This window comes from Ensifer sp. Root423, assembly GCF_001426275.1.
GTDB classification, from domain to species: domain Bacteria; phylum Pseudomonadota; class Alphaproteobacteria; order Rhizobiales; family Rhizobiaceae; genus Ensifer; species Ensifer adhaerens.
Map to the genome: position 1 here is coordinate 113,285 of NZ_LMEG01000007.1, position 54,458 is coordinate 167,742.

Annotated in this window: 55 protein-coding genes and 2 pseudogenes (1 of these 57 cut by a window edge); 24 read left to right on the forward strand and 33 right to left on the reverse strand. The window is 63.2% G+C overall.

Annotated features, from left to right (window positions below):
• Positions 1 to 86, forward strand: the end of a protein-coding gene (locus tag ASD01_RS09875; protein WP_034788801.1) for a hypothetical protein. Its footprint begins 481 nt before the window's first position; 86 of the gene's 567 nt are visible here — the last part of the coding sequence; the start codon falls outside the window, past its left edge; it ends in the stop codon at positions 84 to 86.
• Positions 87 to 237: 151 nt separating this feature from the next.
• The gene (gene clpS / locus ASD01_RS09880) at positions 238 to 549 is read left to right on the forward strand and encodes an ATP-dependent Clp protease adapter ClpS (RefSeq protein ID WP_034788786.1); all 312 of its coding nucleotides are present in this window, start codon (positions 238 to 240) and stop codon (positions 547 to 549) included.
• A gap of 58 nt (positions 550 to 607) precedes the next feature.
• On the opposite strand, the gene ASD01_RS09885 is transcribed toward clpS, so the two are convergent.
• Both ASD01_RS09885 and ASD01_RS09890 read right to left on the reverse strand, forming a co-directional pair.
• Entirely contained in the window at positions 608 to 910 is a 303-nt protein-coding gene (locus tag ASD01_RS09885; protein ID WP_034788781.1) for a DUF6958 family protein, read from the reverse strand.
• Positions 894 to 1,454: a GFA family protein gene (locus tag ASD01_RS09890; RefSeq protein ID WP_034788778.1), complete on the reverse strand. Its 561-nt coding sequence runs from the start codon at positions 1,452 to 1,454 to the stop codon at positions 894 to 896. The genes ASD01_RS09885 and ASD01_RS09890 overlap by 17 nt, the downstream gene beginning before the upstream one ends.
• Positions 1,455 to 1,572: 118 nt before the next feature.
• On the opposite strand from ASD01_RS09890, the gene ASD01_RS09895 reads away from it, so the two are divergent.
• On the forward strand, positions 1,573 to 2,202 hold the full coding sequence (locus ASD01_RS09895) for a TetR/AcrR family transcriptional regulator (RefSeq protein WP_034788776.1): 630 nt from the start codon (positions 1,573 to 1,575) through the stop codon (positions 2,200 to 2,202).
• Between the two features lie 35 nt (positions 2,203 to 2,237).
• On the opposite strand, the gene ASD01_RS09900 is transcribed toward ASD01_RS09895, so the two are convergent.
• The 6 genes from ASD01_RS09900 to ASD01_RS09925 all read right to left on the reverse strand — a co-directional run bounded on the left by ASD01_RS09900 (position 2,238) and on the right by ASD01_RS09925 (position 9,512).
• Positions 2,238 to 3,230, reverse strand: coding sequence for a hypothetical protein (locus tag ASD01_RS09900; RefSeq protein WP_060518718.1), 993 nt, complete (start codon positions 3,228 to 3,230; stop codon positions 2,238 to 2,240).
• Between the two features lie 58 nt (positions 3,231 to 3,288).
• Complete coding sequence (gene pth, locus ASD01_RS09905; RefSeq protein ID WP_034789041.1) at positions 3,289 to 4,008, reverse strand: aminoacyl-tRNA hydrolase; 720 nt, start codon at positions 4,006 to 4,008, stop codon at positions 3,289 to 3,291.
• Positions 4,009 to 4,075: 67 nt separating this feature from the next.
• Entirely contained in the window at positions 4,076 to 4,810 is a 735-nt protein-coding gene (locus tag ASD01_RS09910; protein ID WP_034788770.1) for a substrate-binding periplasmic protein, read from the reverse strand.
• Between the two features lie 113 nt (positions 4,811 to 4,923).
• Positions 4,924 to 7,308: a putative bifunctional diguanylate cyclase/phosphodiesterase gene (locus tag ASD01_RS09915; RefSeq protein WP_034788767.1), complete on the reverse strand. Its 2,385-nt coding sequence runs from the start codon at positions 7,306 to 7,308 to the stop codon at positions 4,924 to 4,926.
• Between the two features lie 259 nt (positions 7,309 to 7,567).
• Positions 7,568 to 8,176 carry a 50S ribosomal protein L25/general stress protein Ctc gene (locus tag ASD01_RS09920; RefSeq protein WP_034788765.1) on the reverse strand — a complete coding sequence of 203 codons (609 nt, stop codon included), beginning with the start codon at positions 8,174 to 8,176 and terminating at the stop codon, positions 7,568 to 7,570.
• Positions 8,177 to 8,330: 154 nt separating this feature from the next.
• A complete protein-coding gene (locus ASD01_RS09925) occupies positions 8,331 to 9,512 on the reverse strand; it encodes a benzoate/H(+) symporter BenE family transporter (RefSeq protein WP_034788762.1) in 1,182 nt (393 codons plus the stop codon).
• A gap of 249 nt (positions 9,513 to 9,761) precedes the next feature.
• On the opposite strand from ASD01_RS09925, the gene ASD01_RS09930 reads away from it, so the two are divergent.
• From ASD01_RS09930 to ASD01_RS09940, 3 genes are all read left to right on the forward strand, one after another.
• Positions 9,762 to 10,718 carry a helix-turn-helix domain-containing protein gene (locus ASD01_RS09930; RefSeq protein WP_034788760.1) on the forward strand — a complete coding sequence of 319 codons (957 nt, stop codon included), beginning with the start codon at positions 9,762 to 9,764 and terminating at the stop codon, positions 10,716 to 10,718.
• A 353-nt stretch (positions 10,719 to 11,071) separates the two neighbouring features.
• Positions 11,072 to 12,580, forward strand: a complete 1,509-nt coding sequence (adh, locus tag ASD01_RS09935; RefSeq protein ID WP_034788758.1) for an aldehyde dehydrogenase — start codon at positions 11,072 to 11,074, stop codon at positions 12,578 to 12,580.
• A gap of 157 nt (positions 12,581 to 12,737) precedes the next feature.
• Positions 12,738 to 13,136, forward strand: coding sequence for a DUF779 domain-containing protein (locus ASD01_RS09940; protein WP_034788755.1), 399 nt, complete (start codon positions 12,738 to 12,740; stop codon positions 13,134 to 13,136).
• 9 nt (positions 13,137 to 13,145) lie between these two features.
• Here ASD01_RS09940 and ASD01_RS09945 read toward each other — a convergent pair whose 3' ends face one another.
• Positions 13,146 to 14,051 carry a LysR family transcriptional regulator gene (locus ASD01_RS09945; protein WP_034788752.1) on the reverse strand — a complete coding sequence of 302 codons (906 nt, stop codon included), beginning with the start codon at positions 14,049 to 14,051 and terminating at the stop codon, positions 13,146 to 13,148.
• Between the two features lie 117 nt (positions 14,052 to 14,168).
• On the opposite strand from ASD01_RS09945, the gene ASD01_RS09950 reads away from it, so the two are divergent.
• The gene (locus ASD01_RS09950) at positions 14,169 to 15,197 is read left to right on the forward strand and encodes an aldo/keto reductase (RefSeq protein ID WP_034789039.1); all 1,029 of its coding nucleotides are present in this window, start codon (positions 14,169 to 14,171) and stop codon (positions 15,195 to 15,197) included.
• A 72-nt stretch (positions 15,198 to 15,269) separates the two neighbouring features.
• On the opposite strand, the gene ASD01_RS09955 is transcribed toward ASD01_RS09950, so the two are convergent.
• The 6 genes from ASD01_RS09955 to lgt form a co-directional block, all read right to left on the reverse strand.
• Positions 15,270 to 16,202, reverse strand: a complete 933-nt coding sequence (locus tag ASD01_RS09955) for a ribose-phosphate pyrophosphokinase (RefSeq protein WP_034788749.1) — start codon at positions 16,200 to 16,202, stop codon at positions 15,270 to 15,272.
• 207 nt (positions 16,203 to 16,409) lie between these two features.
• Entirely contained in the window at positions 16,410 to 17,249 is an 840-nt protein-coding gene (locus ASD01_RS09960; RefSeq protein WP_034788747.1) for a hypothetical protein, read from the reverse strand.
• An 89-nt stretch (positions 17,250 to 17,338) separates the two neighbouring features.
• Positions 17,339 to 18,490: a M24 family metallopeptidase gene (locus tag ASD01_RS09965; RefSeq protein WP_060643900.1), complete on the reverse strand. Its 1,152-nt coding sequence runs from the start codon at positions 18,488 to 18,490 to the stop codon at positions 17,339 to 17,341.
• Between the two features lies 1 nt (position 18,491).
• Positions 18,492 to 19,286: a peptidoglycan editing factor PgeF gene (pgeF, locus tag ASD01_RS09970; RefSeq protein WP_034788741.1), complete on the reverse strand. Its 795-nt coding sequence runs from the start codon at positions 19,284 to 19,286 to the stop codon at positions 18,492 to 18,494.
• A 151-nt stretch (positions 19,287 to 19,437) separates the two neighbouring features.
• Entirely contained in the window at positions 19,438 to 20,541 is a 1,104-nt protein-coding gene (locus tag ASD01_RS09975) for a class I SAM-dependent methyltransferase (protein WP_034789036.1), read from the reverse strand.
• A gap of 61 nt (positions 20,542 to 20,602) precedes the next feature.
• Positions 20,603 to 21,439 (reverse strand): prolipoprotein diacylglyceryl transferase, encoded by an 837-nt coding sequence (gene lgt / locus ASD01_RS09980; RefSeq protein WP_034788738.1) that lies wholly within the window; start codon positions 21,437 to 21,439, stop codon positions 20,603 to 20,605.
• Positions 21,440 to 21,655: 216 nt separating this feature from the next.
• On the opposite strand from lgt, the gene ASD01_RS09985 reads away from it, so the two are divergent.
• The 6 genes from ASD01_RS09985 to ASD01_RS10010 all read left to right on the forward strand — a co-directional run bounded on the left by ASD01_RS09985 (position 21,656) and on the right by ASD01_RS10010 (position 25,945).
• Positions 21,656 to 21,916 carry an accessory factor UbiK family protein gene (locus ASD01_RS09985; protein WP_034789034.1) on the forward strand — a complete coding sequence of 87 codons (261 nt, stop codon included), beginning with the start codon at positions 21,656 to 21,658 and terminating at the stop codon, positions 21,914 to 21,916.
• Positions 21,917 to 22,363: 447 nt separating this feature from the next.
• Positions 22,364 to 22,864 carry a type III secretion system chaperone family protein gene (locus ASD01_RS09990; protein ID WP_034788736.1) on the forward strand — a complete coding sequence of 167 codons (501 nt, stop codon included), beginning with the start codon at positions 22,364 to 22,366 and terminating at the stop codon, positions 22,862 to 22,864.
• A gap of 2 nt (positions 22,865 to 22,866) precedes the next feature.
• Positions 22,867 to 23,685, forward strand: coding sequence for a pyrroline-5-carboxylate reductase (gene proC / locus ASD01_RS09995; RefSeq protein ID WP_034788732.1), 819 nt, complete (start codon positions 22,867 to 22,869; stop codon positions 23,683 to 23,685).
• 351 nt (positions 23,686 to 24,036) lie between these two features.
• Entirely contained in the window at positions 24,037 to 24,996 is a 960-nt protein-coding gene (locus ASD01_RS10000) for a LysR family transcriptional regulator (protein ID WP_034788727.1), read from the forward strand.
• A gap of 38 nt (positions 24,997 to 25,034) precedes the next feature.
• Entirely contained in the window at positions 25,035 to 25,376 is a 342-nt protein-coding gene (locus tag ASD01_RS10005) for a tRNA-binding protein (protein WP_034789031.1), read from the forward strand.
• Between the two features lie 5 nt (positions 25,377 to 25,381).
• A complete protein-coding gene (locus ASD01_RS10010) occupies positions 25,382 to 25,945 on the forward strand; it encodes a protein-tyrosine phosphatase family protein (RefSeq protein WP_034788722.1) in 564 nt (187 codons plus the stop codon).
• Positions 25,946 to 25,950: 5 nt separating this feature from the next.
• Here the strand turns inward: ASD01_RS10010 and ASD01_RS10015 are convergent, their stop codons facing one another.
• From ASD01_RS10015 to ASD01_RS10030, 4 genes are read right to left on the reverse strand one after another with little or no spacing between them, the layout of a single operon-like run.
• The gene (locus tag ASD01_RS10015) at positions 25,951 to 26,454 is read right to left on the reverse strand and encodes a tetratricopeptide repeat protein (protein ID WP_034788719.1); all 504 of its coding nucleotides are present in this window, start codon (positions 26,452 to 26,454) and stop codon (positions 25,951 to 25,953) included.
• Positions 26,455 to 26,509: 55 nt separating this feature from the next.
• Positions 26,510 to 27,892 carry an ATP-binding protein gene (locus ASD01_RS10020; RefSeq protein ID WP_034788716.1) on the reverse strand — a complete coding sequence of 461 codons (1,383 nt, stop codon included), beginning with the start codon at positions 27,890 to 27,892 and terminating at the stop codon, positions 26,510 to 26,512.
• 32 nt (positions 27,893 to 27,924) lie between these two features.
• Positions 27,925 to 28,626 (reverse strand): response regulator, encoded by a 702-nt coding sequence (locus ASD01_RS10025; protein WP_034788713.1) that lies wholly within the window; start codon positions 28,624 to 28,626, stop codon positions 27,925 to 27,927.
• 45 nt (positions 28,627 to 28,671) lie between these two features.
• On the reverse strand, positions 28,672 to 29,151 hold the full coding sequence (locus ASD01_RS10030; protein ID WP_034788710.1) for a MarR family winged helix-turn-helix transcriptional regulator: 480 nt from the start codon (positions 29,149 to 29,151) through the stop codon (positions 28,672 to 28,674).
• A 268-nt stretch (positions 29,152 to 29,419) separates the two neighbouring features.
• On the opposite strand from ASD01_RS10030, the gene ASD01_RS10035 reads away from it, so the two are divergent.
• Entirely contained in the window at positions 29,420 to 30,310 is an 891-nt protein-coding gene (locus tag ASD01_RS10035; RefSeq protein ID WP_034788707.1) for a branched-chain amino acid aminotransferase, read from the forward strand.
• A gap of 79 nt (positions 30,311 to 30,389) precedes the next feature.
• Here ASD01_RS10035 and ASD01_RS10040 read toward each other — a convergent pair whose 3' ends face one another.
• Positions 30,390 to 30,656 carry a hypothetical protein gene (locus ASD01_RS10040; RefSeq protein ID WP_034788698.1) on the reverse strand — a complete coding sequence of 89 codons (267 nt, stop codon included), beginning with the start codon at positions 30,654 to 30,656 and terminating at the stop codon, positions 30,390 to 30,392.
• Between the two features lie 321 nt (positions 30,657 to 30,977).
• Positions 30,978 to 31,599 (reverse strand): annotated as a pseudogene (locus ASD01_RS10045) (DUF1236 domain-containing protein).
• 148 nt (positions 31,600 to 31,747) lie between these two features.
• Between ASD01_RS10045 and ASD01_RS36170 the strand changes: the two are divergent.
• Both ASD01_RS36170 and ASD01_RS10050 read left to right on the forward strand, forming a co-directional pair.
• Positions 31,748 to 31,915, forward strand: a complete 168-nt coding sequence (locus tag ASD01_RS36170) for a hypothetical protein (RefSeq protein WP_089044992.1) — start codon at positions 31,748 to 31,750, stop codon at positions 31,913 to 31,915.
• A gap of 172 nt (positions 31,916 to 32,087) precedes the next feature.
• Positions 32,088 to 32,729, forward strand: coding sequence for an MBL fold metallo-hydrolase (locus ASD01_RS10050; RefSeq protein ID WP_034788694.1), 642 nt, complete (start codon positions 32,088 to 32,090; stop codon positions 32,727 to 32,729).
• Between the two features lie 76 nt (positions 32,730 to 32,805).
• Here ASD01_RS10050 and ASD01_RS10055 read toward each other — a convergent pair whose 3' ends face one another.
• Both ASD01_RS10055 and ASD01_RS10060 read right to left on the reverse strand, forming a co-directional pair.
• Entirely contained in the window at positions 32,806 to 33,252 is a 447-nt protein-coding gene (locus ASD01_RS10055; RefSeq protein WP_034788692.1) for a BA14K family protein, read from the reverse strand.
• 144 nt (positions 33,253 to 33,396) lie between these two features.
• A complete protein-coding gene (locus tag ASD01_RS10060) occupies positions 33,397 to 33,612 on the reverse strand; it encodes a cold-shock protein (RefSeq protein WP_034788690.1) in 216 nt (71 codons plus the stop codon).
• 207 nt (positions 33,613 to 33,819) lie between these two features.
• On the opposite strand from ASD01_RS10060, the gene ASD01_RS35465 reads away from it, so the two are divergent.
• Positions 33,820 to 34,092, forward strand: coding sequence for a hypothetical protein (locus ASD01_RS35465; protein WP_127889314.1), 273 nt, complete (start codon positions 33,820 to 33,822; stop codon positions 34,090 to 34,092).
• A gap of 198 nt (positions 34,093 to 34,290) precedes the next feature.
• Here the strand turns inward: ASD01_RS35465 and ASD01_RS10065 are convergent, their stop codons facing one another.
• Entirely contained in the window at positions 34,291 to 35,187 is an 897-nt protein-coding gene (locus ASD01_RS10065; protein ID WP_034788688.1) for a DMT family transporter, read from the reverse strand.
• A gap of 172 nt (positions 35,188 to 35,359) precedes the next feature.
• On the opposite strand from ASD01_RS10065, the pseudogene ASD01_RS10070 reads away from it, so the two are divergent.
• A pseudogene (locus tag ASD01_RS10070) lies at positions 35,360 to 35,792 on the forward strand (hypothetical protein).
• A gap of 18 nt (positions 35,793 to 35,810) precedes the next feature.
• Here the strand turns inward: ASD01_RS10070 and ASD01_RS10075 are convergent.
• The 3 genes from ASD01_RS10075 to ASD01_RS10085 all read right to left on the reverse strand — a co-directional run bounded on the left by ASD01_RS10075 (position 35,811) and on the right by ASD01_RS10085 (position 40,095).
• Positions 35,811 to 36,998 (reverse strand): PQQ-dependent sugar dehydrogenase, encoded by a 1,188-nt coding sequence (locus ASD01_RS10075; protein ID WP_060528890.1) that lies wholly within the window; start codon positions 36,996 to 36,998, stop codon positions 35,811 to 35,813.
• A gap of 84 nt (positions 36,999 to 37,082) precedes the next feature.
• Entirely contained in the window at positions 37,083 to 37,751 is a 669-nt protein-coding gene (locus tag ASD01_RS10080) for a class GN sortase (RefSeq protein ID WP_371273175.1), read from the reverse strand.
• Positions 37,741 to 40,095, reverse strand: a complete 2,355-nt coding sequence (locus tag ASD01_RS10085; RefSeq protein ID WP_034788682.1) for a marine proteobacterial sortase target protein — start codon at positions 40,093 to 40,095, stop codon at positions 37,741 to 37,743. The genes ASD01_RS10080 and ASD01_RS10085 overlap by 11 nt, the downstream gene beginning before the upstream one ends.
• Before the next feature lie 458 nt (positions 40,096 to 40,553).
• On the opposite strand from ASD01_RS10085, the gene ASD01_RS10090 reads away from it, so the two are divergent.
• A complete protein-coding gene (locus ASD01_RS10090) occupies positions 40,554 to 41,756 on the forward strand; it encodes a pyridoxal phosphate-dependent aminotransferase (protein ID WP_034788681.1) in 1,203 nt (400 codons plus the stop codon).
• Between the two features lie 128 nt (positions 41,757 to 41,884).
• Here the strand turns inward: ASD01_RS10090 and ASD01_RS10095 are convergent, their stop codons facing one another.
• From ASD01_RS10095 to ASD01_RS10105, 3 genes are all read right to left on the reverse strand, one after another.
• Complete coding sequence (locus ASD01_RS10095) at positions 41,885 to 42,190, reverse strand: hypothetical protein (protein WP_034788680.1); 306 nt, start codon at positions 42,188 to 42,190, stop codon at positions 41,885 to 41,887.
• Between the two features lie 165 nt (positions 42,191 to 42,355).
• Positions 42,356 to 43,222, reverse strand: coding sequence for an NAD(P)-dependent oxidoreductase (locus ASD01_RS10100; protein ID WP_060528891.1), 867 nt, complete (start codon positions 43,220 to 43,222; stop codon positions 42,356 to 42,358).
• Between the two features lie 38 nt (positions 43,223 to 43,260).
• The gene (locus ASD01_RS10105; protein WP_034788675.1) at positions 43,261 to 44,022 is read right to left on the reverse strand and encodes an SDR family oxidoreductase; all 762 of its coding nucleotides are present in this window, start codon (positions 44,020 to 44,022) and stop codon (positions 43,261 to 43,263) included.
• A gap of 116 nt (positions 44,023 to 44,138) precedes the next feature.
• Between ASD01_RS10105 and ASD01_RS10110 the strand changes: the two genes are divergently transcribed.
• Positions 44,139 to 45,029: a LysR substrate-binding domain-containing protein gene (locus tag ASD01_RS10110; RefSeq protein ID WP_060528892.1), complete on the forward strand. Its 891-nt coding sequence runs from the start codon at positions 44,139 to 44,141 to the stop codon at positions 45,027 to 45,029.
• A gap of 82 nt (positions 45,030 to 45,111) precedes the next feature.
• Here ASD01_RS10110 and carA read toward each other — a convergent pair whose 3' ends face one another.
• Positions 45,112 to 46,317 (reverse strand): glutamine-hydrolyzing carbamoyl-phosphate synthase small subunit, encoded by a 1,206-nt coding sequence (gene carA, locus ASD01_RS10115; RefSeq protein WP_034788670.1) that lies wholly within the window; start codon positions 46,315 to 46,317, stop codon positions 45,112 to 45,114.
• Positions 46,318 to 46,643: 326 nt separating this feature from the next.
• On the opposite strand from carA, the gene ASD01_RS10120 reads away from it, so the two are divergent.
• A complete protein-coding gene (locus tag ASD01_RS10120; protein WP_034789028.1) occupies positions 46,644 to 47,093 on the forward strand; it encodes a GatB/YqeY domain-containing protein in 450 nt (149 codons plus the stop codon).
• A gap of 6 nt (positions 47,094 to 47,099) precedes the next feature.
• On the opposite strand, the gene ASD01_RS10125 is transcribed toward ASD01_RS10120, so the two are convergent.
• Positions 47,100 to 48,005, reverse strand: a complete 906-nt coding sequence (locus ASD01_RS10125; RefSeq protein WP_034788667.1) for a hypothetical protein — start codon at positions 48,003 to 48,005, stop codon at positions 47,100 to 47,102.
• Between the two features lie 215 nt (positions 48,006 to 48,220).
• Between ASD01_RS10125 and dnaG the strand changes: the two genes are divergently transcribed.
• Entirely contained in the window at positions 48,221 to 50,233 is a 2,013-nt protein-coding gene (gene dnaG / locus ASD01_RS10130) for a DNA primase (protein WP_034788664.1), read from the forward strand.
• A gap of 52 nt (positions 50,234 to 50,285) precedes the next feature.
• Here dnaG and ASD01_RS10135 read toward each other — a convergent pair whose 3' ends face one another.
• Positions 50,286 to 51,125: a glycosyl transferase gene (locus ASD01_RS10135; protein ID WP_210338234.1), complete on the reverse strand. Its 840-nt coding sequence runs from the start codon at positions 51,123 to 51,125 to the stop codon at positions 50,286 to 50,288.
• 194 nt (positions 51,126 to 51,319) lie between these two features.
• Between ASD01_RS10135 and recQ the strand changes: the two genes are divergently transcribed.
• Entirely contained in the window at positions 51,320 to 53,197 is a 1,878-nt protein-coding gene (gene recQ / locus ASD01_RS10140) for a DNA helicase RecQ (RefSeq protein ID WP_034788661.1), read from the forward strand.
• A gap of 202 nt (positions 53,198 to 53,399) precedes the next feature.
• A partial coding sequence (locus tag ASD01_RS10145; RefSeq protein WP_060643901.1) for a glycine C-acetyltransferase occupies positions 53,400 to 54,458 on the forward strand: 1,059 nt, incomplete at its 3' end.

Consider the following 54,458-nt stretch of genomic DNA (forward strand, 5'->3'; position numbering starts at 1 on the left):
AGCAAGAGGCAAGGGCGGCGCTGGAAAAAGCCCGCTCCTATGACGAAGCAGCAGCGATGTTCGTCGGCCATTGGGGGAGGCGCTGATCTCCGCCTGCGTCCGTGCGCTTGCTTTTGCTTGATCGGCACCTGCGCCCGTAGGATAGTGCGCCTTCGGCGCCGGTGCGTCTGACGGTGCGCCGAGGCGGTTCTGCCCCGCGGTGGTGCCGGCCAATCTGTCATCAACGGGGTGGTTCCGATGAGTGACAACGAGGTTGCCAGAAAAGTCAAAGTGAGGGTGAAGCCGAAGCTCGATCGGCCGAAGCTTTACAGGGTCATGCTGCTCAATGACGATTACACGCCGCGCGAGTTCGTCGTCGGCGTGCTCAAGGCCGTGTTCCATATGAGCGAGGAGGCGGGCTACCGGGTGATGATGACGGCCCACAAGATGGGGAGCTGCGTGGTGGTCGTCTGCGCCCGCGACATCGCCGAAACCAAGGCCAAGGAAGCAACCGATCTCGCCAAGGAAGCGGGTTTCCCGCTGCTTTTCACCACCGAACCAGAGGACTAGCAGGCCTCATGAATAGTTGGCGGCGGCCGGGGAAATGCCCGGCGGCCATCGGCCTGCCTCATGGCTTCCTGTGCAGGCGAAGCGGCTTGCTCGCTTCGCGCTCGATCGTGCCCTTGGCTTCGAGATCGAGCTGTACAGCCTTTAGCCACCAGCCCGCCTTCGCTCCGCCGGGGAAAAGGTCCTGCGGCAGCAAGGGCAGGAGCTGCTCCTTCGCGTCCGCCACGGTCAGGCCCGGTGCTGAGGGCGGCAGCACCGCGAGCAGGGCTTCACGCATCGCCTCGTATTTCATCCGGTCGACGCGGTACTTGTGGCCGGGCGAGACGATGTTTTCGATCTCGATCTTCTCAGCCTGGGATGCCATTGGCCTCGCCTTTCACATAGTCGATCTTCGGCGCCTTGAATCCCATCGCCGCCCAGGCGGTCAAAAGCCGCCACATGAAGCGGCCCGAATGTGTCTTGTAGCTCGGCAGCGTGTCGGCAAACTCGACGCCGGCCTTGCGATCCTTCGTCATCGTGCGCATTTCGAGCGGCGGCTGTTCGTCCCGGGCAAAACGCTGATTGTAGACGCTCAGCCAGTGACCGCCCTTGAATTCCAGGAACATGGCCGAGTTGCAGCAGCTGGCGATGACCCGGCGCGTCGGCGCTTCCGGCGTCAGCCGGTGTTCGCGCAGAAGGTCGCTGCCCCTGACGCAGCGGATCCGGTCCTTGCGGTAGAGCGCAAACCGCGTCGAGCCGTCGGCTTCCATGACCGGCGACGCCTCCGGCAAGGCCTCGAAACGCTCGCCGGCGGTGCGGCAACTGGTGCAGTAGCAGGCGGCGCCGACGATCGGCTCGCCGGCGGCTTCAAAGGCAACTAACCCGCAGCGGCAGGTGGCAATGCGATGTCTTTCCTGTGGTTTGGCCATGGCCATCTCCTGATCCGACTTCGCGAACTAGACTGGACCGTCCAGTTTGATTTGTCAATCCGACTGGCCTATTCTGTAAGCCAAGTGATTTGGTGAGATACGGCAGGGGGGGGCAGGTTTGAGCAATGGCGCAAAGACGCGCATGGAGCGCACCCGCAAACTGATCGTGGCTGCAGCCAGTGATCTCTTTCTCAAGCACGGCTTTCTCGGCACCAACATGGACGAGATCGCCGCGACGGCGGAGGTCTCGAAGCAGACGGTTTATTCCCATTTCCAGAACAAGGAGGCGCTGTTTCTCGAAGTCGTGCGCAGCATGACGGGGGGAGCAGGCGACGAATTCCAGGAGCAGGTGGCCGATCCCGATGGCGACGAGCGGATCGAGGACTTCCTGCTCGACTATGCCACGCAGTTGCTGACGATCGTGATGACGCCGCGGCTGATGCAGGTTCGCCGTCTCGTCATCGCCGAGGTGGAGCGGTTTCCGCAGCTTGGCGAAGCGCTGCACGAGCGCGGGCCGATGCGCTCGATCCGGCGGCTGGCGGTCGCCTTCAGGCGCTATGGCGAGAAGGGCGACATTCGGGTGAAGGACGCCGAGGTCGCCGGCGGGTTCTTCAACTGGCTGGTCATGGGCGGGCCGGTAAATGACGCCATGCTGCTCGGAGATAGCGCCATTCCGACGCCGGAGGTTCTCCGAGCCCATGCGTCGGAGGCGGTGCGGATCTTTCTGGCGGCCCATAGGCCCGGGTGATGGATGGATACGGACTGTGCTCAGCCGCGCCGCCTTCACGGCAAGTGGGCGTCCCACCATTTGAGCACGCGCATCGCCTTGAGCGTCACCCATCGCGAAGGGGCGTCGACCCCGTCATCGACGTCGAACCACACGCGTCCGGCGGGGCGCCAGTCGAGCGGCCATGCGCCGTTTTCGAGCCGCCTCGAACGCAGATGGCCGATCGCTTCGCTGAGCCGTGGATCAGGTGCCGCACCGCAAAGGAGCGTCGCGGCGCGAAAGTAATCGAGCGCCCGCAGGATGTCGTATCGCCAGCGGCTCGGGTGGCAGAGGCACAGGAAGCGCTTGTCGGCGGCTTCGCCCGTGCTCAGGCGGCGGAAGAGATGGCGCTTGAGCAGATAGTCCTCGCCGGCCCGGCGCGCCACCTTGGACTGTGGCGTGCCACCGGTCGCCCTTTCGAACGCAAGCAAGCCTTCGAGCACGTTGATGGTGGTGGCAAAGGAGGACCGGAGCGAACCGTTTGCCCGTTCGCAGTTCCAGCCGCCATCGGCCTGGGCCTCGCCGACGAGCCTGTCGACGATCCGCGAAACGTCGACGCCGAAATAGGCGCCGTCGGCAACGGTGCGGCCGTTGATGCACTCCTCGACTTCGCCTTGCCAATAGGGCTGGCCGCCTTCGTCCCAGCGCGAATTGGCGCCGATCAGGTCGACGGTTCGTCGGGCCCGATCGGACGAAGGGTCGAGACCGAACTCCCGCAGCTGCGACAGCGAAAAGCACGTTGCCGTCCAGGGCTGGCCGTGCTCGGTCCACTCGTGCGCGTCGAAACCGGCGGGAATGAAGGCGCCTGCCGCCCATTGCCCATCGTCATCCTGATGCGAGAGAAGCCTGGCGCCCCAGCCTTCGGTCTCCACCTTGGCCCGTTCGGCTTTCCATAGAGACTCTGGGGCGTCCAGCAGGTCGCGCATCACCTGCCAGCGAATTGCGGGATCCGATGCGAGAAGCCAGTCAATCACCGGGTCGGTCACGGGCGTGCTCCAGGCTTGTGCCATCGGGTCGATCTGACCCGTTTCGATTGCACAAGCTAGGGCGCGTTCCGGATTGGGGAAGCTAGTCGTTCTTCGAGCCGAACATCTTCTTCAGCATGTCGGCCATTGGGCCGGTTGCCGGAAGCTTCTTCGGCTGGGCGGAATTGCGCGCCTGGCGGATATGTGATTGCGCGCCCTGCTTCTTCGGGCCTTCAGCCTTTTCCGCCTCCGGCTTGCCGCCGGTCGCGAGCGCGATCTTGTTCAGAAGCTGGGAATCCTCGCCGCGCACCAGCATGTCGGCATTGTCGGCGATGGCGTCGAGCAGGGGCACCAGCCAGGCCTGGTCGGCTTTGGCGAAATCGCCGAGCACATGGGCATGCACCAGATCCTTGACGCCGGGATGGCCGATGCCAAGCCGCATGCGGCGATAGTCCTTGCCGCAATGGGCGTCGATCGACTTGATGCCGTTATGCCCACCATGGCCGCCGCCGACCTTGATGCGCGCCTTGGCAGACGGCAGGTCGAGTTCATCATAGATGACGGTGATGTCCTTCGGCTGCAGCTTGTAGAAGCGCATGGCCTCGCCGACCGCTTCGCCGGACAGGTTCATGTAGGTCTGCGGTTTCATCAACAGAACGCGCTCGCCGCCGATGTCGCCCTCGGCGATCTCGGCCTTGAACTTCTTCGACCAGGAGGAAAAGCTGTGCCGGCGGTGAATGACATCAACCGCCATAAAGCCGATATTGTGCCGGTTGGCGGCGTATTTCGAACCTGGATTGCCAAGCCCTACGATGATCAACATGGTGCTGCGCATTCATGATTTCGGGGTGATGCCATCCAAAAACACCGCACCCCCCGGAAGTCAACGCCTATTTCTCCGCCTGCAGGCTGGCATTGGGCTTGAGCCCATATTGCTTGAAGATCACATCCTGGGTGCCGTTGCCGATCAGCCGGTCGAGTTCGTATTGCATGGCGGCGACGATATCGCGGGGAAAGTCGCGATGGCAGGCGATGCCGTAAAGCTTGCCTTCCAGCACCAGCGCGGCCTCCACCGGTTTGCCTTCGCTGCGCATGCTTTCGAAGGTCTTTTCGGACGTCATCAAAAGATCGACCCGGCCGGCGAGCAGCTTTTTCAGGCTGGAGTCGAGATTGGCCGCATAGTCGATCTTGGGGAAGCGGTGCTCCTTGAGATAGGACGCCGAAAAATCCTCGCGCTGCGTGCCCACGGTATATTGGTGCGCGTCCTCCAGCGATGCCGGCGCGATGGCGGATCCGGCCTGCCGGACCATGACCATGTGGTCGATCAGCAGCGGCTCGACCCACTGGAAGTTTCGGTCGCGCTCGGCGTCGTGGCCGGTGGTGAAAACACAATAGGCGGGATCGGTCTCGGCCAGCATGAAAGCCCGCGCCCAGGGTAGAACCTCGATCGTATAGGGCAGCTTCAGGCGCTCCATGATGAGCTTGACCTGGTCGACGGCCGCACCGCTCGGGCCGGCCCCGGTCGAAAAGTTGTAAGGCGGATACTCCTCGGTGACGAACTTGATCGTCTGAGCCTCGGCCGTCGTTGCAAGACCAAGGAATAATGCTGCGATCAGCGCCTTCACATCCTTTCCTCCTCTTCTGCGTCCGCCTTGCGACGGATCTTTTCTATCCCCGGCCTGTGCCCGACCTTAGGCCCTAAAGCTCTCCCGCGCCCCAGGGAACCAGGTGGGTGAACTCATGCCCGCATGCTGGGTGCGGAAGCCGCTTTTGCCTCGGAGTCGCTTTCGAGCATGGCCAGCATCCGGTCGACCGGCATCGGCCGGCTGAAGAGATAGCCCTGGCCGCAATCGACGCCGAGCTTGCGCAGCAGCTGCCACTGTTCCTTCGTCTCGATGCCCTCGGCAACGACGGTGCAGCCCATCTGGTGCGAGATCGTGCGGATGCCCTTGATCAGCATGCGGCTCTTGCGGCGGATATCGGCGGTGCCGGAGCTCAGCGACCGGGTGAAGGACTGGTCGACCTTGACGATATCGACCGGGAAACGGTTGAGATAGCTCAGCGACGAATAGCCGGTGCCGAAATCGTCGAGCGCGATGCGGCAGCCGAATTCGTTGAGCTGCTTCAGCACCGAGTGAACTTCCGGATTGTCGAGCATCAGCACCGCTTCGGTGATCTCGACGACGATCCGGCTCGGCGAGATATGATGCTTCAGAAGCAGGGCCGCGAGCTTGTGCGGCAGCGTCAGTTCGAACTGCAGCGGTGAGAAGTTGACAGCGAGATAGGTGTTCTGGGTGCCGTCGAGCTCGGAGATCGCTGCCAGATGGCGGATTGCCTTTTCAAGGATCTGGTCGCCGATGCGGGCGATCATGCCGGTTTCTTCGGCGATGCCGATGATCTTGCCGGGCGCCATCAGGCCCTTTTCCGGGTGGTTGAGGCGCATCAGCGCCTCGAAGCCGGCGATCTGCCCATCGGCGAGGCTGACGATCGGTTGCAGCCAGGCTTCGAAGTGATCGTCCTTCAGGCCGGCTTCGATGCACTGCTCGATCTCGTGGCGCTCGCGCGAGGCGTCGAGCATGCCGGCGTCGAACACCTGCAGGCCATTCTTGCCGTCGTGCTTGCGCGCATACATCGCCATGTCCGCCTTCAGCAGCAGGTCGGAGGCGTTTTCGGCATGAGTCGGGTAGACGGCGATGCCGACGCTGGCGCTGACGAAAAGCTCGTTGCCGGCGATCGCCATCGGTTCGTGCAGCGCCGTGACGATGCGCTCGCCGATCTCGGCCGCAAGGTTCCCGGCGTTCGGATCGGAAAGCAGGATGGCGAATTCGTCGCCACCGAGCCGGGCCATGATGTCGCCGGGCGGCAGGGCGGCCTGTATGAGCTCGACCGTCTGGCGCAGCACTTCGTCGCCGGCGGCATGGCCGAAATTGTCGTTGATCCACTTGAAGCGGTCGAGGTCGATGAACAGGCAGCCGAGCTGCATGCCGCATTGATCGGCCTCGGTGATCGCCTCGTCGAGCGCGGCCTCGAAACCCTGGCGGTTCAACAGGCCGGTCAGGTGATCGGTGATCGCCTGGGTGTGGTTGCGGCTTTCCGCCTGCTTCAGCGCGGTCACGTCGGTCATGACCGAGAGCGACAGGCTGCTCTCGCCGGTCGCCTTCGTCTCCTGGATCAGCACGGTCATCGCTTCGCCATCCGCCTTGCGGAAGGGAACGGTCACTTCGCGGATGGCGTGATCGGCAACGGCGATCGTCTTGGCGTGGCTGCGATAGGTTTCGTGCCAGTGCGGATCGAAGAAATCGATGAAGTCGCGCCCGACGACGTCGTCGCGGCTGTAGCCGGTCGCCAGCAGCCAATAGTCGCTGACGGCGAGCAGGCGCCCGTCGACATCCAGCGAAAACAGCATCGCCGGCGTCAGGTTGTAGATGTCGGTGACGCGCTCATGGGCGTTCTTCAGCTCGGTCTCTTCGCGCTCGAGGCGGTCCTGCATCTCGTTGAAGTTGGCGGCGAGTGCGCCCATTTCATCGTCGGAGGTCCAGTCGACGCGGTGGCGAGACCCGAGCCGGCGCGTAGCCTCGATCGCGGCGGTCAGGCGCATCAGCGGGCGCATCACCGTAAAGCGATTGCCGACGAGCGCAGCGGCAAAGACGATCGCGACCGCAAAAAGCAGGATGGCGAGAATCGCCAGTTCGTCCTTGCTGAATTGCGACAGCAGACCCGGCGTCGGGACCCTGACTTCGATGCGTCCGACCTCTTTCATGCCATCGACCGACTGATAGGAAATGGGCAGGATGAGGACCCGGTCCTTGGTGCTCGGCAACACGCCGCCCAGCGGCATCTGCGCGAGGATCGATCCGGACTGGTCGCGGATGGTGACGGAGAGGATGTCGGTGCCGTTTATCAGCGAACGGGCGATGTGCTTGATGGCGTCACTGTCAAAGTCCCAGATGGGCTTGCCGAGCGCCTCGGCGCTCGCGGCCATCAACAGTTCGATGTTGTGCAGGCGCTCGCGTGCAATGCGATCGCTGGAGATGCTGAGAAAGAGTGCAAGCAGCGGGGCAATGAAGACGAGCATCGCGCCGCAGACAATCGCAATAAACCGGTTCTCCACGGAGTGCATCATCGCATGCACGCCTCAGAAGCAGCTGCCACCCATCTCATATCAGAATTCTCTTCAGACAAGCCCATTTTCCCCGTCAGAAGAACATCATCAAAATCTTAAATGTTGCTGAAATCGCTTCATGATAATTCGTGGGGCGCGGCATCGATGCGGCCGAGTGCCGGCGGGCAGCCGCCAATGCAAAAAGCCCGCCCCAAACGAATGGGACGGGCTTTCGATGAAGTGCGGCGGGACCGGCTTTCGCCGGTCGCCCAGAGGCCAATCAGGCTTCTGCTTCGCCTTCGGCTTCTTCCTTCACGCCACCGGCCGGTGCAACGATCGTTGCAATGGTGAAGTCGCGATCGGTGATAACCGGGGTCGCGCCCTTCGGCAGCTTGATGTTGGAGATGTGGATGGCGTCGCCGACCTTGAGACCGGAGAGGTCAACGGTCAGGAATTCCGGAATGTCGTTAGCCGAAACGTTGAGTTCGACGTCGTGACGAACGATGTTGAGAACGCCGCCAGCCTTGAGGCCCGGGGACTTCTCTTCGTTTTCGAAGTGAACCGGAACTGCAACGGTAACCTGGCTGTCCTTGGAGACGCGCAGGAAGTCGACATGCATCGTGAAGTCACGGACCGGATCCAGCTGGTAGTCCTTCGGCAGGACGCGGATCTTTTCGCCGTTGACGTCGATGGTTGCGACGGTGGTCATGAAACCGCCGGCGTGGATCTTCATCGTCACTTCCTTGGTGGAGAGCGCGATGGAAAGGGGGGCCTGCTTGTCACCGTAGATGACAGCCGGGATAAGACCGTTGCGACGAAGTTCACGGGAGGACCCCTTACCAACCCGTTCGCGCGTCTCGGCCTTGAGCTCGTAGGATGCGTGGCTCATGGATAGACCTTTCTGTGTCTAATGCTGGAGAGTTCGACCGCCATGCGGAAGAACTGAAGCCGCAAGGACTTCATCCGCGTTGCCTCCAAGGGTGTCTACGCGGACGGGCGCTCCATAGACGAGATCCCCCGCAAATGCAAGCTTTGCCGCGGTTTCAGCTCTTTTTACCGGTGAAACGTGCGAGCGCCAGCATGGCACCGCCGGCAATCAGCCCCCAGAAGGCGCCAGAAACACCGCCGAAGCTGACGCCGGACGCGGTCACCAGGAAGGTGATTGCGGCCGCCTCACGGGTCTTCGGGTCCGTAAAGGCGGCCATGGCGGAGCCGGCGAAGGCACCGACGAGGGCAAGGCCCGCCACAGCCTCGATCAGAATCGACGGCGCAAGGCTGACGAAGGTGGTGACGACGCCGGCAAGCAGGCCGAAGAGAATGTAGAAGGCGCCGGCATTGATCGCCGACCAGTAGCGCCGGTTGCGATCCGGATGGGAATCGCCGCCGGCGCACATGGCGGCCGTGATTGCAGCCAGATTGACCGCATGGCCGCCGAAGGGGGCGCTCAACATCGAAAAGACGCCGGTCGTCGCAAACAGCGGTCCCGGCTCCGGGTGATAGTCGTTGACCTTCAGCACGGCGATGCCGGGAATGTTCTGCGAGGCCATGGTGACGATGAAGAGCGGCAGGGCGATGCTGATCATGGCCGCGACGTTGAACTGCGGCATCACGAATTCCACGGTCGGTACCAGCGCCGAGGAGAGGGCGGAAAAGGCGCCGGCCGGGATTTCGACGCCGAAGGTGATGACCAGCATGAAGGCGATCAGCGCGGCGGGCACTGCATAGAGCTTGTTGATGCTGCCGACGAGTGCCCAGGCGATGAGAATCGGCAGGCCGAAAAGCGGATTGAAGGCGATCGCCTTGACAGGGGCAAAGCAGAGGCTGAGCAGCACGCCGGCCAGCATCGCATTGGCGAGCGGCGCCGGGATGGAGGAGACCAGGCGGCCGAGCGGTTTCCAGAGGCCGGCGACGACGACGAGCAGGCCGCAGACGAGAAAGGCGCCGACAGCGGCATTAAAGCCACCTTCGACGATGCCGGCGCTCGCAAGCAAGGCGGCGCCCGGCGTCGACCAAGCAATGCTGACCGGCAGCCGCGTCACGGCGCTGATGACGATGGCGCAAAGGCCCATGGAGATCGACAGCGCCATCAGCCCGGAGGCTGCCTGCGCTTCGCTGGCGCCGACGCCGATGAGCCCGTGCAGCACGACGGCAAAGGAACTGGCGAAGCCGACGAAGGCGATCAGCAGGCCCATGAACAGGCTCTGGAGCGAAAAGGCACGAAGCATGGCGGCAACCGGCTGTTGTGAGGTTGAGTCGCGGCAATTTGATCCTTTCGCGTAGCACATTCGGGCGCTCTGTCGATATCGGCGGCGTGATCCACCGATCAAACTCGTTGACGGACGCCGGCTCTCGAACCTTCGTCTGGCTGGACCTTCGCGGAAAACGACGGCTATAGTGGCGCCCGTGGATGCGGCTCGCTTGGGAGATCGGCCGTGTCGACATTTCGCCGGACGACGCTTTCAGGGAGGAAGCCGATGGCTGCCGTCAGGGAACATTCGGACTATGTCTACAAGGTTGCGCACCAGCCGTCGGCGGCTGCCAGTTCGCCGATCGCCGCTTCGTGGCGCCGGTGCATGACGCTGCATGGGCTGGCACCTGAGGAGGGGCGTCAGCCGCTCAGACTGTCCGGCATGGAGTTCGAGCTTGCCCGGCAGAGGTCGGCCGAGCTGATCCTGGAAGCGGGCGGTGAACTCGACCGGCTGTTCGCCACCGTCGGCCGGGCCGGCTGCTGCCTGCTTTTGACCGACGACAAGGGCGTGGCGCTGGAACGCCGCGGCGCCGTCGGCGACGATGCCGATTTTCGCGATGTCGGGCTCTGGTCGGGTACGGTCTGGAGCGAGGCAAGCGTCGGCACCAACGGCATCGGCACCGCGATCGCCGACGAGCGCGCCGTCGTCATCCAGCGCGACCAGCATTTCCTCAGCAGCAATATCGGCCTCAGTTGCACCACGGCGCCGATCCGCGACCATCTCGGCAGGTTGGCCGCGGCCATCGATATCTCCACCTGCCGCTCGGACGCCTCCGAAATGACCATGTCGCTCTTGTCGCAGGCGGTGCGCGACGCGGCTGCGCGCATCGAGGCAGGCCTTTTCCGTCGCGCCTTTGCCAGCGCGCGCATCGTGCTGGTCCCGGTCGATCGCGCCGGGCCGGCGCTTCTCGCCGTCGACCGCGACGACCTCGTGCTAGGCGCAACGCGTGCAGCCCGGCAATGGCTCGATCTCGACGACAAACGCATTGCCGCCGGAGTTCCGGCCTCTGACCTTCTGCGGGAAGATACGTCGGGTGATGCCGGCGAGCTTCCCGATGCGGAGCGTGCTGCGCTTCGACGGGTGCTCTCGCGCGCCAACGGCAATGTCTCCATGGCGGCCGATCTGCTCGGCATCAGCCGCGCCACGCTTTACCGCAAGATGAAGCGGCTTCAGGTCAACTGACCGCACAACATTCTCGATCTGCTCCTCACCATAGCCCTCTCCCCGCATACGGGGAGAGGGGACGTGCCTTACGGCGGTCTTCGTGCTTGGGTGACTACGTTGATTGGGACGTGGGGGCTGCCGCTTGCCCCTTCTCCCCGCTCGCGGGGAGAAGGTCCCGGCAGGGGGATGAGGTGCAGCTTCTGATCGTGTCCGTTCCCGTTTGCTGCGTTGCAGCACAGTAGCTGGCGCCTGGCTGTCTCAATTCTGAAACAGATCCCGTCGCGGGCGATCACGCCTCACTATCGAAGACAACCGAACCGCTCCACGCTCCTCCTCACAGCTCCATTGCTGGGTCTCAGGGAGGAATGACCATGTTGCATCAGAAGATCGTCGAAAGCCCGTTCAAACAGAAATACGGCAACTTCATCGGTGGCGAATGGCGCGAGCCGGTGGCCGGCCGCTACTTCGACAATACGACGCCGGTGACCGGCGGTGTGCTTTGCCAGGTGGCGCGCTCGGATGCCGCCGATATCGAGCTGGCGCTCGATGCTGCCCATGCCGTCCGCGAGAAATGGGGCCGCACCTCGGCCGCTGAGCGTTCCAACATCCTGATGAAGATCGCCGGCCGGATGGAGGACAATCTCGAACTGCTGGCGCGGGCCGAGACCTTCGACAACGGCAAACCGATCCGCGAGACCATGGCCGCCGACATTCCGCTTGCCATCGACCATTTCCGCTACTTCGCCGCCTGCATCCGCGCCCAGGAAGGTTCGATCGGCGAGATTGACCATGACACGGTCGCCTATCACTTCCACGAGCCGCTCGGCGTCGTCGGTCAGATCATCCCCTGGAACTTCCCGATCCTGATGGCCGCCTGGAAGCTGGCGCCGGCACTTGCGGCCGGCAACTGCGTCGTGCTGAAACCGGCCGAGCAGACACCGGCGTCGATCCTCGTCTGGGCGGAACTGATCGGCGATCTCCTTCCGGCCGGCGTGCTCAACATCGTCAATGGTTTCGGTCTCGAAGCCGGCAAGCCGCTCGCCACCAGCCCGCGCATCGCCAAGATCGCCTTTACCGGCGAGACGACGACCGGGCGGCTGATCATGCAATATGCCAGCCAGAACCTTATTCCGGTGACGCTGGAGCTCGGCGGCAAGTCGCCGAACATCTTCTTCGCCGATGTGCTCGCCGAAGACGACGACTACTTCGACAAGGCGCTCGAAGGCTTTGCCATGTTCGCGCTGAACCAGGGTGAGGTCTGCACCTGCCCGAGCCGCGCACTGGTGCAGGAGAGCATCTATGACCGCTTCATGGAACGGGCGGTAAAACGCGTCGAGGCGATCCGCCAGGGCAATCCGCTCGACAGCGCCACGATGATCGGCGCGCAGGCGTCGAGCGAACAGCTCGAAAAGATCCTCTCCTACATCGATATCGGCAAACAGGAAGGCGCCGAGGTGCTGACCGGCGGCGGCCGCAATGTGCTCGAAGGCGAGCTGTCGGAAGGCTTCTACGTCAAGCCGACCGTTTTCCGCGGGCATAACAAGATGCGCGTGTTCCAGGAGGAGATCTTCGGGCCTGTCGTTTCGGTCACCACCTTCAAGACCGAGGCCGAAGCGCTGGAGATCGCCAACGACACGCTCTATGGCCTCGGGGCCGGTGTGTGGAGCCGCGATGCCAACCGCTGCTACCGCTTCGGCCGCGAGATCCAGGCCGGGCGTGTGTGGACCAATTGCTATCACGCCTATCCGGCGCATGCGGCCTTCGGCGGCTACAAGCAGTCCGGCATCGGCCGCGAGACGCACAAGATGATGCTCGATCACTACCAGCAGACCAAGAACATGCTGGTGAGCTACAGCCCCAAGGCGCTCGGCTTCTTCTGATCGGATCTGCCTTCCCCGCCGCCTGGGGAAGGCGACAGGAGCGGGAGGGAGGGTGTTCTCCTCCTTTCCCTCTCGCTCGATCAACGGCTGAGGCGTGCTCTCCACCCGCGCCTCAGCCGGCTTTTTGCAGAATGCTCTCGAACAGTGAGGCTCGCGAATGTCCACTGAACTCATAGGATCCAGCGGAATCGGCGAACCCCGCGTGCTTGCAACCGATGCGGCGCTCGGCTTCATCGCCGAAATCCGGCGGGATCACCCCGATATCCTGTTTCACCAGTCCGGTGGCTGCTGCGACGGCTCGTCGCCCATGTGTTATCCGGCCGGTGACTACATCGTCGGCGACAATGACGTGAAGCTCGGCGAGATCGGCGGCGTGCCTGTCTATATCAGCGCCAGCCAGTTCGAAGTGTGGAAACACACGCAACTGATCATCGACGTGGTGCCGGGCAGGGGCGGCATGTTTTCGCTCGACAACGGACGGGAGAGACGTTTCCTGACGCGTTCCCGGCTCTTTGGCAGCGGCGAGGCCTGTGCCGTGGTTTTCCGTGGACGGTGAGCTGCGGAACTATGTCCGCTCCCGCATGACTTTTGCCGCCAGGTCCAGAAAGGCCCGCAGTTTTGGCTGTGTCTGGGCCTTGGCGGGGAAATAGATGAAAAGACCTGGCGACGTCGGCAGATAGGCTTCGAGCACCCGTTCGAGGCGGCCGCTCGCAACGGCGTCGCGCACCGAAAGATCCGGCAGATAGGCAAGCCCGGTGCCGGCCTCCGCCATCTCCATGAGCATCTGAAAATCATTGACGGTGAGGGCGCCCGGAGCATCGACCGAGACGTCGCGCCCCTCGCGCTCGAACTCCCAGCGGTAGATCGTGCCGGATCCCGGATAACGATAGCGGACGGCTTCGTGGCGCGTCACGTCCTCGGGTGTCGACGGCCGCCCGTGCTTGATAAAATAGGAGGGCGAACCGACCACGGCCCACGTGATGTCAGGCGTCAGCCGGACGGCAATCATGTCGCGCTCGACCGCTTCGCCGATGCGCATACCGGCATCGAAGCCATGTTCGGTGATGTCGACGGCCGCATCGTCGATGGAGACTTCGACGGAAACGTCTGGATAGGCCTGGCGAAACCGCGGCAGGAGGGGCGTCAGCACCAGCGGGATGGCCATGCGCGGCACGGTCAGCCGGAGATTGCCCATCGGCCGGTCGCGAAAATCGCCGAGCAACTCATAGGCGTCGGCGATCTCGGTGGCGGCGGGACGTACGCGCTTCAGGAAGGCGAGGCCCGCCTCGGTCAGAGCAACGCGCCGGGTGGTGCGCACGAAAAGCTGGAGGCCGAGACGGGCTTCGAGCGCCCTGATCGTCTGGCTGACGGCATTGGGCGTGACGCCGAGCGTCGCCGCTGCTGCGGTGAAGCTCTTTGCCTCTGCCACCGCCAGAAACTCTCTCAGTCCGTTGAAAGGGTCGTTCGCCATCCGTCGATTATGAAGCAATTCTTCCAAGCCTATCAAGAGAGCGGTGGTTTTTCATAGCAATCCACTTCGGCATGATCTGTCCAACTGCAACCTGTCTTTCAGAGGATGGAGATCGACATGCAATATACGACGCTTGGAAATACCGGTCTGGTGGTTTCGCGCATCGCCTTCGGGGCGATGACGTTTACTGCCGGCGACCGCAGCCTCGGCGCGGTCTACAAGACCGATGCCGAAGCTGCCGACGCCCTCGTCGGGCAGGCGCTCGATGCCGGCATCAATTTCTTCGACACGGCCGACGCCTATGCCTCCGGCCAATCGGAGCGGATCCTGGGTACGGCGCTCAAGTCCCGTCGCGACGAGGTGGTGATCGCCACCAAGGTCGGTTTCCGCACCGGCACGTCGCTCAACCAGGCCGGTCTGTCGCGCCGTCACATTCTCTGGTCGGTTGACGAGAGCCTGAAGCGGCTCGCAACCGACTGGATCGACGCCTATATCGTCCATAAGGAGGATCCGCATACGCCGCTCGAAGAGACGCTTTTAGCGCTCGATGCGGTCGTGCGTTCGGGCAAGGTGCGCTACATCGGCTTTTCGAACTGGTCGGCCTGGAAGGTGGCAGCGGCCCTCGAAATCCAGAAGGCCAACGGACTGGCACCTTTCACCCATGGCCAGATGCACTATTCGCTGCTCGGCCGCGACGTCGAGCGTGACGTCATTCCGATGATGCAGCGCTATGGGTTGGGGCTGACGGTCTGGAGCCCGCTCGCTTCGGGCTTCCTTTCGGGCAAGTACACTCGCGACAATCTCGGCGATCCGGACAACCGCTATTCCGGCTTCGACATTTTGCCCTTCGACAAGGAGCAGGGCTTCAAGCTGGTGGAGCGCATGCGCGGCATCGCCGGCGAACATCGGGCGAGCGTCGCCCAGGTGGCGATCGCCTGGCTGCTTTCGAAGAGGGCGGTGACCAGTGTGCTGCTCGGCGCTTCCAAGCCCCACCAGTTGAAGGACAATCTTGGCGCCGCCGATCTTGCTCTGACGGCGGCGGAGATCTCGGCGCTCGATGCCGAGACCGTGCCGGCGCCTGTCTATCCCAACTGGTTCATCGACAATCTCGTCGACCAGCCGCTGGCCCAGGCGTTCGGGGAGTAACCGCGTCCCGCAACGAAAAACGCCGGCGCGTATGGCGCCGGCGATTTGGAAATTCGGGCGTTCCGGACGACCTCAGTCGAAGAGGCTCGATACCGACTCTTCCTGGCTCGTGCGGCTGATGGCTTCGCCGAGCAGGCCCGCGGTCGAGATGACGCGGATATTGTGGGCTGACTGGACGGCGGTCGTCGGCTGGATCGAGTCGGTGATGACCAGTTCCTTCAGCATCGACGAGGTAACGCGGGCAACCGCGCCGCCGGAAAGAACGCCATGGGTGATGTAGGCGGTGACGCTCGTCGCGCCGTTCTTCAAAAGCGCCTCGGCCGCGTTGCAGAGCGTGCCGCCGGAATCGACGATGTCGTCGATCAGCAGGCAGTCCTTGCCCTTCACGTCGCCGATGACGTTCATGACTTCGGATTCACCCGGACGGTCGCGGCGCTTGTCGACGATCGCCAGCAGACAGTCGAGACGCTTGGCGAGCGCACGGGCGCGCACCACGCCGCCGACGTCCGGCGAAACGACCATGACGTTCTTCAGGTCGTAGTTTTCCTTGACGTCGCGCGCCAGGATCGGGATCGCATAGAGGTTGTCGGTCGGGATGTCGAAGAAGCCCTGGATCTGGCCGGCATGAAGATCGAGGGTCAGCACGCGGTCGGCGCCGGCTTCGGTGATCAAGTTGGAGACCAGCTTGGCGGAGATCGGCGTGCGCGGACCGGGTTTGCGGTCCTGGCGGGCATAGCCGAAATAGGGAAGCACGGCGGTGATCCGGCGAGCGGAGGAGCGGCGCACCGCGTCGATCATGATGAGCAGTTCCATCAGGTGATCGTTGGTGGGAAACGAGGTCGACTGGATGATGAAGACATCCTCGCCGCGTACGTTTTCGCCGATCTCGACGAAGATTTCCTGATCGGCGAAACGGCGTACCGTCGCTTTGCCGAGAGGCAGGTTGAGATAGTTGCAGATCGCTTCGGCCAGAAGCCGGTTCGAATTACCTGCGAAAACCTTCATTGACGGACCGCCTTGAGCTGGCGCGGTCACCGTCCGGTACTTTTCCGGCAGCGGTGTTTTCCGCGCAGATTCCGAGAGCCATTCCAATCGCGGTCATTCTTTGCGGATGGCCGCCGTTCAGAGCTGATCGGCCGCTTTTTAGCGAGACTGAACTTGAATGCAAGGGGAATGCTGCGCCGCGAAGGCCAATATCCTAAAAACTTTGTGTCAACCGGCTTGAGATTGCCGCCATTCGAGATAGGCGTCGATGGTTTTCGTCGCAATTCCCTGCATGGTTGTGTCCGGAACGCCACTCCACAAATCCGTGCCGCCGCCGGAAACCTGATCCTGTCCTTGGATGCGGTGCAGGCGGTTGCCGCTGCCGTCGAGCACGTCCCAGACATAAACGACCGTCGTCTTGTCGCCGTCCTTCAGTGCCGAGAAATAGCCTTTGAGGATATGCTCGCTGCTGGCGTCGGCCGAGCCCTTGATCGTCAGGCCGCGGGCGCGAGCGTCGGCACCGAGCTGTTTGGAAAGCGGTGTCACCGCCTGGACCGGTGCGCCGATGATCGGCAGGAAGCGGATCGTGCCGCTCGCGGCAGCACTTGCCTTCGGCAATGCGGCGACGGTTGGCTGGCTCTGGATTTCTTCGGCTGCGGCCGCCGCCTGCTGGACGGGCGTGTGCTGTATTGGCGCCTGTTCCACCGGTGCCTGGCGGCTCTCGATCGTGTTCTGGACGGGCTCGGAACCGGCGGCAAGCCGGCTTGCCTGTCCCTCGAAGGTGCCGGCCGGATCGGTGTAGGTCGCGTCGCCGGTGGCATAGGCCGTCGGTGTGTTCGACGGAGCCGGCTGAGGCGAATAGGCGGTGGTCTGGCTGACGGGTTCGCGCTGCACCGGCGCCATCGCCGTCTGCGTCGACATGGCGTCGAGGTCGGATTGCGTCACCGGCGGCGAGCGGAAAGTTCCCCCGCCGACGTCAACCTGTGGCGTCAGCATCTCGGTGCTGTTGCAGGCGGCGAGCGCAATGGCGAGGCCAAGAGCTACGATGGGCGTGGTGAGCTTTCGCATGTTCAAACCGTCCGTCCGTTTCTTCGCGGCAGTTTCCTGAAACGTCTCCTGTCGTCTGCCATTACGAACGCAAGTCTAGGCGGATTTCCCTAAGCAGAAATGAAGTCCAGGCCGTAACGCGACAGCGCGCGCGGCGTGTCTGTCGTGGTGAGGTAGGTCTGGCCAAGCGTCATGGCGGTGCCGCTGTCGGAATCCATAATGATCATGTGCACGAACAGCGACATGTTCGGCTCGATCTCCTGGGGATTGCCGAGGTGGAACATCTGCTGCTCCATCCAGGAGGGGGAGAAGCGGGCGCCGAGCGAATAGCCGCAGGCGTTCAGCCGGTGGCGGGCAAGGCCGCGTTCGTCCATGATCCTGGCGTGCACGTCGAAGACGGTGCCGAAGGTGTTGCCGGGGCGAAGCACCATCTCGATCGCCTGGATGGTTTCGCGGCAGGCGCTGTAGAGTTCGCGATGGCGATTGGTCGGCTCGCCGATGACGACGGTGCGCATCATCGCCGCATGATAGTGAGCACTGACGCCGGCCCATTCCAGCGTAAGCTGGTCCTGGCTGTCCAGCAGGCGCCGTCCGGACTTGTAGCGGCAGAGCAGCGCATCGGCGCCGGAGCCGATGATGAACTCGTTGGCCGGATAGTCGCCGCCGCCGGCAAGGATCGTTCCCTGCATCGCGGCCAGAATGTCGGCCTCGTTGCCGCCAGGACGAATGAGGGGCAGGGCGGCATCGAGCGCGTCGTCGGCAAGGCTTGCGGCCTTTTCGACATGGGCGATTTCCGCCTCGCTCTTGATCAGGCGCAGGCGGCCGACCAGATGCGAGGCGTCGATCAGCTCGCCAAAGGTCTGTAGCTGCCGGTCGATCAGCCGCGCGGCGCGGCCGGTCATGCCGTGGGTGTCGTATTCGATGCCGATGCGGCAGCCGAGCAGGTCGAGTTCGCTCAAGAGGTTCTTGAGATCCATGGTCGGGTCGGCATTGGCCCGGTCGACCCAGATCTCGATACGCTCGATGTTCGATGTATGACGGGCCTGGCGCAGGTCGGCCGAGCGCGTCAAAAGCACCATCGAGCCGTCCTTCTTGACGACCAGCGTCTGGAAGAAGCAGCAGCCGAAGGTGTCGTAGCCGGTCAGCCAGTACATGCTCTCCTGGGCGAAAAGCAGCACCGCGTCCAGCTTCTCCTCGCGCATCTTCTCCGTCAGCCGCTCGAGACGGCTTGCATATTCTTCCTGGGCAAAGTGAAGCGCCATGTCAGGTCCCTCGTATGCAAATGGCGGAAATCTGTCGGCCGTAGTCCGGTTCCTGCCTGTGGGTCGTGCGCCGATAGGAGAAGAAACGCTCCTCGTCGGCATAGGTGCAGATGTCGAGATTCTCGGCGGCAACGCCCGCTTCGACCAGCCGTTTGATCGTCAGCCCTGGCAGGTCGAACATGGCATGGCCGTCGCGCTCCGAAGGCCGGAAGAAAGTGGCGTAGCTTTCGTTCGCCGCGACGAAGCGTTCTACGAACTCGGAGCCGACCTCATAGTTCCGACGGCTGATCGACGGGCCGAGGCAGGCGACGATGCGCTCGCGCTGCGCGCCGAGCGAAACCATCGTGTCGATGGTGCTTTCGAGCACGCCACCGAGCGCGCCCTTCCAGCCGGCATGCGCGGCACCGATGACGTTGGCTTCGGCATCGGCAAAGAGGATGGGGCCGCAATCGGCCGAGAGCACGCCGAGCACGATGCCCGGCGTTGCCGTCACCAGCGCATCGGCCTCGGGGCGGGCGCCGTCGTAGCTTTCGTCGACCACCACGGCGTCTGGGGAATGGACTTGGTGCACGGTCGCCAGGCGCTCTGGCGAGGCGCCGAACCAGCGGGCGACGCGGGCGCGGTTCTCGTTGACATGGGTACGCTCGTCCTTGGAGCCAAGCCCGACATTGAGGCCGCGATAGATCCCTTCGGAAACGCCGCCTGTTCGGGTGAAATAGCCATGGGCGATTGCCGGTCCGGCCTTCTCGCTGAAAAGCGAGCTTTGCACAGGAGAGAGCGCGGCGTCATGCTGCATTGGTATATTCGCCTTTGCTTTATCAGGAAAATCAATGGGTTTGGGCGCGCGCTCCGGCCCGGCGACTGGCTCTTGATTTGCCGGCGCGATGTTGACCCGCGACGGCAGGGCTGTCAATTCCCGAACGGCAGGGGTGCCGTCGGGTGGAGGTTCAAGCCTTCGGTTTGCGGAACGGCGAGAGCGGCACCGGCGGGCTGCTGACGGCCAGGACCTTGAACAGTTCGCCCATCTTTCCGGCGCCTGCGCCGGCAAGCCTCTCGACGTCCTGGCGGATGGTTTCCTGCGTCAGCGCATCCTTGTCGCGGCCAAGGGCCGCGGCGCGTTCCAGAAGACCGAGGCCGACCAAAAAATCGCCCTGGTGGGCAAGACCGTTGATCTGCACATCGTCCGTCTTGGCGCGGCGGGCGAGTTGCTCGAAATCGACGTGGCTGGTGAGATCGGCGCGGCCGGGGCTGGCGAGCGGCGGATCGTATTCGTGATCGCGCACGGCCTGCAGCGTATCGCCATAGCCGGTGGCCATATGGCCATAGTCGATGATCACGGCGGTGCCGCCGCTGATCTTCAACCGTTCGCAGAGGGCCGACATGACAGCGTCGCGGGCGGGAGCAATCTCGAAGATCGTGCCTTCGGCAACACCCTGCGCCGGCGTCGGAAGAAGCTCGGGATCGATGCCGGCAACGCCGGCGGCAAAGGTCAGTTCGTCCGTGGCATCAAGCCCGACCATGCGCTCGCGGAAGCCTTGCGCCGTGCGCACGAACTGCCGGATCGGAATGGCGTCGAAAAGCTCGTTGGCGGCAAGCAGCAGGAAGCCTTCCGGCAGGGTCTCGAAGCTCGTGTGCCATTCGACCTTGTGACCATGGGCGGCGAGCGTTTCCGACTGCACCTTACGCAGCCGTTCGCTGGTTTCGACGAGATGCACGCCGGCGGAAGCATAGAGATCAGGTGCCAGGCGGCGCACGACGCGCAGCATGTCGGCCATCATCGTGCCGCGGCCGGGGCCGATTTCAGCAATCACGGCGCCCTCAGGCTTGCCGTGCTGCTGCCAGGCATGGACGAGGAAGATGCCGATCATCTCGCCGAAGAGCTGGCTGATCTCCGGCGCCGTGGTGAAGTCGCCTTCCTTGCCGAAGGGCTCGTGCACACGGTAGTAGCCGTGCTCCGGATCCGCCAGGCAAAGCGAGAAATAATCGGTGACGCTGATCGGCCCGTGGGTCTTGATCAGCGCCTTGATCTTGTCCGCAAGTGGTGTCGTCATGCCTTCGTCCAATTCGCGGGGCGGCGGCCGGAATAGCCGCGCGCCCTTGCCCCATCCGCTCTCAGGTGGCTGCGCGCCGCGCCCGGGCAATGGCCCAGATGCCGGCGAGCGCCATTGGCAGCGACAAAAGCATGCCCATGGTCAGCCAGCCACCGACAAGATAGCCGATCTGCGCGTCCGGTTCGCGGAAGAATTCGACGAAAATGCGGCTCAGGGCATAGCCGAGCACGAAGATGCCGGTGACGAGCCCCGGGGATTTCAACGCGTGACGACGATAGATGAACCAGGCGAGGACGGAGAGCAGGACGATACCTTCAAGGGCGGCCTCGTAGAGCTGGCTCGGGTGGCGGGCGAACGGACCGCCGGTCGGGAATACGATCGCCCAGGGCATCGACGAGAGGCGGCCCCAGAGTTCGCCGTTGATGAAGTTGGCGATACGACCGAAGAACAGGCCGATCGGGACGACGGCGGCGACAATGTCGAACAGGCTCCAGATGGCGATCTTGTTCTTGCGCGCAAACAGGATCATGGCGAGTGTCGTGCCGAGGAAGCCGCCGTGGAACGACATGCCGCCGTTCCAGATTTCCAGCGCGCGGATCGGATTGGCGAGCACTGAGCCGAGATCGTAGAAGAGAATGTAGCCGATGCGGCCGCCGAGCACGATGCCGCCGGCGGCCCACAGCAGGAAGTCGTCGAGCTGCTGCAGCGTGATGGCCGGCTTGTCGTCCCGCCAGAGCGAGGCGTTCATCGCCAGGCGCCGGGCGTAGAACCAGCCGAGCAGAATGCCCGCCACATAGGCGAGCCCGTACCAGTGGATGGCCAGCGGGCCGATCTGGACGATAACGGGGTCGATTTCGGGGAAGGGGAGGATGGCGAGGCGGGTCGCTAATGTTTCCAATTTATTGTTCTCGTGCCGGGCCGGTTGTTTCGGCGGACCATGGCGAGCGATTTCACCTCGGTCAAGGGCGGCAATGCGCGCCCCGGACACAGGGTCGTGAAGGGAGCCGTGATGGCGCGCGTGATTTTTCTTGCATCGCGCGGCCGGTGACCCTACCTGAAACCCATGGACCGCATCGCGCCTTTAGAGGCGATGGCTGATATGGAGATCGCGACGATGAGCACAGGCACCAACCGCATCCTGGATGACTTTGCCAAGCTGATGACCGATGCTGCCGGCGCCGCTCAAGGCGTGCGCCGCGAGGTTGAAACGGCCTTCCGGGCGCAGGCGGAGCGGGCGCTGAATTCGCTCGACGTCGTCAAGCGCGAAGAGTTCGAAATGGTCAAGGAAATGGCCATCAAGGCGCGCGAGGAAAACGATGCGCTTCTGGCCCGTATTGAGGCTCTCGAAGCGCGTCTCGTCGATACGGGCAAGTAACGCGATTCCCTTGAAATAACGGCATTTCAGCGTTTTTACTTCGCCCGCGGACCTCATCTGCGGGCGTTTTGCTGTGGTTCAGCCGCATAGGTCTGAAACGGCATGATGGGTGGTTAATAAAACCTGAAAAGTTTTCCACCTGTGGACACTGCCAAAAAACCCTTATGGCAGAGTCAGTTAAGCTCAACCGCTTCATTCACATGACAACGTGGACGCGATTGTTCACGGCTATTTTTGGGCCGAGGGGCTGGCAGCCTGACTCCGCCATTATACACTGATTTTAAATGATGATTCGAAACGAACCACGTAAGCTCCGGGCAGGGTAAGTCAGCCAGGATGGATGTGAGTTCAGCAATCATACGTGTTTGTAATCGGTGTTGGGTTTGCGGCGTTGCGTCTTGTGAGCGTGATGACGCATGCCCGTGCCACACCTATGCAGGGTGATGCATGAGCCTTTTGGAAATGGAAGTCGAGCGCCAATCCAACCCGGTCGATATGATCGAGTTCGTGGCTGCCAATAACGACTGGTCGTTCGAACGATCCGGCGAAGACGAAATCGCCATGACGGTCGAAGGCAAGTGGGCGGACTACCACGTTTCCTTCTCCTGGATGGAGGAATTCGAGGCGCTGCACCTGGCCTGTGCCTTCGACATCAAGGTGTCGGAAAGCCGGGTCAACGAAGTCATCCGTCTGCTCTCCCATATCAATGGGCAGGTTTTGATGGGCCACTTCGATCTGTGGCGCCAGGAGGAAGTGGTGATCTTCCGCCAGTCGCTGCTGCTTGCCGGCGGCGCCGAGCCCACCAACCAGCAGGTCGAAGTTCTGCTTTCGAGCGCACTCGACGCTTGCGAATCCTATTATCAGGCGTTTCAATTCGTCGTCTGGTCCGGCATGGACGCGCAGCGCGCCGTCGATGCCGTCCTGTTCGAAACGGTTGGAGAAGCCTGATCATGACGAACGCCGCTTCCGGTCCCATCGTGCTCGTCGGCGCCGGCAATATGGGCGGCGCCATGCTTTCGGGCTGGCTGAAGAGCGGCGTTAAAGGCGCAGACGTTCTCGTCGTCGATCCCGGCCCGCCGCCGGCCATGGCGCAGCTGATCTCCGACAACGGCGTGACGCATGCGACCTCGGTACCGTTGGGTGTCCAGGCGGGTGTGATCTTCCTTGCGGTCAAGCCGCAGGTGATGGACGCCGTCTTGCCGCCGCTGAAATCTCTCGTCGGCCCGGATACCGTCATCGTTTCGGTTGCTGCAGGCAAGACGCTTTCCTTCATCGAAGCCCATCTCGGTGCCGCGGCGACCGTGCGCGCCATGCCGAATACCCCGGCCATGATCGGCCGCGGCGTCACCGGCGCCTTTGCCAATGCCCGCGTCAGCGATCAGCAGCGCGCTCACGTTCATGATCTCCTGAAGGTCAGCGGTCCGGTCGAATGGGTCCGCACCGAAGCCGAGATCGATGCCGTCACCGCCGTTTCGGGCAGCGGTCCGGCCTATGTCTTCTACCTCGTCGAATGCATGGCCGAGGCGGGCCGCAAGGCCGGCCTTGAGGCGGACCTCGCCATGCGGCTCGCGCGGGAAACCGTCGCTGGGGCTGGCGAACTTTTGCACCAGTCGCCTGACGAAGCCGCGCGGCTGCGCCAGAACGTGACCTCGCCCGGCGGCACGACGGCTGCGGCACTGTCCGTGCTGATGGCCGACGACGGCATGCAGCCGCTGTTTGACAAGGCGATCGCTGCGGCGCGCAAGCGCGCGGAAGAACTCGCAGGCTGAATATTGAATGCGGCTGGCCCCATGTTGGGCCGGCATGGCGCCTGGCCTAAGGGTTTCGCGCCGGGGAAGCGCCGGCGCAGGCCCCATGATCGCGGCTTGGCTGGCGATTGACGAGACTTCTCCAGATTGTGCCGATCACGCGGCGGCAGAGGTTGCCGATCGCAATGCTGCGTTGACGCCGAGCCCAGGAATGCAGCTCATAACTCATCGGCAGACTGCTGCTCGGCTGCTTGCCCATTTCCGTTACCCCTCAAGCTTCGCTGTCTGAGTTCCGGTCCAAGCTACAGCCTGTCGCTCGCGGCGATAATCCATGTTAAATTCCGTTTATCTGTGACGAAATGGAATAGATGGATGGATCGACAGGAAGCCATGACGGTGTTTCTCGCTGTCGTCGAGGAGGGAGATTTCTCGGCGGCGGCGCGGCGGTTGCGCATGACGCCATCGGCGGTCAGCAAGATCGTCGGCCGGCTGGAGGCGCGCCTTGGCGTACGCCTGCTGCAGCGTTCGACGCGCAGCATCAGCCTGACGAGCGAAGGCAGCGCCTATGCGGAATCGAGCCGCCGCATCCTCGGCGACATGGAAGATGCGGAGGTTGCGATCCAACCGGGGGCGGTGCCGCGCGGGCGGTTGCGGGTGAGCCTGCCCAGCGCCTTCGGTCATCGCCTGATCGTGCCCATGCTGCCTGATTTCATCGAACGGTTTCCGGAGATCGACCTGGAACTCGATTTCAGCGACGCGGTCGTCGACCTCATGAACGGTGAGGCGGATGTTGCGCTGCGGGTCGCGGAACAGAGCGACAGCACGCTGGTGACGCGGCGGCTCGCACCAAACCGTCGCGTCATCTGCGCCGCACCCGCCTATCTCGAGCGGCACGGCGCGCCGCAAACGCCTGACGACCTGCAGCGGCATGTCTGCCTTGCCATCACCGCCCGCGGCCGTCTCAACGTTTGGGAATTTCAGGATGGCGACGGCCGGCGTGCGATCCGTGTTTGTGGCTCCGTCGAAGCCAACAGCACCGAAGCGCTCCGACGGCTTGCGCTCGCAGGCATCGGCATCGTGCGCCTTTCCGAACTGCTCGTGGGCGGAGATATCAAGGCGGGATTGCTGGTGCCGCTTCTGACCGGCAGCAACTATGCCGAGGCAGAGCCGATCACGGTCGTCTATCCGCACCGGCGATTCTTGCCGCCACGCGTGCGTGTTTTCGTCGATTTCCTTGCCGAGCAGTTCGCGCGTCGCCCATGGGAGGAGGCCAGATTTCGCGGGGAGCCCGCCGAGGCCGCCGTGCTTCCGAAATCTCGCCCGATGCTTTAATCCACCTCCTCGGATAAGATTTCACATAGGGAATGACGATGGCTGAAACTATTGAATTTGCTGATTTCGAGCGCGTGGACATTCGCGTGGGCACCATCGTCGAGGCCGAACCGTTTCCGGAAGCGCGCAAGCCGGCCATCAAGCTGAAAATCGATTTCGGCCCGGAAATCGGCATAAAAAAGTCATCAGCGCAAATCACGGTGCATTATCGTCCGGAGGATCTCGTCGGGCGGCAGGTGCTGGGCGTGGTCAATTTTCCGCCGCGCCAGATCGGGCCTGTGCGCTCTGAAGTGCTGACGCTGGGCTTTGCAGACGAGGCCGGTGCGATCGTGCTGGCTGCCACCGAACGGCCGGTCCCCAACGGCAAGAAATTGATGTGATCCCCATGAACATTGCTTTCGAAGTGATCCCCGAGCGCGTCAAGGTGTCCTGCCTTTGGCGCGCCGCCGATGCCGCGCGCGACTGGCGCGCAAGTCATGTGCTGTCTCTGCTCGATCCCGAATTGCCGGATGCCAACGTGCCCGTGATTGCGGACGCCAGCCACCGGGTCGTGCGCATGCGCGACCAGGAAAACCCGACCGCCACCCAGCATTTCCCGGATCTGGTGCTCGAAGTTTTCGAGGCGATGCGCCCGGCGGCCGAGCATGCTGAGAGCCGCATTCTCGTGCATTGCCATGCCGGCGTCAGCCGCTCGACGGCCTTTGCCTATGGTCTGATTGCGCATCAACTCGGCGCGGGGCGAGAGGACGAAGCCTTCCGGGCGCTCTTGGCGATCACCCGCAAGCCCTGGCCGAACCGTCGCATCATCGAGATCCTCGATGCCGCCCTTGGCCGCGGCGGCCGGCTGCTCGCGCCGCTCGATGTCATGCGCGCCCGTCATCCGCGCCGTATCGACGCCTGGCACCGTTTCAACGAACGACGCGGCCTGACCTCGATCTACCAGCGCTGACACGCTCAACTCTCCGGCAACAACATCTCGGCGTAGCGCTTGAGTGAGCGGTTGTAGCGGGGGAGGTGCCGTGACAGGCTGGCGAGCGCGAGTGCGGCCGCCTGTTGCGCCTGGCCAGTATCGACGAGGCAGAGCGCCAGGAAGGCGATGACCGCATCGTCGAGTTCGTCCGATGGCTTGTCCCGCTCGGCGGTGAGCAGGGCGATACCTTCTTTGGCGCGGCCGAGATTGCGCAGGGTGCTGGCGAGCTGGATGGTGGCCCGTCGGCGGCGAATTCCCTGAAGACCGTTTTCCAGCGCCTGCCGGTAGAGCGGCTCCGCCTTCATCTCATGGCCGGTCGAATCCTGCGCCGAGGCTCTTTCGAACACTCCGATGGCATGTCCTGCCGGCAGTTCGGCGGCAAGGGCATCGATGCGGGCGATAAAGGCTTCGCTATCTGTCGGGTCGAAGGTTGCCCAGAGTTCGGCCAGCCGTCGCTCCCAGTCAGCCCAATCGATGGCGTCTACCATGGCCCGTTCCCCTTAGCCCATTCGTGGCCAGAAGTGGCCCGCCCGCGCGGGAACGTCAAGCCGGGACGCGCACCGTTGCCCTGAGGCCGCCGAGCGGGCTGTCGCCAAGCGTGACGTTGCCCCCGTGGCTGCGGGCGATATCGCGGGCGATCGCCAGCCCGAGGCCAGTGCCGGAACTGTCGAGATTGCGGGCTTCGTCGAGGCGGAAGAACGGCTTGAACACATCCTCGCGCGAACGTTCGGGAATACCTGGGCCGTCATCGTCGACGGTGATGGTGAGCCACTTGGCACTGTGGCGCGCATCGATCTTGACAGTGTTGGCGTAGCGGTAGGCGTTCGAGGCGATGTTGGCGACGAGACGGGTGAAGGCGTTTGGCCGCACGCGGATATCGTCTTCCCCTTCGATGGATGTGGTCAGGGTCTTGCCGAGCAGTTCGGCTTCAGCGGCGAGCCGGGTCATCAGGTCGCTGAGTTTCAGCTGGCCGACGTCCTCCTCCGCTTCGCTGCGGGCGAAGGCCAGATAGCCTTCCAGCATGTTCTGCATGTCATCGACGTCCTGGTTCAGGCCTTCGAGATCGGGGTTGTTGCCGGCAAGCGCCAGCTGCAGCTTGAAGCGGGTGAGGATGGTTCGAAGATCGTGGCTGACGCCAGTCAGCATCGCGGTGCGCTGCTCGATCTGGCGTTCGATGCGCTCGCGCATCTGGATGAAGGCGAGGCCGGCGCGGCGGATTTCATCGGCGCCGCGCGGCGCGAAGTCGTCGATCTTCTGGCCCTTGCCGAAGCTTTCGGCCGCCTTGGTCAAGGCCAGGATCGGGCGGATCTGGCCGCGCAGGAAGAGCACCGCGATCGTCAGCAGCACCAGCGAGGCCGCCACCATCCAGACGAGGAAGATGTGGGTGTTGGAAGCGTAGGCCTGGTTGCGCCGGGCATAGACGCGCAGGATGCGGCCGTCATCGAGCTTGATGCGGATCTCGACGAGCTTGGAGTTGCCGACCGTATCGATCCAGAAGGGGCGGCGGACCTGGTTGGAAATCTCTTCGCCGAGGATCTGGTCGAGGATTTCGAAGAAGGGGCTGGGGCGCGGCGGCGGCAGTTCGCCGGGCGGGTCCACGGAGATGCTGAGATCGAGCTGATCGCGCGCGATGCGGATGATCTCGGAGATGTCGCGGTCGGCAGGGAAGGTGTCGATAAGATCGACGATCGCGGCAATGTCCCCGGTGACGGCGGCCGACAGGCGCTGCGTCACCAGCTGCCAGTGGCGCTCCATGAAGATGAAGGCGACCACCGACTGCAGAAGCACCATGGGAATGATGACGATCAGCAGCGAGCGGGCGTAAAGCCCCATGGGCAGGCGACGGCGCAGCCAGCGGGTGAACCGCCTCCAGGCATTGTCGTTCGCCCCGGATGCGCCGTGCTCTATGCCGTCAAAGCTTGCCATGGTTTGCCGCGCTCATGGGAAGGGCTGCCATTTCAGTCCACGCTCAGCCGGTAGCCGATGCCGCGCACCGTCTGCAGCCAGACGGGGTTGGACGGGTCGTCCTCGATCTTGCGGCGCAGGCGGTTGATCTGCACGTCGATCGTGCGCTCGCCGACCTCGGCATCGTCGCCGATCAACTCGTGGCGTGGGATCGTTTCGCCGGCACGTTGCGAAAAGAGTGTCATGATCTCCTGCTCGCGGTCCGTCAGGCGGATGTGATCGGCGCCACGACGCAGCTCCTTGCGCACCACCGAGAAGGTGTAGGGACCGAAGATCACCTGGTCGACCTTGGGGGTCTGGGCCGGCTGGTTGCGGCGCAGGATGTTGTTGATGCGCAGCACCAGTTCGCGCGGGTCAAAGGGCTTCGACAGATAGTCGTCGGCGCCGGCCTCGAGACCCTCGATGCGGGAGTTGGATTCCGCCAGCGCCGTCAACATCAGGATCGGCACGGTCTTGATTTGCCTGAGGCTCTGGGTGAGCGAAATGCCGCTTTCGCCGGGCATCATCACGTCGACGATCAGAAGGTCGAAGTCGAGGCCGACGAGCTTGCGGCGGGCTTCGTCCGCATCGGACGCGGTCGTCACGCGAAAACCCTGTTCGACCAGGTAGCGGTTGAGCAGATCGCGGATGCGCCGGTCGTCGTCGACGACCAGAAGGTGAGCCGCATCGTCCGAGACAGTCGCTTTTGTCGTCATTCCACGCTTCCCAAGTTGCAGGCCAGACCCGCGCTACGGCGGGCGTCAGTCTGCGGCGTTGTTCTTCATCCCGGCGAGAAAGCGCTTGACCGTTTCGCGCGCGCCCGGACCGGTTCTTGCCAATGCATCGGCTATGCGGCGGGACTGTGGCTCGGCAAGCGCACGCGCCAGCGCCTGGCCTTCTTCCGTCGTGTAGAGCATACGCTGGCGCCGGTCTTCAGGGCCGGTTTCCTGGCGAATATACCCGGAGTCGATCAGTTGCTTCAGCACCCGGGCAAGGCTCTGCTTGGTAATCTTCAGCGTGTCCAGGAGGTCGGCGACCGTCATGCCCGGCTCGCGGTCGACAAAGTGCACGACGCGGTGGTGCGCCCGTCCGAAGCCGCTCTTTTCCAGGATCGCATCCGGGTCGGAGGTGAAGTCGCGATAGGCGAAGAAGAGCAGCTCGATGATCTCGAAATCGATCGTATCGTCATCGGCGGCGGCATCGTTCAGATACCGGGTGTTCTCTTTGGATTGGCCGGCCACGCGGTCATTTCCTTTCAGCCTGATTGCAACTTGCGAAACATTCGAAAAAATATGTCAGCTTTGTTGACATATTTTTACCATAGCATTAGCGTCCATGCTCGGTAAGCGAGACATTTGGCGTTGGCAACATCTGAAAGGATATGCCGTGCCGTTCCGATCGCAAATCCAAAATCACGAAATTGAATTTTCCCTCAATCAGTTTGCCGATAGACTGAAAGCAGGGCGATAATCAACTAAGAATGGCGCGCATGCGCCGGAGGATGACACCATGGCAGCGGTTCCTTTTGATCAGTTGGACGGACAGATCTGGTTCAACGGCGAGTTCGTCGCGTGGAAGGATGCCAAGATTCACGTGCTGACCCACGGCCTGCACTATGCCAGCGCGGTCTTTGAGGGCGAGCGCGCCTATGGCGGGCGCATCTTCAAGCTGACCGAGCACAACCAGCGCCTGCATCAGTCCGCCGAAATCCTCGGCTTCAAGATCCCTTATTCGGTGGAGGAACTGGACGCAGCCAGCGTCGAGCTTCTGAAGCGTCAGGGCTTCTCCGAGGCCTATGTGCGGCCGATCGCCTGGCGCGGCAGCGAGAGCATGGGCGTTTCGGCGCAGAACAACCGCATCAACGTCGCCATCGCCATCTGGCAGTGGGGCAGCTATTTCAACCCGGCCGAAAAGCTCAAGGGCATCCGGCTCGATATCGCAGAATATCGCCGCCCGGATCCGCAGACGGCACCTTCGAAGTCGAAAGCCGCCGGCCTCTACATGATCTGCACCATCTCCAAGCATGCGGCCGAGGCCAAGGGCTATGCGGACGCGATGATGCTGGATTACCGCGGCCGCGTGGCCGAAGCGACCGGTGCCAACATCTTCTTCGTCAAGGACGGCGTCATCCACACGCCGGTGCCGGATTGCTTCCTCGACGGCATCACCCGTCGCACGGTGATCGAGCTTGCCAAGCGCCGCGGCTATGAAGTGGTCGAGCGGGCGATCATGCCGGAGGAACTGTCCGGTTTCAGCGAATGCTTCCTCACCGGCTCGGCCGCCGAAGTGACGCCGGTTTCCGAAATCGGTCCTTACCGCTTCACGCCGGCGACGATCTGCGAAACGCTGATGAACGACTACATGAAGGAAGTCTATCCGGTTGCCGCGGCAGCCGAGTAACGGCATCCGGAATGCTCTCGAAAGCAGAAAAGGCGGCCCCCGGGCCGCCTTTTGTCTTGCTACGGATATGATCGCAGAGTTAGGCGGTCTTCCCCAAGAATTGCCCGACGATTCCGCTCAGTACGCCGCCGCCGACAAGGCCGCCGATGGCTTGCATGGCGAGACCGGTCGCGGCTGCTTCTCCGCCGAGCATCTGAATGAGGAACCCGCCGCCAAGGCCTCCAATGGCGCCGACGATGGTCCGTGCGACGACACCGAATGCCTGCTGCTTCAACACTGCGCTGGCCGCGTTCCCGCCGGCGGCCCCCGCGATCAATTGGGTAATGATAGGCATTAATGCTTCCATTGATCCCTCCGTGTCGTGGCTCGTCGTGGACGCGCCACTAAAAGCCGATGAGCCGGCATCAATAGGTTGAAGCCTATTCCGGATTATTGTCAATTTGAGTGAAATGACGTTGCGGCGCCCGCTTCGTAGCCAATTGAAATGGCTCGATTTTAGGCAGAGGCAACCTCTTACAGGCAAAGCGGGAAAACGAAGCCGGCGGCAGGGGCGGCTGGAGGGAATGACCTTGCCGCGCATGATTCGTGCCGTCGGGAGAGCGAGGGAGGGTAATGCAGGCACGTCGGGAACCCCCGGCAACCGAATGATTGCCGGGGGTCTCGATTGTTAGCGATAGACGTAGACGATGCGTCGCGTTGCCGGCTCGACCAGAACGGGCTGGCCGTTGATGCTGACATAGTCGTAGCTGTAGTCGGGAACGCGTTGAACGGCCACGGTCTGCGGCAGTTCGGCACCGACGACGACTTCACCATCGAGATAGACGGTCTCGCCGGGGTTGGACGTGACGTAGGTCCGCACATTCTCCGGCGGCACGATCGGGTCGATCTGTTCGACCGGGCCGATCAATTCGTCGCCGCTGCTGACGATCACGGGGTCATTGGGCTGCACTTCATAGGTGACGGCAGGAATGGCCAGGTCGGCCCGGCGCTCCTGGACCACGACGGCAGAACCGCCAAGATCCGTCGTCAGATACTGGGAATAGACCCAGCCGCGCACGCCGCCGACATCAATGCGGCACCACTTGCTGCCTTCGATGCAGCCGTCGATAACCGCGGTGCTACCGCGGGTCGCAAGGCCGACTGTCGGATTGAGGGCCCGGACCTGTGCGGATGTTAAGGTCCGTCACCGTGGTCGCGGTCATGGCTGCAAAGGCGGACGGCGTACCGATCGCCAACACCAAACCCGCGGCCGTAGCGGCTCGCAACAGGGGGCGGGTAAGCTTCACCATCGTGTTTCTCCTTATATTGACGAGGGCCAAACGCCAGCAAGCGCGCGGATGTTCCCCCGGGAACGTCACGAAATGTGACGCTGTGACATTCTCCAGCCGTTGCCGAGGGCAGGACACGCCAGGAGAAAGGCAACGGGAGAGGGACAAAATGCAGAATGCTCAGCCGGATCAGAACAACGTCGCCGCGCGCAGCCTCAAGCCGGTCGTTCGGATCGTCGTCGCCGCGGAGATCGCGATTTCGGCGCTGCTGATGACCACCGTGCAGTGGCCGGCACCCCAGCAGCTGTCTGCACCGCAAATAGCCTCGCTTCGCTGATTGGCGCTGTCACCGCCGCCAATTGCCGCTATAGGAAGATGACGAGATCCTAGAGCGCGTTGCGATCTTCCAGATTCGCTTCCTACGCTTTAGGTTCTGGATTTGTCGCATGTCGTTATCGCAATACCGCTCCCAAATTTTTGCGCGACATGCTCTAGAGAGGCAGACGCGCATGTTACAGGCGGGCATCATCCCGGTTACCCATTTCGAGCAGAACTGCACCGTGCTGTTCGACAGCGAGACCAAGGAAGGCGTGATCGTCGATCCCGGCGGCGACGTCGATCTCATCCTGCAGACCATCCGCGAAAACGGCATCACGCTGAAGGCGATCTGGATCACCCACGGCCATATCGACCATGCCGGCGGCGCCAAGGAACTGAAGGACGCCCTCGGGCTCGAAATCATCGGTCCGCACAAGGACGACCTGCCGCTGCTCGAAAGCCTCGAAAGCCAGGCGGAGCGCTTCGGTCTGGCGATGAAGGTTCAGAACGTCATTCCCGATCGCTGGCTCGAAGAAGGCGACACGGTCTCCTTCGGCGACCATGTCTTCGAAGTCCTGCATTGCCCGGGCCATGCGCCGGGACACGTCGTCTATTTCAACCGGGCGCAGAACTTCGCCCATGTCGGCGACGTGCTCTTCCACGGCTCGATCGGCCGCACGGACCTGCCCGGCGGCAATCACCAGCAATTGCTCGATTCGATCCGCGACAAGATCCTGCCGCTCGGCGATAGCGTCGGCTTCATCTGCGGACATGGCCCGAGTGGTCAGATCGGCGAGGAGCGCCGCACCAATCCTTATCTGCGCGGGCTCTGAGCCACCACACACGCTCACGAAAAAAGCCCATGTCTCTATCAAGACATGGGCTTTTCGATTCTTACGCCGAACCTGATTAGCCGGCGGTGCAGAAGTAGCTGCGGCCGTCGTAGCCGCGGAAGGTGCCGCTATCCGGGTTGAACGAGCGGTAACGCTGCGCGCAGTAACGGTACCAGGACGGGGTCCAGGGCTCGAGCGAGCGGTAACCGCCACCATAGCTGTCGACGACGACAGGGCGTGCCTGGTAGACCGGGCGAGGGCGGTAGGCCGGACGCGGCTCGTAATAGTCGTATTCCGGTTCCGGATCGATGTAGACGCGCTCGTTGTAGCCGCCGTTGTAACGCGGCTGCGAAGCGATCGCGCCGCCGATCAGAGCGCCGGCAACGAGACCTGCTGCACCAGCTGCCCATGCATCGTCATTGTTGTGGTGATGCCTGCCGCCTGCCTCGGCGGCGCCAAAGGTCGGGATGACCATAGCGGCTGCGGCGATCGAGAGAACGGCGGCTTTGATGAACTTGTTCATTTGGCTTCAATCCTTCGCATGGACCGGATCAACCCGGCCTTCATGATGGAGGAAGGTTAACGCGGCCAAACTGAACCGAGCCTGAACAAAAAAACCCGGCAAGAATGCCGGGCTTCAACTGGAATCTGTCAGCAGATAACGGCGTTAGCCGGCGATCTGCAGGTTGACCGCCTTCGGGCCTTTGCCGCGGCGATCCGGTTCGGTGTCGAAGCTTACCTTCTGGTTTTCCGTCAGACCGGTCAGGCCGGAAGCCTGGACCGCGGAAATGTGTACGAAGATATCTGCACCACCGTTGTCAGGCTTGATAAAACCAAAGCCCTTGTCGGTGTTGAAGAATTTTACAGTGCCAGTTTCGGCCATGCGTCAGGTCCTTTTCTCTCCACCCGTTTGACGGACGGGTAGCATTGCAATGTGCCCGGATGGGCGTTGGCAGGCAGTTCTCGACGTTTGAGGAAAGGGTCCTGGTTACCGCAGCCAGCCATTGGAAGGGCCGCATCTCTGCTTCCCATCGGTCTGGCCGCCCGGAGTTTTTGCGTCTCCGGCCCGCTTTTATTTCAAGATCTTCCCATGTTCGCAGATTGCCCGAACGAAAGTAAGATTGATGGGTTTATTTTGAATTGGCAAGCAAAACTTTTCGGGATTGGTATTGCGTCTTGTCATTGCTCAAAAATCGGTCATTTGCGGCTTTGTGGGGCGCTGCGCAAAATATATCGCAAGCTGTTGAAATCACAGCTTTTTGAAAACAATTGCTGCAAAATTGAGTGGTTTTCGCCGATTTCTCGTGCGCGGCGCGTAAAGCAGGCCAATCGCTTGGGATGCGTGCCGTCGGCAACTCCCTGATATGTTTGAGGCTTCTCACGTCGGCGGTTTCTTACGTAGATTTCTTGCAGAAAATCCAGAGCTCTCGGGCCGGGTCGAAAACGCAGGGCAAAGCTACGCCTTCGTTGCGAAGCAACGGGCCTATTGCCTGAACAACAGCAAGTAAAGCCTCAGTCCAGCGTCTTGGCGGTGGGGTGCCTATAGTTTCTTGAGGAGCCCTCAGGCAGGTGCTGGGGCGCGGCGGCCCTTCGTCAGTTCCGGCACGATCTCTACCGTCAGCATGGCGGCAAAGATGATGGCGCAGCCGGCATAACCGATCGGCGTGATGACTTCGCCAAGCAGGAGAACGCCGAAGAGGGCGGCAAAGAGTGCTTCGCTCGACAGGAAGATCGCAGCCTGCGGCGCCGTGGTGTAGCGCTGCCCGACGACCTGAAGAATGAAGGCAAGGCCGCTCGAAAAGATGCCGGCATAGAGGATCTCGAAGAGCGCGCCCTCTATGGCAGCGAAGCTCAGCGGCTCGGTCGTGACGGCGAGGGCGAAGCCGAGCACGGCGCAGACGGCGAACTGCGTCATCGACAGCAGCATCGGCCGGCCGCTGCTTGGGGCAAACAGGCCGATGAGCAGCAGTTGCACCGCCCAGAACAGGGCGCAGACCACGGTCAGGTAGTCGCCACCCGTCAGCGTCGACAGCGTGCCGCCGCTCAAGAGGAAAATGCCGAACAGCGCCATCGACGCCCCCGGCCAGATCACCCAATGCGGCTTGCGGCGCAAGAAGATCACGGTCAAGACCGGGACGAAGACGACGTAGAGACCGGTGAGGAAGCCGGAATTGGTGACGCTGGTGTCGAGCAGGCCGAATTGCTGCGTCACGGCGCCGGCAAAGAGCGCCAGGCCGATGAAGATGAAATTGCGCACGGTCGTCAGCTTGATGGGTTCGGCCGCGCGTTTCGTTTCGATGATGGCCAAGGGCATGGCGACCAGTGTCGCGATCGCAAAACGAAGCGCGATGAACCACAGCGGGCTGATCGCATCCATCGCCGTCGACTGTGCAACGAAGCCGGCGCCCCAGATGGCGCCTGAAATCAAAAGCAGCAGATTGGCCTGAATGCGCGGCATGTCGTTCTCTCCTCGGACAGGCGCGTCTAGCAGTTGCGTTTTCGCCGGGCAAGGCTCATCGTCGCCGCGATTGGGCGGAGTTGTTGTCGATGGAAACGGCCGGAGACACGGTGCCGGGAGAGGGCGCCGAGGAGGGAGCTCAGCTCCTATCACCCATCGGAGATCGGCGACCATGAGCGATGCCGGCTATTCCGGCACGCCGCTCGGGCGCAAGCTGGGGCTGAAAGACGGGCAGCGGGCCCTGCTTCTCGGGGTTCCAGCCGGGCTCGATGCGATCAGCGGTTTTTCCGGCTTTCGGGCCAGCGAGACCGAGATCGGCACCGTGGCCGCGCGCGACATTGACTATGCGCATGTGTTCGAAACGGAGCGATCGGCCTTGGAAGAGCCTCGCGCCGAAGCTGGCTGCGAGATTGAAGCCGGACGGCATGCTGTGGGTCTCCTGGCCAAAGAAGGCGTCGAAGCGGCCGACGACACTGACCGAGGACGTTTTGCGTGAAATCTTCCTGCCGCTCGGCCTTGTCGACGTGAAGGTTTGCGCGGTCGATCCCGTCTGGTCCGGGCTGAAATTCATGTTCCGGCGCGAGGTTCGCGATCGGTTATCGTGAACGTGCGGCGCGCGCCGGCTATTGCGTCGCCGCCTTGGAGACCCTGAGCACGGCGCCGTCTTCCTCGTCCGTCACCATCAGCAAGGCGCCGTCGAGTGCCACGACGACGTCGCGGATGCGGCCGAATTCGCCGTCGAACAGCCGCTCCTCGGAGCCGATCGCGCCGCTGTCGTCGCGTTCGAGCCGGGCGAGCAACTGGTACTTCAGCGCCGCCACCAGAAGATCGCCATCCCATTCGGGAAACATCTCGCCGCGATAGACGGCAAGCGCGCCAGGCGCGATCGAGGGATCCCAATAGAAGAGCGGCTGATCGAGGCCTTCTTTCGCCGTGCCTTCGCCGATCTCGGCGCCGGAATAGTCCTTGCCGTAGGTAATGACGGGCCAGCCGTAATTGTGGCCGGGCTTCGGATTGTTGATCTCGTCGCCGCCGCGCGCGCCGTGCTCGACCGTCAGAAGCGTGCCGTCCTTCGGATCGAAGGCGATCCCTTGAGGATTGCGGTGGCCCTTCGACCAGATCTCCGGCAGGCCGCCGGTGCCGCCGCGATAAGGGTTCGATCCGGGAACGCTGCCGTCGGCATTGATATGCAGGATGGCGCCGGCATGATCGCGCGGGTCCTGCGCCCGGTCGCCTTCGCCGCGATCGCCGATGCCGAAGAAAAGGCTGCCATCGGGAGCGATTGCGATGCGTGAGCCGAAATGCTGGCCCTTGCCGGTAAACTTGCTCATCCGGAAGAGCTCCTTGACGTCGATAAGCCCGGTTCCGTCGGCGGCGAGTTTTGCCCGTACGACGACGGTGCCGTAGCCGCCTTTGCCGTTGGCAGCCATCGTCAAGTAGAGCGTCCGGGTTTCTGCAAAACGGGGATCGAGCGCGATGTCGAGCAGGCCGCCCTGGCCACGCTCGGCGACCTCGGGCACGCCCGTCAGCGGTTTCGAGAGCTTGCCGTCGCGCAGGATCCGCAGCCGACCCGGCCGCTCGCTGACGATCAGGCCGCCATCGGGGAGTGCCTCGACGGACCAGGGGTGTTCAAGCCCGGTCGCGAGCGTCTCGACACGCACGGTACCGTGCTCGCTCGGAAACTCGCGGGAATCCTGTGCCCCGGCGCTCGGAGGAGCAAACGTTGCCAGCGCAACGGACACGGCCAGGATTCCGACCGCACGCGACCGTTTGCCCGCCCGTCCCGATGTTCCAGCGCCCGTATGCCGCATTCCGTTTCTCCCACACCGACTCGTTCAGCAGGCAAGCTGGGGCGATCGACGGAGCGGTTCAAGTCACATCCGATCAAAAGCGGTTTATTTCGAGATCGAGCCTGTCGTCAGCGGCACCGGACGCTGCTCGCCGATGAGTTCTGCGTCGACGATGTAGCGCATCGGTCCCTGCTCGATCGCGTCGAAGGGCCAGCAGGTGGCGAGCGCCAGATGGTGGCCGCTGGCGGACGCGTTGATGCCGCTTTCGTCCCAGCGGGCAACCCGGCTTTCGCCGGCCCTAAACAGGAAGCGGCGGCCGTCCTTGCGGGTCAGCACCAGAAGGTCGCCGGGGTTGACCTCCTTCAGCCAGCGAAAATGCGTGTCGCGATGGGCGGCGATGACCGAGGTACCTTCGTCGCCGGGCAGTGGCGTCGTCGTCAGCCAGGCGGGCCCGAAGGCGAGCGCTTCGCCGCTTGCGCCTTGAAGCACGACCGCCGAGCGGTTGATCCGTGGCGCCGAGATTTCCGCGGCTGTCTGAAAATCGGCCCAGGGCCAGGGCTTGCCATCCGGGTTGCCGTGCAGCTGCGCCTCGAAGGTGCGTTTCAACAGCACCTGCGAGACCTCGGCCTTGGCTTTCATATAGAAGCCCTTGCCGATCAGAAGCAGACCGGCAAGGGCAATGAGCGAGATGATCGCGAGCACGATCGTTTCGACCGCCGAGAGGCGGGCGAGAAAGCCCGGCCGTGGCTCGGACTGATCCTTGTCAGCGGCCACGGCGGCGCACTCCGGCAAGCACGACGGCGGCGATCGGCGCCCGCCAGTAGACAAAGGTCGTGCCGGCAAGCAGAGCGAAGACGAGCAGCATCAGGCCGATCAGGATCTGCTTGTCGGCCTCCGTTGCCGTCTGCGGCAGGGCGACCTGGTTGTTGGCTTCCGCGAGCAGACCTGCCGCCCGCGCCGTCGGTGCGGCCAGCATGCGGTCGGCCGTGACCATCGCAAGCTTGGTTCGGCTTTCGAGCGCGGCGTCACGTTCGTCGACTTTGCCGGGGACAGTCTCGACAGGGGCTTCGCCGAAGACCTTTCCGAAGTCCCAGCCGGCGGGGAGATTGAGCGGCAGCTTCGTTTCGCTCAGGTTCTCGCTGGCGGGCCGCGACGGCGTCGCGTCGACGGCAACGAGGCTGGTCACGCGGGAGACCAGATGGTGGGCAAGTGCCACCGTCTCGATCCGCTTGTCGAGGGTCGCCGGGTCGGCGATCGTCGACGCGCTCGCCTCGAGGTCGTCGATCTTGCGGCGCGCCCAGAGCTTGGCGATGCCTTCGCCGGTCGAGGCCTTGGCGATGTCCATCTCCACCCGCCACGGCTGGTCGCCGGCCTTGCCGAGGATCTGCAGCTTGCCTTCGGGTGCGGTGCCGTCGAGTTCGGCCGTCAGCACCACGGGCTCGCCGCGATAAAGATCGGGCATCGGGTTGGGGGTGATGTCGCTCGCCGAGGCGCCCTCGAAGCTCGCGGCGATATCGGTCATTGCGGGGCTCTCGAGCTTGGTGAAAAGCTCGCCCATGCGCGCGGCGACCTCGCTCTCCGAGCCGATCAGCGTGAAGGTGCCGCGGCCATATTCGGCCGCCTTGGTCATGAAGTGGCTGTTCGGAGCAGAGCCGATGCCGACGGTGAAGACGCGAGCCTCGCCGCGGTTCTTCTGGATCTCCTCGAAAAGCTGCGTCTCGTTGCCGATCGCGCCGTCGGTCAGGAACACCACCTGGCGAAGCGCGCCGGCCTGGACCGGTCCTTGCGTGCGAAGGGCCGCTTCCAGCGCTGGCAGCATCTCGGTGCCCCCATCGGCTGTCAGGCCGCGCACATAGACGATTGCGTCCTCCCGCTTGTCCGGTGTCGCTTCGACCAGCTCGGAGAAGTGCACCGACATGGTGTCGTCGAAGCGGATGACGTTGAAACGGTCCTCGGGCTTCAGCCTCGAGATCGCGAGCGCCAGGCTCTCCTTGGCTTGCTCCATCGACGGGCCGGCCATGGAGCCGGAATTGTCAATGACGAAGACGATCTCCCGCTTGACCGGCTTGGCGTCGGCCTCATTTGCTGCTGCCGGCGGCGTGACGAAGGAAAGCAGATAGGTCTTGCCGCCGACCGTTTCGCGGAACAGGCCGGCATAGGGGCTCTTGCCCTCGATCGCCTTCCAGGTGAGCTCGAAGTCGCGATCGGCAGGCACGCTGTCGCCCTTCAGCGTCACGCGGCGGCTGAGATCGTCAAGATTGGCGATATCGACGTCGTGGTAGCCTGATTTCACTTCGCCGAGCGGGAAGCCGGCCTTGAGGTTCACCGTCAGTGTGACGGGGGTGATCCTGGCGTTCTCTTTGGGGTCGAGGACCGGCGCTTCGATCTTCTCGCGGTCGGGGACCGGGTCGCTGACGGCATAGCCGGTGCGGCTGTCGAGATCGACGGTCTGAACGATCGGCTGCGGGTTGTAGCGCGGCGCCACGACCATGGGGAAACGCAGCGAATAGAGGCCGTTCGATTGGCGGACCGCGCTCTGGTACTCGATCTGCACGACGACCGTTTCGCCGGGACCGATATTGGCGACCTGGTTGGTGAAGATGTTCGGGCGCTGCTGTTCGAGAAGTGCGGCCTTCTTGCCCTCGGCCTTTGCCTGCTCGTAAATCTCCCTGGCCGCCTCACGCGCCTTGATCTCACCCTCGATGAAGCGGTCGCCGATCTGCATCTTCAGCGTGTCGACGGCCGAATCCTCGGGCAGGGGAAAGACATAGGTGCCCTCAACCCAGCCCTTGCTCGGGTTCTCGAAGCGCTGGGTGACGCGGGTGCGCATGATCGGGCCGTTGACGTCGATCTGAACGTCGGTCGCAAGGCGCGGCGCCTCGACGAAATAGCCCGGCTCCTTCGACGGAAAGAGCAGGGCGCCGGTGCCGATGTCGTTGGGGCGAACGTAGCCCGCCAGCTGCCGCGGCTTGGCATCAGCAGTTTGCGCGGTCGCCTGGGTCATCAGGCCGATGAACATCAGGATGCAGGCGGCAAGGGCTGCGATCGCCAGGTACATGCCCCAGCGTGCTTCGTTCTGCCGTGTCTTCATGGAAGCGATTTCGTCGTCGAGAAACATTGCATAACCCCCGTAATGCGAATGTGTTCGGATCATCGAAGGAAATGCCCGGAAACCGGCTGTTGCTGGACGGAATTGCGGCGTTCCGCGACAGTTGTGGTGGCTAAATTATGGCATTTGAAAAATTGCGGGATTGCGCTGATTTTTTTGAATAAATCGCGATCACCAACCGTTTCTGGCCGTTACGTTTCGTGGCCGTTCGAACGGGTGCCACAATCCGTATTGTCGGCGCTCGACGGACGGTGATGCATCGCTCGGTATCGCGACCTCCGATCGACGATGCTGATCGCATTCATGAAACTTTGTCATGGTGACGCTTTTTGCCCGCGTTTCCGGCGTTTTTGCCTATCCGGCGCTTGCAAGACCGGGCGTCTTTCGACATAGACCTAACCGCTATGGAGCCTGCCTTTTCGTTCCGTAGCGATCACCTCGTCTCGAAACGATCAGGACCTTCACCCATGGCCTTCCTTGCCGATGCCCTTTCCCGTGTAAAGCCTTCCGCCACCATCGCCGTTTCGCAGAAAGCCCGTGAGCTGAAAGCGAAAGGCCGCGATGTCATCGGCCTTGGCGCCGGTGAGCCGGACTTCGACACGCCCGACAATATCAAGAAGGCCGCCATCGACGCGATCAATCGCGGCGAGACGAAGTACACGCCGGTCTCCGGCATCCCGGAACTGCGCGAAGCGATCGCCAAGAAGTTCAAGCGCGAGAACAACCTCGACTACACCGCCGCCCAGACGATCGTCGGCACCGGCGGAAAGCAGATTCTTTTCAACGCCTTCATGGCGACCCTGAACGCCGGCGATGAAGTCGTGATCCCGGCGCCCTACTGGGTTTCCTACCCGGAGATGGTGGCGCTGTGCGGCGGCACGCCGGTGACGGTTTCGACCAAGCAGGAGAACAACTTCAAGCTCAAGGCCGAAGATCTGGACAAGGCGATCACGCCGAAGACCAAGTGGTTCATCTTCAACTCGCCGTCCAACCCGTCGGGTGCCGCCTACAGCCATGCCGAGCTGAAGGCGCTGACCGATGTGCTGATGAAGCACCCGCATGTCTGGATCCTCACCGACGACATGTACGAGCACCTGACCTATGGCGACTTCAAGTTCGCGACCCCGGTCGAGGTCGAGCCCGGTCTCTATGACCGCACGCTGACGATGAACGGCGTCTCCAAGGCCTATGCCATGACCGGCTGGCGCATCGGCTACGCCGCCGGCCCGCTGCAGCTGATCAAGGCCATGGACATGATCCAGGGCCAGCAGACCTCGGGCGCCACCTCGATCGCCCAGTGGGCGGCCGTCGAGGCGCTGAACGGCACGCAGGACTTCATTCCCGAAAACAAGAAGATCTTCGAAGGCCGCCGCGATCTCGTCGTGTCGATGCTGAACCAGGCCAAGGGCATTTCGTGCCCGACGCCCGAAGGCGCCTTCTACGTCTATCCGTCCTGCGCCGGCTTGATCGGCAAGACCGCGCCGTCGGGCAAGGTCATCGAGACGGACGAAGACTTCGTGTCGGAACTGCTGGAATCCGAAGGCGTCGCCGTCGTCCACGGTTCGGCCTTCGGCCTCGGCCCGAACTTCCGCATCTCCTATGCGACCTCGGAAGCCCAGCTCGAGGAAGCCTGCCGCCGCATCCAGCGCTTCTGCGCCGCCTGCAAGTAAGCGCGGGCGACCGTCTTTCAAAAAAAGAACCCGCCGGCAACGGCGGGTTTTTCGTTCGTAAAGCGATTCAACCGTTGGTCATCCTGATTCAAGTCAGCCGGCTAAGGTCTTGAAATTAGGGCTCATTCTCAGGCGCCGGGAACCTCGTCGTCGCCAACGATGCCACCCTCGCTTTCGAGGATCGAGAGGCGGCGGGCCTCGGAGCGGGTGAACTTCAGCCGTACGCCGATGCCGCGTTCGCCCTCCGGCAGAAACACCGCGCCGGCATTTTCGAGCGCATGCTTCAACGAGAGGATCACGGCGTCGCCGGGTTTCTCCAGCTTGCGCTCGAACTTGAGGATCGTCTCCTCGTCGATGCCGGAAAAGCTCGAAAGCATTTCGCGCGAAATTTCGATCAGCGCCCGGGCGGCGCGGCACTGTGGACCTGTAATCATCGTCACCTCCAGTTGCGGTGAGGATGCGCGAAGGGTGGCCGAGGGTCAACAACAAGCAGATGGCCCGCGGCGTTTCGACCGCGGGCCATCTGCTTGTTGTTTGCTTGCGGCGCGCTGGCGAGCATCATCGGCGTGCGCTTGCATCCGGACCGCTGGGGCCGCCCTCTATTTGCCCCGCATCGCCTCGATGAGGCCGGAGGCCTCGTCGCTGCCAAAGCCGGCGGCGAGGCGCTTTTTTGCCAGCCTTTCGATCGGCTCCATGAAGGCCGGATCGATGCCCAGGCTGCGGCTTGCGGCAACGATGTTGGTGATCGCCACCGACTGCATTGAGAGGTTCGACATCACGTCGCGGCCGTGGTCGCCGCTGTCGATCCGTTCGGCATAATCAGGCAGCGCCGTCATCATCGCGGCAAGCCAGGGCTCGACCAGCGGCAGGAACTGCTTCGCGGTGAAGCCGACGCTGCCGGCGAGCGCCGTTGCGTGCAGATAGCCGCCGAAGAGACCGTACATCGCCGACAGCAAGGCGAGGTCGCTGACCGCGGCGAGAACAGGATCCTCGCCGAGATAGTGGCTCTGGCCGAAGGCGGCCAATTGCTCCCTGGTTTTTTCGAAAGCATCGGCGCTGCCACTACAGAGAATGAAGGCATCCGGTGTGCCGATCATCGGCGGCGTCGCCATGATTCCTCCGTCGAGATAGCGTGCGCCGTACGCTTCAAGGCGGGCCGCGACCGCCCGGACTTCATCCGGGCGACCGTTGGTGAGGTTGATGACGGTCTTGCCTGCGAGCATGGGGCCGACATCTGCCAGCGTCGTTTCGACAGCGGCGTAGTCGGTGAGGCATAGGATGAGGATATCGCTGGCCGCAATGGCTTCGGTGACCGTTGCTGCCCGGCGAGCGCCGCGGGCAACCAGCGCGTCGGCCCGCGCGGACGTACGGTTCCAGACGGTGGCGGTGTTGCCCGCGTCGATGAGGGTTTTGGCAAGTGCCGTGCCCATGGCGCCGAGGCCGATGATGGCGATGGATTTGGACATCGTGATTCTCCGCTCCTGGTTCCCCGCTCTGGCCCGCTTCAGGCCGCCGGCGACAATTGCTGGCCGAGGCCACCGTCGACGGTGAGGCGTGCGCCGGTGGTGAAGGTGGCATCGAAGGCGAGGAACAGCACGGCGCGGGCGACTTCGTCCGCCGTGCCGTTGCGGCCCATCGGGGTGATCGCATCGCCGAGCGCCTTGAACTCGGCACGTTCGGCGTCGGTGACGCCCGCCACGCCCTTGGTCGGCGTATCGATGAAGCCGGGGCTGACCGAGTTGACCCTTATGCGGCGCGGCAGAAGCTCGGCGGCAAAGACGGAGGCAAACGAGATCAGCGCCGCCTTGCTGCCGCTATAGACCGCCATTCCCGGATGGCCGCCGACATCAGCAACCGACGAGGTAAAGACGATCGAGCCGCCGTCGCGGATCAGAGGCGCCAGCCGCTGGACGGTGAAAAAGGCACCCTTGGTGTTGATGGTGAACTGGCGATCGTAGGAGGCCTCCGTCACCTGGTCGAATGGCTCGAGCAGCGATGTGCCGGCGTTGACGTGCAGGAGATCGATCGAACCCAGTTTCTGCCCGACCGTCGCCCCGAGCACAGCGATCTCGCCGAGATCGGCGATATCTGACTTTACCGCATGAACGCGGTCGCCGAAGCGCTGCTGGATCCGGGCGAGGTTCTCTTCGTTGTTTCCGGTCAGAAGCACCTCGGCGCCGCCGTCGACGAGCCGCTCGACCGTCGCCAGACCCATGCCATGCGTGCCGCCGATGACGACGGCTTTCTTGTTTTGATAGATACCCATTGTCTTTTCCTTCGATATCAGGCTTCGATGAGGAAGAGATAATTTCGTGGACGATATTGCGTAAGACGGGCAAACGTGGATGTATCGTCCACGCTTGTAGACATTGGAGGCCCGCGATGCGCAATCTCAACGACTTCATCGTCTTTGCCCATGTGGTCGATCACAAGGGGTTCGCGCCGGCGGCGCGGGCGCTGAACGTGCCGAAATCGACGCTGAGCAAGCGCGTGGCCGAGCTGGAAAAGACGCTTGGCGTCCGGCTGATCAACCGAACTTCGCGTCGCTTCACCGTGACGGAGATAGGCGAGGATTTCTACCGGCATGCCTCGGCGATGTTGATAGAGGCGGAGGCGGCCGAAGCCATCGTCAAGGGGCGCCTTGCCGAACCGAGCGGAACGGTGAGGATCACCGCCTCTGTGCCGACGGCTCAGATGATGCTGGCGGGGCTGCTGCCGCCGCTGGCGCAGGCCTATCCCAAGATGCGGGTGATGCTGCACGCGACGGACCGTTTCGTCGATGTGGTGCAGGAGGGCTTCGACATCGCGGTGCGCGATCACTTCGCACCGCTGCCCGATTCCGGCATGGTGCAGCGGCGGGTGGCAAACGATGCCATCCTGCTCGTGGCAGCGCCCGCCTACCTGGAAAATCGCGGGCACCCGCGCGAACCGAGCGACCTTTCGCGCCACGACGGGCTGCTGGCCTCCCTGGCCTCGGAGGGATGGACGATGCGCAACGACGCGGGCGTGGTCGTCAGGGTGCGCCCCATGCCGCGGTTCCTCGCTGACGAATCCAGCGTGTTGCTCGAGGCCGCCGTCTCCGGTCTTGGCATCACCGCGCTACCGAGAAAGATCTGTCGGGCGGCAATCGAGGCTGGAAGTCTTGTGCGTGTGCTTGCCGATTGGGAGGCAGGCAGCGTGACGACGACGCTGTTGATGCCGCATCGGCGCGGGCAACTGCCGTCGGTTCGCGCCGTCGTCGACTTCATCGTCACGCATCTGCCAGGAGAGTGAGGCCGGGCGGCAGCGAAGGCGCATGCTCGAAAAGAAAAGGCCCGCTCGGAGCGGGCCTTCGAAGCTTGTCTCGGTCGGTCGCTTAGCGCTCTGCGAGCGCCGGTTCGCCCTTCTTCTCGCGCACGAGGTTCATGAAGCGGCGGAAGAGATAGTGGCTGTCCTGCGGGCCGGGAGAGGCTTCCGGGTGGTGCTGGACCGAGAACACCGGCTTGCCGGCGACGCGCAGGCCGCAATTGGTGCCGTCGAAGAGCGAAATGTGAGTCTCATCAACACCCTGCGGCAGCGACTTCGAATCCACCGCGAAGCCGTGGTTCATCGAGACGATCTCGACCTTGCCGGTGGTGTGGTCCTTGACCGGATGGTTGGCGCCGTGGTGGCCCTGGTGCATCTTTTCGGTCTTGCCGCCGAGTGCCAGCGCCAGCATCTGGTGGCCGAGGCAGATGCCGAAGACCGGGATGTCGGTCTTGAGCAGGTCCTGGATGACCGGCACGGCGTATTTTCCGGTTGCTGCCGGGTCGCCGGGGCCGTTCGACAGGAAGATGCCGTCCGGCTTCTGCGCCAGCACTTCGTCGGCGCTGGTCGTGGCCGGCATGACCGTGACGCGGGCGTTGAGGCCGGCAAAGAGGCGCAGGATGTTGCGCTTCACGCCGTAGTCGAGCGCGACGATATGGTAGGCGGCATCGGTTTCGCCGAGCGTCGAATAACCTTCGTTCCAGACCCACGGCTGCTCGTCCCAGCGCGACGACTGGCCGGAGGTCGCGACCTTGGCAAGGTCGAGGCCCTCAAGGCCGCTCCAGGCCTTGGCTTCCTTCTTCAGCGTCTCGATATCGAAGACGCCCGAGGGGTCGTGGGCGATGACGGCGTTCGGCATGCCGTTTTCTCGGATCCAGGCAGTAAGCGCGCGGGTGTCGATACCGCAAAGGCCGATGATGCCGCGGGCCTTCAGCCAGGCGTCGAGGTGCTTGGCGGCGCGGTAGTTGGACGGCTCGGTGATGTCGGCCTTGAAGATGACGCCGACCGCGCCGTGGCGTGCTGCCGGCGTCAGGTCTTCGATGTCTTCGTCATTGGCGCCGATGTTGCCGATGTGCGGGAAGGTGAAGGTGACGATCTGGCCGAGATAGGAGGGGTCCGTCAGAATTTCCTGGTAGCCCGTCAGCGCCGTGTTGAAGCAGACCTCCGCCTGCACTTTGCCGGTCGCGCCGATGCCCTTGCCCTCGATCACGGTGCCGTCGGCCAGAACGAGCAGTGCGGTTGGTTTTTCAGTGGTCCATGCGGGTGTCGCGGTCATCGTTCCTATCCCGTTGCGGCGCGAAGCGGGGGCTTGAAAGCCCGGCAGTCGATCGCCATTTCTTTGCTCAGGCATGGACGCGCGGAAACCCCGCGGAAAAGTGCTCTCATGCCGATGTTGTGCAGGTGCGGGAAAATACCCAAAGCGCTTACCCGGGTCAACCGGCCGCTGTGAATTGTCGGGAAATAAAATTCCTTATAATTCAAGCGGTTGCGTATTCCGTTTGATTGCGCCTGTCACACTGGTTTAAGACGACGATAACAATGATGGTTTCGAACCGGTTCCGGGCAGAGCACCGCGGGCCGGTTTTGACATGGAGTATGGACATGCGCGACCTGTTCGCTAACGCACTGAAGGAAGCCCTCAAAGCCAAGGACGCACGGCGTACCTCGACCGTGCGGCTGATCCAGGCGGCGATCAAGGATCGGGACATTGCCAATCGGGGCCTCGGCAAGGACCCGGTCAGCGATGACGACATCCTGCAGATCCTCGCCAAGATGATCAAGCAGCGCGAAGAATCGGCTCGTATCTACGACGACGCCGGCCGGCCGGAGCTTGCCGCGCAGGAGCGTGAGGAAATCGTCATCATCAACCAGTTCCTGCCGGCCCAGCTTCCGGAGGCAAAGGTGAAGGAACTCTGCGCCTCGGTCATCGCCGAAACCGGCGCACATGGCCTGCGTGATATGGGCAAGTGCATGAACGTGCTCAAGGAGCGCTATCCCGGCCAGATGGACTTCGCCAAGGCCTCCGGCCTGGTGAAGGAACTGCTCAAGTAGCTCCGCTCAAGTCAGTGCCGCCGCCCGTTGCGATAAGACGGGCGTCGCCACCTCGGCTTTCGCCGGAAACGTCGCTTCGAATGCGCGATCGATGAGCGCGAACTTCTCCGCCTGATAATCCCAGTATTCACGGATGAAGGCTTTGGACAGCCAGACCGCGCCGCGTCCGGGCGACCGCTCCCACCCCATATTGCCCAAAAGGGCTGCCTTGTCGAAGATCCGCTTGAGGTGGGTCTTGGAGATGATGAAGCGTTCGCTGAGATCGCTCGGCGAAACCGGCCCGATGGCGAGGCGCTCTGCCTCGGGGTCGAAGGCGCCGAGGCGGGAAAAGAGATCGTCCATCACCACGCCCCCGGAATTGACCCAGGTAAAGAGATCGAAGGTCGGGCCTGGACGACGGACCGTGTCGTTGCCGACAAGCGCGTGGGCGACGGCGGCCTGCAGCCGGCCGAACTGGTCCTGCTCTTCGCCTAGGCGTGCCAGCCGCGACTGGCCATCGAAGGCGTCGAGGATGGCCAGATGGGACTGCATCCATTTCCAGACATAGTCGAGCGCTGCCTCGGTAGGCTCCAGCGGCCGGCTGCGCTTGTCGGGCTGCACCGTGATGTAGCGGGCGAAGCGGTAGGTAACCATTTCCTGCACGAAGGATGCCGCGGTGTTGCGGCTGGCGATCCCGTGCATGACGGCATAGTTGATGAAACGGCCGCTGTAGAGACCGCTCGAGGGATCATCCGGATCGCGGTCGTGATAAAGTGCAAGCCCGGATTGGGCCATCAGCCAGCGCTGCTGCGAGGCAAAGATCGAGGCGAGCCGCGGGTTTGCCGCATACATCTCCACCATGCCGCGCGCATAGCTCAGCACCGCGCCGAAGAAAGCCGGACTGGAGGCGAGCACTTTGACGGAAATGGCCATGGCAAGTGATCCAATTCGAGACGGCGAATTGATCCTTTTCGTCAAAGGGGTGTCAAGTGCTACTTTTGGTCTTCAGAAAATATTCATACACAACTTTTGATTGGGCGTCCGGCGTGCGATTCCCGTTTCGCTCCTGTGAATAGCGTGCAAGCAGGATCACTGTTGTAGCGCCCGCCGGCCATGCCGCCTATATGGAGGATCGACCAGAGGTATCCATGCGCTTTTCACAGTCCTTTCTTGACGAGATACGCGATCGCGTTCCGATTTCGGACGTGATTGCCAAGCGCGTTAGCTGGGACCGGCGCAAGACCAACGTCTCGCGCGGCGACTATTGGGCCTGCTGCCCCTTTCACGGCGAGAAGTCGCCGAGCTTTCACTGCGAGGACCGCAAGGGCCGCTACCATTGCTTCGGCTGCGGTGTCTCGGGTGACCACTTCCGCTTTCTCACCGATCTCGAAGGCCTGAGCTTTCCCGAAGCCGTGCAGCAGATCGCCGACATGGCGGGCGTTGCCATGCCGCAACCGGATCCGCAGGCAGAGCGCCGGGAGAAGGAACGTACAAGCCTGCTCGACGTGATGGAGCTGGCGACCGCGTACTTCGAGGACCAACTCCAGACGGCCAACGGCGCCAAGGCGCGCGCCTATCTGCGCGAGCGCGGGCTGACGGGGCGCACGATCGAGACCTTTCGTTTGGGCTACGCGCCCGACAGCCGCAATGCGCTCAAGGAACATCTCGCCGGCAAGGGTGTCGGCAAGGAACAGATCGAGGCCTGCGGCCTCGTGGTGCACGGGCCGGACGTGCCGGTTTCCTACGACCGGTTCCGCGACCGCATCATGTTCCCGATCCTGTCGTCGCGCGAGAAGGTCATCGCGTTTGGCGGCCGCGCCATGTCGCCGGACGCACCGGCAAAGTATCTGAACTCGAACGAGACCGAGCTCTTCCACAAGGGCAACGTGCTCTACAATTTCGCCCGCGCGCGCCGTGCTTCGCAAGGAGCCGCACGTGACGTCGGGCAGGACGATGCGGCCGGAACGATCATCGCCGTCGAAGGCTACATGGACGTGATCGCGCTGCATCAGGCGGGCGTCGAAAACGCCGTTGCGCCGCTCGGCACGGCGCTCACCGAAAACCAGCTCGATCTCTTGTGGAAGATGACGTCGCAGCCGGTGCTCTGCTTCGACGGCGATGGGGCGGGCATTCGTGCCGCAAACCGCGGCGTCGACCTGGCGCTGCCGCATCTGAAGCCCGGCCGTTCGGTCCGCTTCGCCATGCTTCCGGACGGGAAGGATCCCGACGACCTCGTGCGTCAGGAGGGCCGTGGACCCTTCGACAAGGTGCTCGCCAACGCCCGTTCGCTCGCCGAGATGGTCTGGCAGCGCGAGATCCAGGGCGGCGCTTTCGACACGCCGGAAAAGCGCGCCGAGCTCGAAGCACGGCTGAAGCAGGTGACATCCGTGATCGCCGACGAAAGCGTGCGCCGGCACTATGGCCAGGACATGCGCGACCGGCTTCACGCCTTCCTGCAATCCTCAGGGGCAGGGCGGGGCGAGCGGCGTCCGTTTGAACGCGGCGGCCGGCAGGGCGGTGGCGGCGGAGCACGCGGCGCTGGTCAGCCACGGGGGCCGAATGCGAGCGGGCCGACGGCAATCTCCGACCGGCTGGCGCGCTCGACACTGGTCAGCGGACAGCAGGTGGCGCCGCTTCTGAGAGAGAGCGTTCTGGCACTCACCATCGTCAACCATCCGCAATTGCTGTTCGACGAATATGACGAGATCTCGACGATCGAGTTCGACCACCGCGAGCTGCAGCGCTGCTGGGCGGCGGTGCTGAACGCTGCGGCTGCGCAGGGGCCGCGGTTGAACCGCGAGGATCTGCTCGAACAATTGCAGGCGGAGGGTTTTGGTGCGCTGATTGCCGCGATCGACCAGCAGATCCGCTATGCGCGGCTCTGGACCGCGACAACGGCGGCCGCGCCCGAGGACGCCCGCGAAGGATATCTGCAGGCGCTGGCACTGCACCAGCGCTCGAAGGCATTGCACTGGCAGGTGCGCGAGCTCGAACGCGAACTGGCCCATGCGACCGAGGAGGGCGACCTCGAAGCCGTGCCACAGCTTTTGCGCACGCTTCAGGAAGTGCAGCACGAAGTGACGCGGCTTGAAAACCAGGAAGCGATCATCGAAGGCTTTGGCGTGCTTTCAGGCCGCGTGAAGGGGCCGGCGGCGCGCTAGCTGCTGGGTTTTCCCCGCAGCGAAAGCAGGCCTGTTCTCGGCGAAGTCTCGACTATTCGCGCCAATGATCGGCCACCCATGGCGATGGGCGAAGGTAGTGCCGGAGATAGCGAAACGCATTCTTCTCGTAACGGTCGGATGCAAACAGCCCGAGGATATGGCCAAGCGGGGTGGAGACCTTGTCCTTCTTGCCGAAGCGGCCTTCGATCGCATGCTGCGGCAGGAGGTTGCGCGGGAACAGCACGACGCGCGCGTCCTTGGGCAGTCGGGGTGCCAGGAAAAAGTTGAGCGGGAACGGCCGGCGGCAGTCCTGCCGGAAATGCAGGACCCAGCGGCGGGGGAAAAGTTTGGTCCCGCCCGGCGCATTGCGCGTGACGAAGCGCTGCTCGAAACGGTATTCGTCGGCAATGCCTTGCGGGTCGGCGCGGAACTTCTCCTGCAACGGCACCAGCTTGCCGACTGGATAGCGAAACAGCGAGGTCTGGCCGAGGCGCTCGAACGGCGTCGTCTGGTTACGGGCGAGGATGACGTCGTCCGGTTCTCCCTCCTCGAAGAAACCATCGAGCGATCCGACGATGACCAGGTCGAGGTCCAGGAACAGGACGGGGCCTTTGAGATTGCCGAGCTTCGGCCCCCACAGCCGTGACTTCTGCCAGATGCCGGGCGTGTTCTTGGGCATTTCGCCGATGTCCAGCGGCGGCAAATCCTCGCACAGGATTTCCGGACGCAGGCCGTCGCGATTGTCGGTAAAGCAGGTGAAGGTGAAGGGCGGGGTGATGTTGCGCGCCACCATGGCGTAGAGCCGGTTGATGAACGGTGCGCCGTACTTCGTACCCCAGTTGATGCAGATGATCTGCTTGACGCCGCCGCTCGCCGCTAGAATATTTGCCATAATCACGTCCCGATTTCTGCGCGCCACTAAAGTACCGATGCGTTATCAAGGTCAAGCTGTCGGGGCAATCCCCGGTGAAGCGCAGCAGGGCCTGCGGGGAAAAACAGCCCTTGTCTCTTCAGTTGCGGCAAGGGCTATGGCATTGCCTGCGCATCTGGCCATGATGGCCTAAGCTGATTCCCGAAGGAGATGTGATGGAGTTCGTCGAAAGGGCGACGCCCTCAAGAAGCGCTGCCAGCAAGCTCTTCGACGAAGCCGGCCAGGCACCGCTCGACGTGCTGAAACGCGTCTATGGCTATTCTGCCTTTCGCGGCAAGCAGCAGGCAGTGGTCGAGCATGTGACCGCTGGCGGCGATGCCGTCGTTCTCTTTCCGACTGGCGCCGGCAAGTCGCTCTGCTTCCAGATCCCGGCGCTCTGCCGGCCCGGATTGGGTGTCGTCGTCTCGCCGCTGATCGCGCTGATGCGCGATCAGGTGGAGGCGCTGAAACAGCTTGGCGTCAATGCGGCTGCGCTGAATTCGTCGCTGACGCGCGAAGAGGCGATTGCGGTCAGGCGCCAGATCCACGACGGCACGCTCGACCTTCTCTATGTGACGCCGGAGCGGACCGTCACCGACGGCTTCGCCGATCTCATAGGCAATGCCCGAATCGCGCTTTTTGCCATCGACGAGGCGCACTGCGTTTCGCAATGGGGCCATGATTTCCGCCCCGAGTACCGCGCGCTCGGATTACTAGCCGAGCGCTATCCCGGCGTGCCGCGCATCGCGCTCACTGCCACCGCCGATCCGCACACCCGCGACGACATCGTCGAGCGGCTGGCGCTCAGCAATGCCGAGGTGTTTACCACCAGCTTCGACCGGCCGAACATCGCCTATGAAATCGTCGAGCGTGACCAGCCGCGCCAGCAACTGCTGCGCTTTCTCTCCCGCTTCAAAGGGGCGTCCGGCATCGTCTATTGCCTGTCGCGCGCCAAGGTCGAGGACACGGCCGAATGGCTGAACGCGCAAGGCATCCGGGCGCTACCCTATCATGCCGGCATGGACCGCGCGCTCCGCGACAGGCATCAGGACGCCTTCCTGAAAGAAGAGAGCCTCTGCCTCGTTGCGACCGTCGCCTTCGGCATGGGCATCGACAAGCCCGACGTGCGTTATGTCGCGCATCTCGACCTGCCGGGATCGGTGGAGGCCTATTACCAGGAGACCGGCCGCGCCGGTCGTGACGGGCAGCCCTCTGAGGTCTGGATGGCCTATGGCATGGCCGATGTGCTGCAGCGCCGCCGGATGATCGACGAGGGTGGAGCGGCGGATGACATCAAGCGCATCGAGCGCGGCAAGCTCAATGCGCTCTTGGCGATCTGCGAGACGGCCGGCTGCCGCCGCCAGGCGATCCTTGCGCATTTCGGCGAGGCCCATCCCGGCCGTTGCGGCCATTGCGACACCTGCCTGAAGCCGGTCGAGACCTGGGACGGGACGGAAGCGGCGATCAAGGCGCTGGCCGCGGTCTATCGCACCGGCGAGCGCTTCGGCACCGGCCACGTGGTCGATGTGCTCATGGGCACGGTCAACGAGAAGACCGAGCGCTTCGGCCATGTCGACATGCCCGTCTTCGGCGCCGGCAAGGACCTGCCGGCTCGCACCTGGCAATCGGTCTTCCGGCAATTGCTGGCGGCGGGCCTGATCAGCGTCGACCATGCCGCCTTCGGCGCGATGAAGCTCGAGGCGGAGGCGCGTGCGGTGTTCAAGCGCGAGCGCCAGGTGTTTTTCCGCAAGGACCGCCCGACCTCGGGCAAGGCGGCGCGCGGCGCCAAGTCGGGATCGCAGCGCGAACGGGCCGATCTGGCCGGGTCCGATCTCGAACTTTTCGAACTGCTGCGCGCCGAGCGCTTCTCGATCGCCAAGGATCTGAACGTCCCGCCCTATGTCGTCTTCCCCGATGCGACCTTGATTGCGCTTGCCAAGGAACGCCCGCGTGACCTCGATGAACTGCTCGACATTCCCGGTATCGGCGAAAGCAAACGCGAACGCTACGGCGAGGCATTTCTGGCGGTCATCGACGGGTATCTCGACGGGTGAAGGCGGTAGGCCCCCGCGTCTCCGTCGTCGGAAAATGTCTGTGGCGAAGCGCTTCGCGACATAATATGTCCGGCCCGCCATCGCGCCTTGAAATGGCCTGTCGTTTTTACGCTGGATGCGGCCGAGCGCCGGATTTTGCTGCAAGTCAAAAGCCGTCATGATACTCGTCAGGCACGCGATGTTTTCTTGAAGCGAGAGCGCCATGACTTCAGCCTTCCTCACCCATCTCCGTTTAGAACTCGAGGGCCTGAAGACGGCCGGGTTGTACAAGTCGGAGCGTGTGATCACCTCGAAGCAGGCGGGCGAAATCAAGGTCGCCTCGGGCGAGCGGGTGCTCAACTTCTGCGCCAACAACTATCTTGGCCTTGCCGACAGTGAAGAGCTGGCCGAGGCCGGCAAGCAGGCGCTCGACCGTTACGGTTACGGCATGGCCTCGGTGCGTTTCATCTGCGGCACGCAGGAGGAACACAAACAGCTGGAGGCACGCATTTCGTCCTTCCTCGGCCTGGAAGACACGATCCTCTATTCCTCCTGTTTCGACGCCAATGGCGGCCTGTTCGAGACGCTGCTCGGCGAAGAGGACGCGATCATCTCCGATGCGCTCAACCACGCCTCGATCATCGACGGCGTGCGGCTGTCGAAGGCCAGGCGCTTCCGCTACGCCAACAACGACATGGCGGCGCTGGAGGAGGAGTTGAAGAAGGCCGAGGGCAGCCGCTTCAAGCTGATCGCCACCGATGGCGTGTTCTCGATGGACGGCATCATCGCCAATCTTAAGGGCGTTTGCGACCTCGCCGACAAATATGGCGCCATGGTCATGGTCGACGACAGCCATGCGGTCGGCTTCGTCGGGAAGAACGGCCGCGGCTCGGCCGAACATTGTGGCGTCGAGGGCCGGATCGACATCATCACCGGCACGCTCGGCAAGGCGCTCGGCGGCGCTTCGGGCGGCTACACCTCGGCCAAGGCCGAAGTGGTCGACTGGCTCAGGCAGCGCTCGCGCCCTTATCTGTTTTCCAACACCCTGGCGCCGGTCATTGCCGCCGCCTCGCTCAAAGTCTTCGACCTGATCGACAACGGCGATGCCTTGCGCGAGCGGCTCTATGCCAATGCGGCGCTGTTTCGCACCGAGATGTCGAAGCTCGGCTTCACGCTGGCCGGTGAGGGCCACCCGATCATCCCGGTGATGCTCGGTGATGCCGCACTCGCCCAGGAGATGGCGGCGCGCATGCTGAAGAAGGGCGTCTATGTCATCGGCTTC

Excerpts from the sequence above, each read along its gene's own strand:
- clpS (WP_034788786.1), top strand. The coding sequence starts at position 238 with ATGAGTGACAACGAGGTTGCCAGAAAAGTCAAAGTGAGGGTGAAGCCG.
- ASD01_RS09885 (WP_034788781.1), bottom strand. The coding sequence starts at position 910 with ATGGCATCCCAGGCTGAGAAGATCGAGATCGAAAACATCGTCTCGCCC.
- ASD01_RS09890 (WP_034788778.1), bottom strand. The coding sequence starts at position 1,454 with ATGGCCAAACCACAGGAAAGACATCGCATTGCCACCTGCCGCTGCGGG.
- ASD01_RS09900 (WP_060518718.1), bottom strand. The coding sequence starts at position 3,230 with ATGGCACAAGCCTGGAGCACGCCCGTGACCGACCCGGTGATTGACTGG.
- pth (WP_034789041.1), bottom strand. The coding sequence starts at position 4,008 with ATGTTGATCATCGTAGGGCTTGGCAATCCAGGTTCGAAATACGCCGCC.
- ASD01_RS09915 (WP_034788767.1), bottom strand. The coding sequence starts at position 7,308 with ATGATGCACTCCGTGGAGAACCGGTTTATTGCGATTGTCTGCGGCGCG.
- ASD01_RS09920 (WP_034788765.1), bottom strand. The coding sequence starts at position 8,176 with ATGAGCCACGCATCCTACGAGCTCAAGGCCGAGACGCGCGAACGGGTT.
- ASD01_RS09925 (WP_034788762.1), bottom strand. The coding sequence starts at position 9,512 with ATGCTTCGTGCCTTTTCGCTCCAGAGCCTGTTCATGGGCCTGCTGATC.
- ASD01_RS09930 (WP_034788760.1), top strand. The coding sequence starts at position 9,762 with ATGGCTGCCGTCAGGGAACATTCGGACTATGTCTACAAGGTTGCGCAC.
- adh (WP_034788758.1), top strand. The coding sequence starts at position 11,072 with ATGTTGCATCAGAAGATCGTCGAAAGCCCGTTCAAACAGAAATACGGC.
- ASD01_RS09940 (WP_034788755.1), top strand. The coding sequence starts at position 12,738 with ATGTCCACTGAACTCATAGGATCCAGCGGAATCGGCGAACCCCGCGTG.
- ASD01_RS09945 (WP_034788752.1), bottom strand. The coding sequence starts at position 14,051 with ATGGCGAACGACCCTTTCAACGGACTGAGAGAGTTTCTGGCGGTGGCA.
- ASD01_RS09950 (WP_034789039.1), top strand. The coding sequence starts at position 14,169 with ATGCAATATACGACGCTTGGAAATACCGGTCTGGTGGTTTCGCGCATC.
- ASD01_RS09955 (WP_034788749.1), bottom strand. The coding sequence starts at position 16,202 with ATGAAGGTTTTCGCAGGTAATTCGAACCGGCTTCTGGCCGAAGCGATC.
- ASD01_RS09960 (WP_034788747.1), bottom strand. The coding sequence starts at position 17,249 with ATGCGAAAGCTCACCACGCCCATCGTAGCTCTTGGCCTCGCCATTGCG.
- ASD01_RS09965 (WP_060643900.1), bottom strand. The coding sequence starts at position 18,490 with ATGGCGCTTCACTTTGCCCAGGAAGAATATGCAAGCCGTCTCGAGCGG.
- pgeF (WP_034788741.1), bottom strand. The coding sequence starts at position 19,286 with ATGCAGCATGACGCCGCGCTCTCTCCTGTGCAAAGCTCGCTTTTCAGC.
- ASD01_RS09975 (WP_034789036.1), bottom strand. The coding sequence starts at position 20,541 with ATGACGACACCACTTGCGGACAAGATCAAGGCGCTGATCAAGACCCAC.
- ASD01_RS09985 (WP_034789034.1), top strand. The coding sequence starts at position 21,656 with ATGAGCACAGGCACCAACCGCATCCTGGATGACTTTGCCAAGCTGATG.
- ASD01_RS09990 (WP_034788736.1), top strand. The coding sequence starts at position 22,364 with ATGAGCCTTTTGGAAATGGAAGTCGAGCGCCAATCCAACCCGGTCGAT.
- proC (WP_034788732.1), top strand. The coding sequence starts at position 22,867 with ATGACGAACGCCGCTTCCGGTCCCATCGTGCTCGTCGGCGCCGGCAAT.
- ASD01_RS10000 (WP_034788727.1), top strand. The coding sequence starts at position 24,037 with ATGGATCGACAGGAAGCCATGACGGTGTTTCTCGCTGTCGTCGAGGAG.
- ASD01_RS10005 (WP_034789031.1), top strand. The coding sequence starts at position 25,035 with ATGGCTGAAACTATTGAATTTGCTGATTTCGAGCGCGTGGACATTCGC.
- ASD01_RS10010 (WP_034788722.1), top strand. The coding sequence starts at position 25,382 with ATGAACATTGCTTTCGAAGTGATCCCCGAGCGCGTCAAGGTGTCCTGC.
- ASD01_RS10015 (WP_034788719.1), bottom strand. The coding sequence starts at position 26,454 with ATGGTAGACGCCATCGATTGGGCTGACTGGGAGCGACGGCTGGCCGAA.
- ASD01_RS10020 (WP_034788716.1), bottom strand. The coding sequence starts at position 27,892 with ATGGCAAGCTTTGACGGCATAGAGCACGGCGCATCCGGGGCGAACGAC.
- ASD01_RS10025 (WP_034788713.1), bottom strand. The coding sequence starts at position 28,626 with ATGACGACAAAAGCGACTGTCTCGGACGATGCGGCTCACCTTCTGGTC.
- ASD01_RS10035 (WP_034788707.1), top strand. The coding sequence starts at position 29,420 with ATGGCAGCGGTTCCTTTTGATCAGTTGGACGGACAGATCTGGTTCAAC.
- ASD01_RS10040 (WP_034788698.1), bottom strand. The coding sequence starts at position 30,656 with ATGGAAGCATTAATGCCTATCATTACCCAATTGATCGCGGGGGCCGCC.
- ASD01_RS36170 (WP_089044992.1), top strand. The coding sequence starts at position 31,748 with ATGCAGAATGCTCAGCCGGATCAGAACAACGTCGCCGCGCGCAGCCTC.
- ASD01_RS10050 (WP_034788694.1), top strand. The coding sequence starts at position 32,088 with ATGTTACAGGCGGGCATCATCCCGGTTACCCATTTCGAGCAGAACTGC.
- ASD01_RS10055 (WP_034788692.1), bottom strand. The coding sequence starts at position 33,252 with ATGAACAAGTTCATCAAAGCCGCCGTTCTCTCGATCGCCGCAGCCGCT.
- ASD01_RS10060 (WP_034788690.1), bottom strand. The coding sequence starts at position 33,612 with ATGGCCGAAACTGGCACTGTAAAATTCTTCAACACCGACAAGGGCTTT.
- ASD01_RS35465 (WP_127889314.1), top strand. The coding sequence starts at position 33,820 with ATGTTCGCAGATTGCCCGAACGAAAGTAAGATTGATGGGTTTATTTTG.
- ASD01_RS10065 (WP_034788688.1), bottom strand. The coding sequence starts at position 35,187 with ATGCCGCGCATTCAGGCCAATCTGCTGCTTTTGATTTCAGGCGCCATC.
- ASD01_RS10075 (WP_060528890.1), bottom strand. The coding sequence starts at position 36,998 with ATGCGGCATACGGGCGCTGGAACATCGGGACGGGCGGGCAAACGGTCG.
- ASD01_RS10085 (WP_034788682.1), bottom strand. The coding sequence starts at position 40,095 with ATGTTTCTCGACGACGAAATCGCTTCCATGAAGACACGGCAGAACGAA.
- ASD01_RS10090 (WP_034788681.1), top strand. The coding sequence starts at position 40,554 with ATGGCCTTCCTTGCCGATGCCCTTTCCCGTGTAAAGCCTTCCGCCACC.
- ASD01_RS10095 (WP_034788680.1), bottom strand. The coding sequence starts at position 42,190 with ATGATTACAGGTCCACAGTGCCGCGCCGCCCGGGCGCTGATCGAAATT.
- ASD01_RS10100 (WP_060528891.1), bottom strand. The coding sequence starts at position 43,222 with ATGTCCAAATCCATCGCCATCATCGGCCTCGGCGCCATGGGCACGGCA.
- ASD01_RS10105 (WP_034788675.1), bottom strand. The coding sequence starts at position 44,022 with ATGGGTATCTATCAAAACAAGAAAGCCGTCGTCATCGGCGGCACGCAT.
- ASD01_RS10110 (WP_060528892.1), top strand. The coding sequence starts at position 44,139 with ATGCGCAATCTCAACGACTTCATCGTCTTTGCCCATGTGGTCGATCAC.
- carA (WP_034788670.1), bottom strand. The coding sequence starts at position 46,317 with ATGACCGCGACACCCGCATGGACCACTGAAAAACCAACCGCACTGCTC.
- ASD01_RS10120 (WP_034789028.1), top strand. The coding sequence starts at position 46,644 with ATGCGCGACCTGTTCGCTAACGCACTGAAGGAAGCCCTCAAAGCCAAG.
- ASD01_RS10125 (WP_034788667.1), bottom strand. The coding sequence starts at position 48,005 with ATGGCCATTTCCGTCAAAGTGCTCGCCTCCAGTCCGGCTTTCTTCGGC.
- dnaG (WP_034788664.1), top strand. The coding sequence starts at position 48,221 with ATGCGCTTTTCACAGTCCTTTCTTGACGAGATACGCGATCGCGTTCCG.
- ASD01_RS10135 (WP_210338234.1), bottom strand. The coding sequence starts at position 51,125 with ATGGCAAATATTCTAGCGGCGAGCGGCGGCGTCAAGCAGATCATCTGC.
- recQ (WP_034788661.1), top strand. The coding sequence starts at position 51,320 with ATGGAGTTCGTCGAAAGGGCGACGCCCTCAAGAAGCGCTGCCAGCAAG.